The organism is Faecalibacterium sp. Marseille-Q3530, assembly GCF_017377625.1.
Lineage (GTDB): Bacteria > Bacillota > Clostridia > Oscillospirales > Ruminococcaceae > Faecalibacterium > Faecalibacterium prausnitzii_E.
On sequence record NZ_JAFREH010000001.1, the window covers coordinates 573296 to 630966 of the forward strand.

Consider the following 57671-nt stretch of genomic DNA (forward strand, 5'->3'; position numbering starts at 1 on the left):
GCAAGACGCGCTGCAAGAGGAGAACGCCCGCCTCACGGCCCAGCGCACGGCCCAGAATGTCCAGCTGGACGCGGTGCTCTCCGGCATCCGCTATCCGGAGACCGACCCCGACGCTGAAGCGCTGGGTGGGCTTTCGGCGCAGCGCCCCGCCGAGGAAGTCACCGCCCTGCTGGACGGGCTCCTCACCCGGCAGGAAGCGGAACTCTCCGCTGCTGCCGCCGCCCACACCGCCGCGCAGACGCAGCTGGATGCTTTGCAGCAGACGCTGGGCCGGGCCGAGCAGGCCGAAGCCCTCCGCCGCCAGCGGGTCGAAAAGCAGGCCGAGCTTGCCGCCCTGCTCCCCCGCCGGGACGCGGCCCGCGCCGATGCGGCCCGCCATGCAGGCGATGCCGCTGCACTGGACGCTCTGACCACCCAGCTGGAGCGGGCCAGAGCGGGCCTTGACGCCTGCGACGCGCTGGACAAGCTCTGCCGCGCACAGACCGCCGCCCGCAGCGAGGCCGACCTGGAACAGGCCAAAGCCCGCAAGGCGCGGGCCCAGCTGACCGCACTGGATGCGGAACTCGCCGCGCTGGACGCCGAAGCGGCCGCCCTCGGCGACCCGGAGACCCGGAATGTGGCCCTGACCGCTCAGGCCGAGCAGCTCACCCGCCGGGAGACCGCCCTCACCGCGCTGGCTCAAAGCCTGACCGAAGACCAGCGCCGCACCCACGCAGCCCGACAGGCACAGGACGCCTACCGCACCGCAGCCGCCGCGCAGGAAGCCGCCCACGCGGAGCGGGACGCCTGCGAGCGGGCATTTCTGGACGCACAGGCCGGGCTTCTGGCGCAGGGCCTTGCCGAAGGCACCCCCTGCCCCGTCTGCGGCAGTGTCCACCACCCGGCCAAAGCAGCGCTGCCTCACACCGCCCCCACCCAGGCGCAGGTGACCGCCGCCAAGCAGGCGGCCGAAGCAGCAGACCGCGAAGCGCAGGACCGCGCGGCCGCAGCCCGCGAAGCCCTCGCCGCCCAGCGGGAGGGCAAAGCCACCCTCCGCCGGGACGCCGAAAGCCTTCTGCCCGAACGCTTCACCTCGCCGGAGGGGCCGGTCGCTCTGACCGTGGCCCTGCTGAAAACGGCTCTTGCCGAGGAGACTGCCGCGCTCCAGACCGCACAGGCCGAGAACCGCACAGCCCGGCAAAAGGGCGCCGCCGACTGCGCCCTCCGCACCCGGCTGGATACCGCCCGCAAGACCAAAACGGCCCAGCGCACTGCGCTGGAAGCAGCAGCGGCCTCTGCCGAACAGACTGCCGCTGCCCGCGAAGCCACGGCTGCAGCGCTGGAACAGCAGATCACCGAAGCCCGGCAGACCGCACCGGCCAGCCGCGCCGAGGCCCAGCAGACAGTCGCCGACCTGACGGCCCAGCGCACTGCCCTGCGCACCGGCATGGAGCAAGCCGAAGCCGCCCGCCGCGCTGCGGAAAACGCCGTCGCTGCCGCCGAAGCCGCCGTGCAGGCCCTGCAAGACCAGCAGGCCCCGGAGACCGGGGCCGCAGACCTCGACGCTTTGCGCACCCGGCTCGCCGCGCTGCAAACGGCCCGCCAGCAGGCCGCCGAGCAGGAAAAGGCCCTGACAGCCCAGCTTGTGCCCAACCGCCGCGCCGCCGCCGACTACCGCCGCCTGGCCGCGGCCCGGCAGGTGCTGGAGTCCCGCTGGCAGTGGGTCAACGCGCTGGCCTCCACAGCGGGCGGCACCCTGAGCAGCAAACAGAAGATCAAACTGGAAGCCTACATCCAGATGCACTATCTCGACCGCATCCTCGTCCACGCCAACACCCGCCTGATGCAGATGACCGCCGGGCAGTACGAGCTGGAGCGGGTGGGGGCCGAGACCCAGCGCAGCCAGCCCGGCCTGGCCCTCGGCGTCACCGACCACCACAACGGCACCCGCCGCAGCGTGAAGACCCTTTCCGGCGGCGAGAGCTTCAAGGCCTCGCTGGCGCTGGCGCTGGGCCTTTCGGACGAAGTCCAGAGCACGGCCGGCGGCATCCGGCTGGATACCCTCTTCCTCGACGAGGGCTTCGGCTCCCTCGACGACGAGAGTCTGGAACAGGCCATCCGGGTCCTCTCCGGCCTGACCGAAGGCGACCGGCTCGTGGGCATCATCTCCCATGTCGCCGCCCTCAAAGACCGCATCGACCATCAGGTCCTTGTCAAAAAGGCCCGCAGCGGGGGGAGCACGGTGGAGCTGATCGTGTAAACATGTCCGTTTCTCCACCCTCTGTTCCGGCCCTGCCGAAAAAAAAATCTCCGCGCAGCTGCGCGGAGATTTTTTGTTTGCCTTCTTATTGTTCTTTCTGTTCTTCGCTCGTGTAGAGCATCATCAGGTGGTTGGCCGAAGCTTCCAGCTGCTCTTTGGCTTGCCGGAGGTTTGCTTCCTCGGTCTCGTTCATCTTTTCGGGTTTGTCCTTCCGCAGGCAGCGGCGGAGGTTGGCCACATTGGCCTTGATGCGGTTCTTCTCGTCCTTGTCCAGCTCCTTTTTGCACTTGGACAGGGCCTCATCCACCTTGTAGGCCAGCACTTCGGCCTGATTGTGAAGTTCCAGCCGCTCTTTCCGGCGGCTGTCCTCGGCCTCATACGCGGCGGCATCCGCCATGGCGCGCTGGATCTCGTGTTCCGACAGGTTCGTGCTGCCGGTGATGGTGATGTTCTGCTCCCGCCCGGTGCCGAGGTCTTTGGCGGAGACCTTCACGACGCCGTTGACGTCGATGTCAAAGGTCACTTCGATCTGCGGTTTGGACGAGAAGCTGGCACGGATGCCGTTCAGCTTGAACTTGCCCAGGCTCTTGTTGTCCCGCGCAAAATGGCGTTCTCCCTGCAGGACGTTGATCTCCACGCTGGTCTGCATCGGGCGCGCCGTCGTGAAGATCTGGCTCTTCCGGGTGGGGATCATGCTGTTGCGGGTGATGAGCGGGGTCGCCACGCCGCCCAGCGTCTCAATGGACAAGGTCAGCGGGGTGACATCCATCAGCACCAGCCCCTGCGCAGCGGCACCGGAAGCACCGGCCAGCTTGCCGCCGCCCTGCAGCAGAGCGCCCTGGACCGCTGCGCCCATGGCGACGCATTCGTCCGGGTTCAGGCTGTGGCTGGGCTCGCAGCCCAGCAGCTCTTTGACCTGACGTTCTACGGCCGGCATCCGGGTGCTGCCGCCCACCAGAAGCACCTTGCCCAGCTGGCTGGCGGCGATGCCCGCATCCCGCAGGGCATTCTGCACCGGCTGCACGGTGCGGGCCAGCAGGTCGCCGGTCATCATCTCGAACTGCGGGCGGGTGAGCGTCAGGTCCAGATGGTGGGGGCCGTCTTTGCCCACCGCAATGAAGGGCAGGTTCAGCTGGGCGCTCAGCGCGCTGGACAGCTCCTTCTTGGCCTTTTCGGCCTCCTCTTTCAGGCGGCCCATGGCGGCGGGGTCGCGGCTCAGGTCGATGCGGTCGGATTTCTTGAACTCCGCCACCGCATACTCCACGATCCGCTCATCGAAATCATCGCCGCCCAGATGGGTGTCGCCGCCGGTGGCCAGCACCGTGAAGGTGCCATCCTCGATCTCGATGATGGAGACATCGAAAGTGCCGCCGCCCAGGTCATAGACCAAAATCTTCTGCGGTGCTTCGTTGTCCAGGCCGTAGGCCACCGCTGCGGCCGTAGGCTCGTTGATGATGCGCAGAACGTTCAGCCCCGCGATACGGCCTGCGTCCTGCGTGGACTTGCGCTGGCTGTCGTCAAAATAGGCAGGCACTGTGATGACGGCCTCGGTCACCGGCTCGCCGAGGTAGCTCTCAGCGTCGCGGCGGATCTTCGTCAGGATCATGGCGCTGATTTCCTGCGGGGTCAGGTCCTTGCCGTCGATGTGGACCCGGTGGTCGGAACCCATATAGCGCTTGATGCTGGAGATGGTGCGGCCGGAGTTGGTCGCGATCTGGCGCTTGGCCGCACCGCCCACCAGACGCTCACCGTCTCTGGTAAAGGCGACCACGCTGGGGGTGGTGCGTTCGCCCTCGGCATTGGCGATGACCACGGGCTTGCCGCCCTCGACCACTGCCACACAAGAGTTGGTCGTTCCAAGGTCGATTCCGATCACGTTGCTCATAGTGCTTGTCCTCTTTTCTTGCGGCACAGATTTTTTTCCAGAATCATCTTACTGATTTCCTATGACGATTTCATAGAACAAATGTAAAGAATTTGTGTTCCTGCCGATTTCATCGGTTTTCCGGCCCTTCGTTCATCAGCTCCGCCACGGTCTTCCGGGTCTCGTCCAGCCAGATCTCCGCGTCCGGTGCCCCCTCTTCCAGCTGGATGCAGAAGCCCTGCTCGGCCTCCGCCAGCTCCATCAGCGCCTTTTTGCGGGAGACATACCGCGTTTCGCACTGGGCGATGCGGAGCCGGATCTGCGGCGTATAGGAGACATCCGGCATCCCGCGGGCGGCACTCTGGGCGCGGCGGTAGTATTGCAGCGCGGCGGCGGCTTCCTGCCCGGAGGCCGCTGCGTCATCGCCAAGGGCGATCATAGCCTGCACTTCCCCGGCCTTGGCGGCTTTTTTCCACATCCGCCGGGCCTGTACCTTGCTGCGCCGGGCACCCCGGCCCTGATACAGGCAGTCGCCCAACAGCGCCAGCGCTTCGGCGCTGCCCGCCTCGACGGCTTTTTCATAGTGCTGCACCGCCTCGGCCCAGCTGCCCTGCCGCGCGGCATCGTAGCCCGCATCCAGTTCTTCCAGACCGGGGCCTTCGCTGCCCCGCTCCGACTTGAGCAGCCCGTTCAGGATGGAGCCATCCAGCGTAGCGGAATTGGTCCACGGGTCGATGACCACACCGTCGATGCCGTCGGTGTTCAGGGCATATTCCATGGCCTCCCGCATCCCGCGCTCGGCCATGGGCCGGGTGGCCGTGGCGCGCTCGGCTTCCGCCGTCTTCACCGACGTGAACAGGGGCAGGTAGCTGCGCTCCTTCCGGGTGTGGAGCAGCCAGGGGTCCAGCCCTTCTGCCTTTTCCGCCGGGATGGGCATGGAAGCCCACGGGGCCGGGCCGCTCTGCGGGTCGGCTGCGGCATCCAGCGGCACCAGCACCCGCGTTTTCAGCTCCAGTGCATAGTTCAGGGCGTTCATCAGGTTCCAGAAATGCGTCTCGTTCTGCTCTCGGTAGAGCCGCTCCACGGCCTGCTCCACCACCGGGCAGCCCGTGCCCGCCGGGCTATATTGGGGGGCGGCCTTTTTCTTCCGACTGCCCACCGGGCGGAACCGCCGTGCGCTTTTCTCGTATGCCATTTGCATCACCCTTCTTTTTCCATCCGTCATAATAATTTATTATAGCAGGATTTTCCAAGTTTCACAATGGGGAAGACGCACCGCATTTTTCCGCAAAACAATAGCATTCCGATTCCGGTTGTATTATAATATGCGATGGGAAAGTTTCCCCCGATTTACATTTCAGAAAAGGAGTCTTTCGCCTTGAACAAAATGCTTACCCACCTGAACGGCTACAAGCGCGAGGCCGTCCTCGCGCCGCTGTTCAAGATGCTGGAAGCCACGTTCGACCTGTTTGTCCCTCTGGTCATGGCAGACATCGTCAACGTCGGCATTGCGGCGCACGACCTGCATTATATCCTTGTGCGGTGCGGCATCCTGCTGCTGCTCGCCGTCATCGGCCTGACCTGCAGCCTGACGGCCCAGTATTTCTCCGCCAAGGCCGCTGTGGGCTACTCCACCTCGCTGCGCCATGCGCTGTTCGAGCACATCCAGAAGCTCGGCTTCACCGAGATGGATACGCTGGGCACCAGCACCCTCATCACCCGCATGACCAGCGACATCAATCAGGTGCAGAGCGGCCTGAACCTCTTCCTCCGCCTGTTCCTGCGCAGCCCGTTCGTGGTGGTCGGTGCCATGGTCATGGCCTTCACGGTCAATGCGCGGGCCGCATGGATCTTCGTGGTGGCCATCCCGCTGCTGTCCATCGTGGTCTTCGGCGTCATGGTCCTGACCAACCCGCTGTATAAGACCGCCCAGACCCGTCTGGACCGGGTGCTGGGTCTGACCCGCGAGAACCTGACCGGCGTTCGCGTCGTCCGCGCCTTTGACAAGGAGAAGAGCGAGATCGACCGCTTCGAGTCCGCCAACGACCTGCTGACCAAAATGCAGCTCCACGTCGGCCATCTCTCCTCCCTGATGAGCCCGCTGACCTACGTGATCATCAACCTGGCCATCGTGGCGCTGCTGTATGTGGGCAGCATCGAGATCAACATCGGCGGCATGGCAGCCGGTGATGTCATCGCGCTGGTCAACTACATGAACCAGATTCTGGTCGAGCTGGTCAAGCTGGCCAACCTCATCGTGCAGATCAGCAAGGCGCTGGCCTGCGCCAGCCGTGTGCAGGCGGTGCTGGACACGGAACCGGGGATGGCGTTCCCCGCTGCCCTTCCGGATGCCGTGGAGGCCGGCAAGGCCGACGACGCCGTCCGGTTCGACCATGTCAGCCTGACCTACGCCGGTGCCGGTGCGCCCAGCCTGTCGGACATCAGCTTCACGGCCAAACGCGGCCAGACCATCGGCGTTATCGGCGGCACAGGCAGCGGCAAATCCAGCCTCATCAACCTCATCCCCCGCTTCTACGATGCCACCGAGGGTTCGGTTGAGATCCTGGGCCGTCCGGCGCAGGCATACCCGCGGGACGTTCTGCGCGGCAGCGTCAGCGTCGTCATGCAGAAAGCGCAGCTCTTCGGCGGCACCACCCGCTCGACCCTGCTCTGGGGCAACAAGAACGCCTCGGATGCCGACCTGTGGGCCGCACTGGAAACGGCGCAGGCTGCGGAATTCGTCAAGACGAAGCCCCTTGGGCTGGACGAGCCGGTGGAGCAGGGCGGCCGGAACCTCTCCGGCGGCCAGAAGCAGCGCCTGACCATTGCCCGCGCGCTGGTGGGCAAGCCCGACATCCTCATTCTGGATGACAGCGCCAGCGCTCTGGACTACGCCACCGACGCCGCCCTGCGCAAGGCGCTGGCGGCTCTGCCCGGCAGCCTGACCGTCTTCATTGTCAGCCAGCGCGCCGCCAGCCTGCAGCACGCCGACCAGATCCTCGTTCTGGACGACGGCAAACTCGTCGGCCTCGGCAAACACGCCGACCTGCTGGCCTCCTGCCCGGTCTATGAGGAGATCTATGCCAGCCAGTTCAAGAAAGGGGATGCGCAGAAATGAGTGCAAAAGCAAAGAGCAGCCTGACCCCGGAACAGCGCAAGGCAACGCTCCGCCGGGTGCTGGAAAAGATCCGCCCCTACCGCTTTTTCGTGGGGTGCAGCCTCATCGTGGCCGCCGTGAGCGTGGCTGCCCAGCTGTATATCCCCATCCTCTGCGGCAGCGCCATCGACCTGATGCTCGGCAAGGGCCGCGTGGACTTTGCCGGTGTGATGCAGATCATCATGCAGATCGTGGCCGTAGCCATCCTCGCAGCCTTTGCGCAGTGGCTGCTGAGCGTCTGCAACAACCGCATCACCTTCTCCGTCAGCCGCGACCTGCGCAATGCCGCCCTGCGGAAGATCCAGACTCTCCCCCTCTCCTACCTCGACAGCCACCCCTCCGGCGACATCGTCAGCCGGATGATCGCCGATGTGGACACCTTTGCCGACGGCCTGCTGATGGGCTTCACCCAGCTGTTCTCCGGCCTGCTGACCATCTTCGGCACCCTGCTGTTCATGCTGTGGGAGAATGTCCCCATCACGCTGGTGGTCGTCTGCATCACCCCGCTGAGCCTGGTGGTGGCCAGCTTCCTGGCCAAGCGCAGCTACAAGTATTTTCAGGGGCAGAGCACCGTGCGCGGTGAGCAGACCGCTCTGGTCAATGAGATGATCGAAGGCCAGAAGGTTGTGCAGGCCTTCGGCCACGAGGCCGAGAGCCTTGCCGCCTTTGACGAGGTGAACACGCGGCTGCAGGATGTCAGCCTGAAGGCCATCTTCTTCTCCAGCATGACCAACCCCGCCACCCGTTTCGTCAACAACATCGTCTATGCAGGCGTCGGCCTGGTGGGTGCGATCTATGCTGTGGTGGGCGGCATCACCATCGGTCAGCTGAGCATCTTCCTCAACTACGCCAACCAGTACACCAAGCCCTTCAACGAGATCTCCGGCGTCGTCACCGAGCTGCAGAACGCACTGGCCTGCGCGGCCCGCGTCTTTGAGCTGCTGGACGCCGACGACCAGGTGCCCGAAGCCGAACACGCCAGGGTGCTGCAGCCGGACGGCCATGTGGAGCTGAAGGATGTCTCCTTCCGCTACCTGCCGGACCGCCCCCTTATCGAGGGCCTGAACCTGGACGTCAAGCCCGGCCAGCGCATTGCCATCGTCGGCCCCACCGGCTGCGGCAAGACCACCCTCATCAACCTGCTCATGCGGTTCTATGATGTCAACGGCGGCTCCATCACCGTCTCCGGCGACGACATCCGGAACGTGACCCGCGCTTCCCTGCGCGGCAGCTACGGCATGGTGCTGCAGGACACCTGGCTGCGCGCCGGCACCGTCCGCGAGAACATCGCCTACGGCAAGCCCGACGCCACCGACGAAGAGATCGTTGCCGCGGCCAAAGCAGCCCACGCCGACAGCTTCATCCGCCGCCTGCCAGACGGTTACGATACCGTCATCGCGGAGGACGGCGGCAACATCAGCCAGGGCCAGAAGCAGCTGCTCTGCATCGCCCGCGTCATGCTCTGCCTGCCGCCCATGCTGATTCTGGACGAGGCCACCTCCTCCATCGACACCCGCACCGAGGTGCGCATCCAGGCCGCGTTCGCCCGGATGATGCAGGGCCGCACGAGCTTCATCGTGGCCCACCGCCTGTCCACCATCCGCGAGGCCGACGTCATCCTTGTGATGAAGGACGGCCACATCGTGGAGCAGGGCAATCACGACGAACTGCTGGCCCAGGGCGGTTTCTACGCCAAGCTCTACAACAGCCAGTTCGAGGGCGTGGAGACCTGACCGGCACAAACAAAAAATGGGATGCTTGAAACAAGCATCCCATTTTTGTTTGCCAGAATCCTGCCGCCCGTCGTTTCAGACTGCCTCGACCACCACCGGCTCCTCCGGCGGCGGGGTCAGCGTGGAGTGCGCCCGCACAAAGGCAGCTGCGCGCTGGCTGGCAATGCCCTGCCGCAGCTTCCGCTTGTCGTTGGACGGGAAAGTCCGCTCCCCGTTCCAGCCCTCCAGCGCAGCCTGCACCTCGGCCTCTGTGGGCCAGAGATGTTCCGTTTCGGCGACCAGCAGAAGCCCCAGACGCCCCCGCAGTTTCTGTTCCGCCTGCGCGTGAAGCTCCGCCCGGAACTGTTCCACCGTCTGGCCCTGCACCTTCAGGTATTGGTCAAAGTTGATGTTGTTCGCCTGCATCCGCAGGTTGAACTCCCGCTGCTCGGCAAAGTAGTTGCCCGCCACCAATTGCTTCGGCAGCGCGCCCTTCACCTCGCCGCCGAGCTGGTAGACCAGCTCCCGCTCGGCCAGCGTCTCGGCCTGGGCGCAGCGGGTCTTGTAGATCTCCCGCGCCACACGGTCCCGCAGGGCTTTTTTGCCCGCCTCGTCGGCGGCGCGGTCCTCGTCGCCGTGGTGGCGGTTGATCTCCAGTTCAAGGGTCAGTTTCCGGATAGGCCGGGGCCGGATGGGCTGCACAAAGCCGGTGTACCGCTCCAGCTCCAGCGGCGGCAGGCAGAAGAACTCCGCCCCCGCCCGGAACCCTTCGGCCCGGTTGACGGCCAGCAGCTCAAAGTCCGGGTCGGTCACCGGGACGAGCCGGTGCTCTTCCATCAGCTGCGCGAACAGCGGCGAAAAGCCTTCCAGAATGGCGCGGTTCACCGCTGCCGTCAGCAGGTCTTCTTCCTCTTTGGGCGCATCCGGTGCCGCCTGCTCGGCCTGCACCGCTGCTTCCAGCTCCTCGGCACTGGCCGAAAAGACCACCCGGCAGTCGCCCGGTTCCGGCATCCCAAAATGTTCCAATTTCATGGCATTTCCTCCTCACCGCACAAATCCAGCCATCAGCAGCACCAGCACCACAGCCAGAGCAAAGTACAGCACTTCGGCCCCCAGCACGGCGCGGTCGCCTTCCACATACATCTTCTCCGGATCTTCCGGGTCATAATATAAGGTCACGGTCTCCCCGGCCGCAAAGCCCTTGCCCTTGGCCGCTTTCGGGTAATGGAGGCGGTGGCTGCCGCCTGCCGTCTCAAATTCCAGCACATAGGCCTGACCGTCCCGGCCCTGCGCGGTGCCCGCAACGCGGGCGGTGACCTTTTCGCCTTTTGTCTGCAAGCGCCGCCGCGCAAGCACACTGCGCACCCCCATGCCGAGCATGAGCGCCGCCCCGATGATAAAGATCAGAAAGTTGAACATGTGTGGTTCCCTCATTCCATCGTATTTTGCCGCAGGGCCCCCGGCCCCGGACAGCTCAGGTCTTATTGTATCATATTTCACCGAAAATTTCGCCCCATCGTCCTCATTCCGGTGCCAAAATTTCATCCGGAATTTTTGTCAAAAAAATTCGAAAAAAGCGCTTGACATTTCCGGTTTCCATGGTATAATTACTATCGTTCCGAGCGACACGGCTCACGAACGAAAACAAAATATGCGGATATGGCGGAATTGGCAGACGCGTTAGATTCAGGTTCTAATCGGGGCAACTCGGTGGAGGTTCAAGTCCTCTTATCCGCACTCTCAAACGACAGCTTTCAAAAAGGCTGTCGTTTTTCTTTTTTGTATCCGTCCTTTTGGAAACGCTCTGCTATGCGGATAAGAGGACTTGAACAGCACGGCCCTGCCGCAGGCGGGGCAACAAAAGCCCAAGTGAGGCTGTTGCTTAGCCCGCGGTTCCTAGACCCATAGGAATGTCTACCGGGAGGACTGCCGTTAAAAAGCAAAAGACCAGAGTTGTAAAGCCTTTTGGCTGAATAACTCTGGTCTTTTTGTAGGGACTTGTACCACAGCCCCTACATATCAGATGCCGGAAGCTCTTTTTTGTGTTCACATCTTGATTTTCTGCGCCGCCCTGGCGATCTCTGCCAGAAGGTCCACGAGGTGTCTCTCGTCCATCCGGCTGCTGTTGTTGGTAAAGGCATAGAAACAGCCCTGCACACAGAACGACAGCAGAATGCCGCGCTTGGGGTCGTTGGCGAAGGTGGGGTCCTGCGCGGTCAGGCGCTCCCGCAGGCCCTTTTCGATGCGGTTGGCAAAGATGCCCTGACGGGAATCGGCGAAGAGGATGTTCACCGCCGTTTTGTTCTGGACAAAGGCCCGGAACAGCTCGCGGGTCAGCGCCTCCGTCCGGACCGGGTGCAGCTCCACCGCCGAGACGCTGGCCAGAATGTCGGCAATGAGCTTGTCCTCCAACCGGCTGGACAGTGCATAGATATCCTCATAATGGGCATAGAACGTCGATTTGTTCACGCAGGCCAGTGCGCACAGGTCTTTGATCTTGATCTTTTCCAGCGGCATTTTGCTGCGCAGTTCCAGAAACGCTTTTTCGATGGCGCGGTCGGTCTTTTCGATGCGGATGTCCAAAAATAATCCACCTCTTTCGGTATTTTGTCGGATATCCAACCCTTTTCGGATTTTGTTGATAGACAGAATCTGCGGGTTTTGTTACTCTTTTTTATACAGGACGCCCGCGTTTTCCAACGCTGCTTCAATGCGGTGGAACGTTTTCTCGTCCGGGCAGCGGAGGGTATGCAGATGCACCCCGCCAGTCATCCGGCTGAGCAGACATTCGGGGGTATCCGCCGCCTGCTGGATGAAGTTGTCCACGTCATACCGGCTGGACAGATTCAGGTTGCCGCGCAGCTCGCCGTACAGCGGGTTCTCCACGGCCACGTCCACCACGGTGCCGCCCTGGTCCACCACCGCATACAGTTCGGTGCGCATCTCCTCCGCCGTGCGGTGGACGCAGGCCAGGATGCCGGTGTAGCCGCCGGGGGCCGGGTGGAACTGATATCCCCGCGGCGTGGCTTCGATGGCCGCACCGCCGGCCCGCAGCAGGGCCACATCGCCCACCACGATCTGGCGGGAAACGCCCAGCTCCGCCGCCATCACACTGGCGCTGACCGGTGCGTCGGCGTTGCTCAGCCGCTCCAATATCACTTCTCTGCGCTGTACAGCATTCATCCGAATGCCCCCCTGTTTTCTGATTTTACCTTATAATAACAGACCCCGCAGGAATGTGCAAGTTTATTTCAGGCGGAGGAGCGTAGCGTAATTGGAGGGCAGCTGCACCTTCATCCGGCCCCACTCGATCTCCGTCAGGATCGGCTGGCTGCCCACGCAGTCGGCCAGCAGGTCTTCGACACCGGTGGCCTCCACCGGCAGCTGGAACTCCAGCTGCGCGGGGCTGTCGCCGTTGTTGAAGACGGCCACGACGGCTTTGCCGTCCAGCACACGGGCAAACGCATAGCACTGGGTGGTCAGCTGCAACTCTTTCACCTCGCCCCAGGTCAGCTCCGGGCACGCGGCCTTCAGCCGGCCCAGCGCTGCGTATACGCTGGTGACCGGGTTGGTGGTCAGCGCATCCTTGAAGTCATCCAATTCCAGGCAGGGGCGGAGCGGCCAGTCGCTCCCCCACTCTTTTTTGCCCTCAATTGCAAATTCCGAGCCATAATAGATGGACGGAATGCCCCAAAGCGTATATACTAGAAGAGCAATATGGCGGATGTGGGCCCGGTTGCGCAGCTTGTTGGGCAGGCGCTCCACATCGTGGTTGTCCGAGAAGAGATAAAGCCGGGTGTCATGGCACAGGCCCTGCAAACGGCGCATGGTGTGCGCGATCTCGAAATAGTTGTGGTCGTTGTGGCCGCTCCACAGGCCCTTGTGCAGCTCGTAGTTGGTCACCGAGTGGAGCATTTCGGGGTTGGCCCACCGGCTGTAATCGCCGTGGATGACCTCGCCCATCAGCCAGAACTCCGGCTTGACCTCGTTGGCCAGGCGGCGCAGGCCCTTCATGAACTCGAAGTCCAGCACGTCGGCTGCATCCAGACGGATGCCGTCGATGTCGAACTCGCGGACCCAGAAGCGGATCGTATCGTAGTGGTAATTCTGGACCTCCGGGTTGCGCTGGTTCAGCTTGACCAGCAGGTTGAAGCCGCCCCAGTTGCCGTAGGAGAAGCCGTCGTTGTACTCGTTGTTGCCCCAGAAATTCACATCGCAGAACCAGTCCTTATACCGGGCGTTCTCGCGGTCCGTTTTCAGGTTCTGGAAGGCGAAGAAGTCACGGCTCACATGGTTGAACACGCCGTCCACGATGACTTTCTGGCCGCGGGCGTGGCAGTTGGCCACAAACTCCCGGAACTCTTCATTCGTGCCCAGGCGGCGGTCCACCTGACGGTAGTCAATGGTATCGTAGCCGTGGGAGCCGCTCTCAAACAGCGGGCCGATATAAATGGCCGTGCAGCCAAGGTCCTCATAAGCGTGTTCGGCCCAGGCGTTCAGTTTTGCAAAGGCACCGGGTGTGGGCTGGCCGTCGTTCTCATGTGCGCAGCCGCACAGCCCCAGCGGATAGATGTGATAAAATACAGCGTTGTCATACCAAGCCATCGTTACAGTCTCTCCCATTCTAGCAGTTTTTCCTGCGCCCGCCGCATACGGACGACAGAGATAGTATAGCATAGTTCCGAACCAAAGTGTGGAACTTTGCTAATTTTCATACAAAGTCTCCTGTAAAATCAGCAGGTTTGACGATTTCGATTTGGTTTTCTTAGTAACAATGACAAAAAGGAAAGGTGCCTCGCCCTCTCAGGCCGCTTCGCGTCTGCATGGACTGCCACACCCTCCCACTTGGGGAAGGCGGCATTGCGAAGCAATGGCGGAGAGGGCAGGGCTGTGAATAGAAAAGGAGTTTTTGGCATGGAATTTCCTTCGATCGATCGTTCGTTCTTTCTGGGCGACTGCTTTGACGCCTACCGCACGCTGGGTGCACATCCCTTCCGGGACGGCTGGCGGTTCGCGGTGTGGGCCCCCAGCGCCGTGGCCGTGGAGATCTGCGGCGGCTTTGACGGCTGGGGCCCCGGTGTGCCCATGCAGCGGGCCGAAACCGGCATCTGGAACGGCTTCGTCCCCGGTCTGCAGGAGGGCGAGATGTACAAGTTCCGCATCCACGGGCGGGACGGCAGCACCGTGATGCGGGCCGACCCCTACGCCTTTGCCACCGAGCTGCGCCCCGGCACGGCCAGCATCCTGACCAAGCTGGACTTTCCGTTCGACGACCACACCTGGATGGAGCGGCGGGACAAGTGCCGCAACCTGCCCCTAAACATCTACGAGCTCCACGCGGGCAGCTGGAAGCACAAGCCCAACGCCACCTGCGAGGACGGCTCGGACGGCTGGTACAACTACCGCGAGCTGGCGCGGGAGCTGATTCCCTGGCTGCTGGACCACCGCTTCACCCATGTGGAGCTGCTGCCTCTGGCCGAGCATCCCTTCGACGGCAGCTGGGGCTACCAGACCACCGGCTATTTCTCCGTGACCAGCCGCTACGGCTCCCCGGCCGACTTTGCAGCCTTCGTCAACGCCTGCCACCGGATGGGCATCGGCGTCATCATGGACTTTGTGCCGGTCCACTTTGCCGCCAACGGCGACGCGCTGGCCAACTTTGACGGCACCCATCTGTACGAGTACGACAGCGATGTGGGCCACAGCGAGTGGGGCACCTGCAACTTCAACTATTACCGCCGGGAGGTGTGCAGCTTCCTGAACAGCGCCGCCGCCCTGTGGATGGACGTCTACCACTGCGACGGCATCCGGATGGACGCCATCTCCCGTGCGCTCTACTGGCAGGGCGACCCCAACCGCGGCGTGAACGAGGGTGCGGTCACCTTCCTGCGGAATCTGAACCACGGCCTGAACACGCGGTTCCCCACCGGCATCTACACTGCCGAGGACTCCACCAACTTCCTCAAGGTCACGGCCCCCACCCGCTATGACGGCATCGGCTTCGACTACAAGTGGGACATGGGCTGGATGCACGACACGCTGGACTATTTCGCCACCCCCTTCGGCGAGCGCCCGGATGCCTACAACAAGCTCACCTTCAGTATGCAGTATTTCTACAACGAGCTGTATCTGCTGGCGCTGAGCCACGACGAGGTCGTCCACGGCAAAAAGACCATCATCGACAAGCTCTGGGGCACCTACGAGGAAAAGTGCGCCCAGCTGCGCACCCTGTACTTTTACATGTACACCCACCCCGGCAAGAAGCTGAACTTCATGGGCAACGAGCTGGGGCATTTCCGCGAGTGGGACGAGAAGAAAGAGCTGGACTGGGGCCTGATGAAATACCCCTTCCACGACAGCTTCCAGAAATACTTCGCCGAACTCGGCCGCCTTTACGCCACCGAGCCCGCCCTCTACGACGGCGAATACAACCCCGGCTGCTTTGAGTGGGTGGCCAGCGAGAGCCGGGACGAGGGCGTGTACGCCTGGCTGCGCAAGGGCGCGGGCCAGACCCTGCTCTGTGTGATGAACACCCAGAACACCACCCACAAAAAGTTCCCGCTCTACCTCAAGTTCCCCTGCGGGGCCGAAGAGCTGCTGAACAGCGAGGCCTCCCGCTGGAACGGTGCCGACAAGAGCCGGACCCGGAGCTTCCACACCACGGACGGCGGCGTCTATGGACGGGACTACACCCTGACCCTTGACCTGCCCGCCATGGGCAGCCGACTGCTCCGTCTGACGCCGGAGGCTCCCCATGCCGAGGCCGCACAGGCTTCGGCCCGGAAGGCTGCTGCTGCCCGGCGCAAGGCCGCTGCAAAGCCTGCTATCCATTCCAAAAAGTAATTTTTTGTTCAAAGTATCCCGTTTGCTGAAAATGCAGCGGGATATTTTGCGTTTTGCCGCCGCTGCGGCCTTGCCAGCGCCGGGCAGAACCGTTATACTGTAACATGAAATATCAGGTTTTGTGAAAGGTTTTGTGTTATGGAACAAACACGTTCGTCCCTGCTGAAACGCGGCCTCACCCCCTGGGGCAAAGCGGGGGCTGCGCTCGGCATCGGGGTACTGGTCCTGGCAGCCGTCGGGCTGCTCTTTCCCACCGGGGCGGCATTCTTCCCGCTGGTGAGCCTGTGGTGCAGCTGTGCGCTGTTCTACGGGGCGCTGTGGGTGCTGCGGGTGTCCGGCGTTACGCTGGACTTCTTCCACCGGGCCGTCCTTGTGGGCTGCTGGGCGGCGGCGGTGCTCTATTTCTACTGGGCGCTGGGGCGGCGCGATTTCGTCTACGCCTGGGACTACGCCAACTACCTCGTCAAGCAGTACAGCGCCGAGGCGGCCTTTGCTGCCGGCCCGGCGGCGGGCTTCGCATACATCTTCGGCTCCTTCGCAGAGGACTACACCAATTTCATCACCCTGTTCACTGAGTTTCCCTTCTGCCTGACGGCCCGCACCGGCGACAGCTATGCGTTCAGTCAGGTGTTCTGCGTCCTGCCCAGCCTGATGGTGCTGCTGGCGGGCGTGGTCATCAAAGTGGGGCAGATGCTCCGGGTGAAGAACCGGTTCTATTACTTCCTCATCGGCTTTTCGTGGCTGCTCACCTTCCCGTTTCTGCGGATGAGCGCGATGCTGGCCCAGCCGGACTGGTTCGGCCTCATCTTCGCCTTCGCCATCCTGGTGCTGACGCTGGACTACCGCTTTGAACAGCTGGAACCGGGCCGGTTCGCCCTCCTCTTTCTGGCCACGGCAGCGGTCATTCTGACCCGCCGGTGGTATCTCTACTTCGTGGTCGGCTACTACTTTTCCTACGCACTGCTGCTTCTGGTCAGCAGCGCAAAACTCGCCAGGACCGACAAGGCGCTGGCCGTCCGCCGGGTGCGCAACCTCATCGCCTTCGGTCTCTGCGCCCTGGTCGCGATGGTCGCCCTGCTCTGGCCCATGGTCCGCAAGATCCTGGCCTTTGACTACTCCGACCGCTATTCTTACTACAACGTCGGCGGCATGGCCACCGAGCTTTACTACCACATCCTCCGCATCGGCCTGCTGAACTTCATCCTCATCGGGCTGGGCATCGCAGATGCCTTCCGCCGCAAGCGGTTCGCCCTGCCCGCGCTGGGTGCCTGTGAGCTGGCGGTCAGCCTCGTGCTCTTCACGCGGGTGCAGAACACCGGCTCCCACCAGATGCTCCTCTTCCTCCCCGCCTACTTCCTGCTCTTTCTGGCAGGCGCTGCGGCGCTGGCGGAGGGCATCGAGCGCCGCAAGGCCCTCAAGCTGGGCTACTGGGCGTTCACGCTGGTGTTTGCCGTATCGGTGCGCTGCTCGCCGCTGACGGTGGTGGCCCTGCCCGATTTTCTCATCGACCACTTCCCGCTCAAGAGCACCGCAGAATTTGTCCGGCTCGACGGCCTGACCTGCGACCGCAGGGACCTGAGCCAGCTGCAGGCTGTGACCGAGTGGCTCAGCGTCCACCTCGGCGACGGCGAGACCGCGTACATGATCACCGACGACATGCTCTACAACCCCGGCCATCTGCGCAACTGCCTGCTGCCGGAGCAGCCGCTGGACGGCAAACTGCCGGACAGCTTCTCGGTGCCGGGCACCCACAACTTCCCCATGAGCTTCTTTGAGGCAAAGTATGTCGTCACCGTTGACCCCTACCCCCTGTCCTACGCATCGGACACGGAGCTGGGCCACAAGCTGAACGCCAAATTCGCCGAGCTGCGGGACGGCACCCACACCCTTGCCGCCACATTCGATATGGGCAACGGCTACACCTTCACCATCTGGGAGCGGGTCGCCGCCCCCACCCGTGCCGAAGTGGAGACCTACCTCCACGTCTTCGACGCCGAAAACGCCCAGTACCCCGAAATGTTCTCGCAGGTCGCCGAGAGCTGGCTTGCCGCGCACGGGTTATAACACCGCACCCTCCCATTTTTTGAATAAACGTTCTATCGTCAGAAGGAGTATTGCAAAATGGAAAATCAGCAGAATAATTTCCCTGAAGTAAAGCTCGGACAGTATAAAGGACTGGCCGTCACCCGCCATGTGCGCGGCATTTCCGAGAAGACGCTGGACATCGAGATGGTCCACCAGACCCGGATGCGCGCCACCTACCACAACTCCACCGAGGCCGCGAAGCGCGGCAGCCGGGTGCTGCTGGATTTCGCCGGTTTCATGGACGGCAAGGAAATTCCCGACAGCCGGATGGAGAAGGTCATGGTCGTGCTGGGTGACGGCAAGCTGATGCCCGCCGCTGAGCAGGCCATCTATGGCCACAAGGCCGGTGAGACCTTCCGGTTCGACTTCACCTATCCGGCCGCGTTCCGTGTACCGGAGCTTTCCGGCAAGACGGCGCAGTTCGAGATCACGCTCCACTCTGTGGCCGAGAAGACCACCCCGGAGCTGACCGAGGAGTTCGCACAGTCTGCCGGTTATGCGTCCCTCGCCGCCATGCGGGAGGCCGTCCGCGCCAAAAAGCAGAAGATCCACGAAGACGGTGCCGACCGCGCTGCCGGGCAGAAGCTGCTGGAGATGGCCGGTGCCAACCTGACCGTCACCGTACCGGAGGCCGTGCTCGACCGCACCGCCGACAACGAGATGAAGCTGCTGAGCCAGCGCCTGAGCCGCAGCGGCATCAGCATGGAGCAGCACTGCAAGAACAGCCGCACCACCGCCGAGGCTCTGCGGGCAGGCTACCGCGCCGACGCTGAGCGGAAGATCCGCACCATGTACGCGGCCCGCGCCATCGCAGAGGCCGAGAACATCACCGTCCGGCCCGAAGAGGTCAACGCCGAATACCGCCGCCTCTCCGTGCAGCAGGACACCCCCGAAGCCGACATCCGCCGTGTGCTGGCCCCGGAGACCGTGGCCGCTGCTCTGGCTGCCCAGAAGGTCCAGCGCTTTTTGCTGGACAATGCCGTCGTGACCTCGGTCATGGACCCGGATAAGGAGTGATTCGATGAGTTTCTTTACGCGCTACGCCATGGATGCGCTGATGAAGACCACCCACCCGGAGATCAACCGCAGACAGTGCTGGAACCTGCACCCGCACCGCACCCCCTGCACGGCCTGCAAGGACATCTGCCCCTTTGGGGATGCGATCTTCACCCGCCCGAATCTCGTCAAGGACTGGGACCCCTGCACCGACTGCGGCCTCTGCGTTTCTGCCTGCCGCAGCGGCTGCATCGCCCCCTCGCCGGAGCAGGTCCAGCGGGACACGGCCCCCGCCGACAGCGACAACGACACCGTCTGGATCGGCTGCGAGAAGAGCACCCGCAAGAACACCCTCGTCCGAGCCTGCGTATCGGCCCTCTCGTGGGAGGCGCTGGCCTATCTGGCCCTGAACAAAAAGGTCGTGCTGGACCTGACCCCCTGCGGCGAGTGCGAGAACGACGTCTGCGCCGAACATCTGCGCAACGAGCTTACCCGTCTGGTGGAATTTTTCGGCCAGCCCCTCTTCGAGGCCCGGTTCACCCTGGCCTACGAGCAGGATGCGGCCCCCTTCCACAGCAAGGAATACTCCCGCCGCGAGATGATGGAGCAGGTGACGGCCGGCTCCAAGGCGGGCACGAAGCAGCTGCTCCGGATGCTGCCCGGCCTGCGGGACGATGACCAGAGCGCGGTGGACTTCCGCCTGTTGCTGCACCAGCGCACCAAGCAGCTGAAAGCTGCCAGCGAAACGCCCCTCAAATACGGCTACCACCTGCCCAATTTCACCCAGAAGTGCTTTGCCTGCGGCCGGTGCGAAAAGGCCTGCCGCGCCGGGGCCATCCGCTTCGAGGATCTGCCCGACGGCCAGACCCGCGCGGTCATCACGCCGTGGAAGTGCAGTGAGTGCGGCGTCTGCGTTGCCACCTGCTCCAACGGCGGTCTGGACGGGCTGAAGCTCCGCCAGCTGACCACGCTGGGCCCGGTGAGCGTTTACAAATGCACCAAGAGCCTCTGCAAGGAGTGCGGCAAGCCCATCGCCCCCACCTGCAAGGACGGCATCTGCTCGGTCTGCCGCATCAAGATCCGCACCAAAAAGCGGCAGGAAGAAGCCGTGGCCAAGGCCAAGGAGCGCCAGGCCGAGCGCGAGGCCAAGCGCGCCGCCGAGGAAGCCGCCAAGGCACTGGCGGCGGAAGTCCAGGCCGAGTCGGCTGCCGCAGCCGCAGAAACGGCCCCCGCCGCCGCTGTGCCGGAAGCGCCCGCTGCCGAAACCAAAATGAATTAAAGAATTGACGTCCGCCCGAAAGGATGCTATACTTTTCTGTAACCACACGGCTGTGGTCGGGAGGGACTGTTACAAAGGCGTAACGGAAGGATTCCGTTGCGCCTTTTTTGCAATTCCCCGCTGATGGGAAACAGCGCACCCCAGCCGCTGGCGCACACAAAAACACGAAATACGAAGAAAGAGGGATTTTATCATGGATCATTCGATTTCTCGCCGCCAGTTCCTCAAAGTCAGCGGTCTGGCAGCCGCAGGCGCATGTGCAGCCGGTCTGCTGACCAGCTGCGGCGGCAGTTCCTCTGCCGGCAGCACCGGCAGCGCGGCTTCCGGCACGGTGGACACCTCCAAGTACACCATCCTGTACTCCAGCCAGCCCGCCACCCTGAACTACCTGACCACCGCCACCGACCTGGAAATGGTCGTGGGTGCCAACTGCGTGGATACGCTGGTCGAGTACGACAACAAGGGCGTCATGCGCGAAGGTCTGGCCACCAGCTGGGACTGGGATGCGGACACCCTGACCTGGACCTTCCATCTGCGGGAGGAAAACTGGGTGGACAACAACGGCGAAGTCGTGGCCCCCGTCACCGCGCAGGACTTTGTGGACGCCCTGAAGTATGTTCTGACCCCGGACTACGCCTCCTCCAACGTCGGTCTGGTCACCGCCTACATCGCCGGTGCCGATGACTACTACAACTACTACGTCTACCTGAACAACGCCAACACCGGCGTTGTGGACGACGACGGCACCACCTACACTGCCGACGCCAGCGGTCTGGTCACCGTGACCGCTCCGGACGGCACCACCAGCACTTATGAGCCGCTGGACTTCGACACCGTGGGCGTCACGGCCGTGGATGACCACACCCTGACCTACACCCTGACTTACGACTTCCCCGGCTTCCTGAGCCTGCTGTGCTACCTGCCCTATGAGCCTGCCTACGGCCCCCTGCTGGACGAGCTGGGCGACCAGTACGCCACCTCTGCCGAGACCATGTACAGCTGCGGTGCGTTCTATCTGGCGGATTACGAGTCTCTGGAGACCTGGATCATGAAGAAGAACCCGGAGAACTACGACGCCGACAACGTCTTCATCGAGACCATCAGCCGCATCTACAACGCCGAAGCTGCCGTCAACGGCCCGGAGATGATCAAGCGCGGCGAGATCGACGAAGCCACCATCGGCTCCGATATTCTGGACAGCTGGCTGAGCGACGACACCACCAAGAGCATGGTCTCCATGGACCGCCCCAACACCAACTACACCTACTTCTACATGTTCAACTTCATGCCCTACGCCCACGAGTTCTCCAACTGGAGCGTCGAGGGCGTGGATGCCGAGTATGAGCCGGACAACTGGGCCAAGGCCATCAACAACACCAACTTCCGCAAGGCTTTCCTGTACGGCATCAACAACGCCGTCACACTGGCCGTTTCTGCCCCGGAAGGCTACGACGGCTACAAGCTGAACACCATCACGCCCCCGAACTTCTGCGCCACCACTGCCGGTGTGGACTACACCCAGTGCGGCGACCTGGCCAACATCACCGAGTTCTTCGATGAGGCCAAGGCCAAGGAGTTCCGCGATGCTGCCATCGAGGAGCTGACCGCTGCCGGTGCCACCTTCCCCATCAAGGTGCAGCTGCCCTACAACCCCTCTTCCACCGACTGGGACAAGCAGTGCCAGGTCTTCAAGCAGCAGCTGGAGGGTGTGCTGAACGACGGCTTCGACTTCATTGATGTCATCATCACCGAAGGCCCTGCGGACAGCTTCCTGTCCGCCGTCCGCCGCAACGGCAAATTCGAGTTCCTGCTCTGCAACTGGGGTGCCGACTACTCTGACCCGGAGACCGAGACCGACCCGTTCTATCAGGCCGAGGATTCCCGCGGAATGCGCTATGCGTATCTGCGCACCGGCGTGGAAGACGGCTTCATCACCGGCGACACTGCGGACGCCATCATGCAGTACATGACTGCCATCGAGGCTGCCAAGCAGATCACCGATGACATCGAAGCCCGCTACAAGGCCTTCGCCGATGCCGAGGCCCTGCTCATCAACAACGCGCTGGTCATCCCGCGCGGCATGAGCGTGCCCGCCTATCTGGCCACCCGCCTGAACTACTGGGAGGGCCAGTACGCTTCCACCGGCTTCTCCAACAAGCGCCTGAAGGGCATCCATGTGCTGGACCACTACGTCTCCATGGAGGAGTACGAGGCCAACCGCGACGCCCGCTGATCTTTAACACCTGACAAAAAATGGCTTCCGGCAACTGCCGGAAGCCATTTTTGTTGTCCATCATTCGAGATTCAGTTTATGCTTCATCAGCCAGCGGGTCAGGCAGAAGTAGGCCGCCGCGAAGGCCGAGGTCACAACAAAGCAGAACAGGTAGCCGGAGACGGCCCCGAACGCTGTGGTCATGGTCTGCATCGGGGTCATTCCATAGGTCACACCGGTCACGTTCACATCGGCCACCCGATAGGTAATGTCCATGAACAGGTTCACGTGGTTCGTGCCCAGCAGCTTGTCGATCTGGTTCTCCACAACGTTCAGGCCGATAAAGGCAATCACCACTACATGCTTCTGGAACCGATGGGCGATCATGCAGGCGGCGTAAACGCAGAGGATGAGGTCGGCCAGCCGGGCCAGATTGATGAGGATGGTCCAGAACATCACCAGCCAGAACTTCGCGCCCAGTTCCCCATACAGCATCCCCCACAGCTGCTTCCAACTGTCCCAGTTTACCGTGCCGAGGACTTCCGCATCCAGCACACCGATGCTGACCATCCCTGTGATGCAGACGATGCCCACTAGGCCGCTGCACAGCACCCAGACCATGCTGGTGATGAGCTTGGAAAGGATGAGCTGGGTCTCGGTCACGGGCAGGGTGTGCATCAGGTAGCCCTCACGCCCCAGCAGATTTTTATAAAAGCGCTGGACCGTGCTGACAAAGCAGAGCACCGCAATGGCGAAGATGACGGAGAGATAGAGGACCATCAGAATGACTTCGAGCCGCCCGAAATTCGTACTGTCCGCCCATGCATTTTCCTGCCGGAACGAAACGCCCAGCACCACGCTCAGCAGCGCCAGCGCCAGATACAGCCCGAAGTACAGGCTTTTGGTGGCCTTGAACTCATATTTCAACAATTGCTTCAGCATTTGAATACCTCCCGGAAATACGCATCGACACTCTTGCCCTCGGTCTCGCGGATGTCGTCCACAGCGCGGTGGGCGAAGATCTTGCCGTCCTTCAGGAACACGGCCTCATCCAGCACCGGCTCGATGTCCTCGATGAGATGGGTGGAGATGACGACCGTTGCGTCCTTGCTGTAGTTGGAAATGATCGTGTTCAGGATATAGTCCCGCGCGGCGGGGTCCACACCGCCGATGGGCTCATCCAGCAGGTAGAGCTTGGCGGCGCGGCTCATAGCCAGCACCAGCTGAACTTTTTCCTTGGTGCCCTTGGAAAGCGTCTTGAGCCGGGCCTTGGGGTCGATGTTCAGCCGGGCCAGCATCTCGTTGGCTTTGGCGGCATCGAACCCGATGTACGCTTTGGCTTCACAGGGCGTCCCATAGAAGTCCTGGAACATGTTCACCAGCTCTTCCACCCGCATCCAGTCGGGGAGCCAATCGGCATCCGGCAGGTAGGAGACGATTTCCTTCGTCTCCGGGCCGGGGATCATGCCCGCGATCTTCACCACGCCCTCGGTGGGCTGCAGCAGACCGTTTGCCAGTTTGAGCAGCGTGGTCTTGCCGCTGCCGTTCGGGCCCAGCAGGCCGACGATGCGGCCAAAATCAAGGTTCAGATCGATGCCGTTCAGGGCGGTCTTCTCTTTCCCGTAGGCCTTGGTCAGATGTTCACAGGTCAGGATCTTACTCATGCTGTTTTCCCTCCGTTTCGTTCCAGCTGCGCAGCAGCTCTGCCACCTGCTGAGTCGTATAGCCGATGCTGCGCATTTTTTCCAGAAAATCTGCTGCGATGTTCCGGGCCGCAGACGCCCGCAGTTGTTCGATCAAATCGGTATCCTCCGTTACAAACCGGCCGCTCGTCCGCTCGGTGCGGACCAGGCCCTCGGCTTCCAGCTGGGCCAGCGCCCGCTGCATCGTGTTGGGGTTGACCCCTGCCGCTGCGGCAAGGTCCCGCACCGAGTCGAGGTGCCCGCCGGGCTGGTAGGTGCCCGCCAGAATTCTGGCTTTGAGCCGTTCCACCAGCTGGGCATAGATTGGCCGGCTGGAATCAAACTGTTCGCTCATGGTCTTCTCTCCTTGTGTCACTGTGTTAAGCGCTTAATACAATAATATACAATTTTGGTTTTTTGTCAAGGGGGTTTCTGCATTTTCTTCATTCAAAACGCAAAAAAGCCCCCGAAGAGGCCGAACGCTTTTGCGTTCGATTCCCTTCGGGGGCTTTGGTTCTTTACGATTCAGCGCGAATCAGCCCTGCTCCTGTGCGGCGCGCTTGGCTTCCAGAGCCAGGATAGCGTCGCGGCGGCTCAGGTTGATGCGGCCCTGCTGGTCGATGTCCGTGACCTTGACCACGATGGCGTCGCCCACGGCCACCACATCTTCCACCCGCTCGACACGCTTGGTGTCCAGCTTGGAGATGTGGACGAGGCCCTCCTTGCCCGGTGCGATCTCGACGAAGGCGCCGAAGTTCATCAGGCGGGTGACCTTGCCCTTGTAGATGGCACCGATCTCCGGGTCCTCCACGATGGTCTTGATGGTGAAGATGGCGCGCTTTGCGTCCTCCTGATCGACCGCAGAGACGAAGACGTGGCCGTCCTCCTGCACATCGATCTTGCAGTTGCAGGTCGCGCAGATGTCCTGAATGACCTTGCCGCCCTTGCCGATGACGTCCTTGATCTTATCGGTGGGGATCATCATGCTGAACATCTTGGGGGCCCAGCGGCTCAGCTCGTGGCGCGGCTCAGCGATGACAGGCTTGATGATCTCGTCCAGGATGTACAGACGGCCCTTGCGGCACTTTTCAAAGGCCTCGGCGATGATATCATAGGTCAGGCCGTCGATCTTGATGTCCATCTGGATGGCGGTAATACCCTTGCGGGTGCCGCCGACCTTGAAGTCCATGTCGCCGTGGAAGTCCTCAACACCCTGAATGTCCAGCATGGTCATCCAGCGGTCGCCCTCGGTGATGAGGCCGCAGGAGATACCGGCGACCGGAGCCTTGATGGGCACACCGGCGTCCATCAGAGCCAGCGTGGAACCGCAGATGGAAGCCTGCGAGGTGGAGCCGTTGGAGCTCAGGACCTCGGACACGCAGCGGATGGTGTAGGGGAACTCCTCCAGAGAGGGCAGCACCGGCACAAGGGCGCGCTCGGCCAGTGCGCCGTGGCCGATCTCGCGGCGGCCGGGGCTGCGGGGTGCGCGGGCCTCGCCGACCGAGTACGGCGGGAAGTTGTAGTGGTGGATGTAACGCTTGGTCTGCTCATCGGTCAGGTCATCCATGAGCTGGTTGTCCTTGGTGCCGCCCAGGGTGCAGGTGGTCAGCACCTGGGTCTGGCCGCGGGTGAACATGCCGGAGCCATGAACGCGGGGCAGGATGCCCACTTCTGCGGCCAGCGGGCGGATCTCGTTGATGCCGCGGCCATCCACGCGCTTGCCCTCATCGAGCAGCCAGCGGCGGACGACGTACTTCTGCATCTTGTAGCTGACGAGGGCGAGGTCTGCATCGCTCAGGTCGGGGTACTCTGCGGCGATCTTGTCCAGGATGGGCAGCAGCGCGGCATCGCGGACGTTCTTGTCGTCGGTGTCCATCGCAGCCTTGAAGTCGTCCAGATACTTCTCCTTGATGGCATGGAAGACGTCCATATCCAGGCCCACGACCTGGAAGTCGATCTTCGGCTTGCCGCGCTCAGCCACGATCTCGTTGATGAACGCGATGGTCTTCTTGATCTCCACATGCGCCGCCTTGATGGCGTTCAGCATGGTGTCCTCATCGACCTCGTTGGCACCGGCTTCGATCATGACGATCTTGTCCATGGTGGCAGCCACGGTCAGGGCCAGGTCGCTCTTTTTGCGCTGCTCCTGGGTCGGGTTCAGGACGATCTCGCCGTCCACCAGACCGACCTGAACGCCGCCGATGGGGCCGTTCCAGGGGATCTCCGACACAGCAGTGACGAGGGATGCGCCGATCATACCGGCAATCTCCGGGCTGCAGTCCGGGTCCAGGCTCATGACGGTCATGGTGATGCAGACATCGTTGCGCATCTCCTTGGGGAACAGCGGGCGCATGGGGCGGTCCACAACACGGCTGGTGAGGATGGCGCGCTCACCGGGGCGGCCCTCGCGGCGCATGAAGCTGCCGGGGATGCGGCCTGCGGCGTAGAGTTTCTCCTCATACTCGACATTCAGGGGGAAGAAATCCACACCTTCGCGGGGCTTGGGGCTCATGACCACGTTGCACATCACGCAGGTCTCGCCGTAGCGGATGAGGGCGCTTGCGTTGGACAGGCCGCACATCTTGCCCATCTCGACCTTGAAGGGCCGGCCAGCCAGCGTCGTCTCGTAGACCTTGAAGTTCTCAAAGGTCTCTTTGCGGGAACCAAATTCGATTGCCATTTGGTTTGCCTCCTTTGTCCTTTTAGCGGTTTTTATCTTCCAAAAGGCTGCCCGCCGCGCATCATAGCAATAAATCCAGCGCCCGTGCAGACCGCCCCAACAGGCGGGCACAGGCGTTCGATTTACTGCTGCAACACGCAGCAGCGGCCGTTTGTTCCACAAAAAAGCAAAGGGCAGGCACCACAGCTGCGGTACCTGCCCTCTGTTTTCTATTACTTACGCAGACCCAGGGTTGCGATCAGAGCACGGTAACGCTCGATGTCCTTCTTCTGGAGGTAGGCCAGCAGATTGCGGCGGCGGCCAACCATCTTCATCAGACCACGGCGGCTGTGGTGATCGTTCGGGTTCTTCTTCAGATGCTCGTTCAGCTCATTGATGTGAGCGGTCAGCAGAGCGACCTGAACTTCGGGGGAGCCAGTGTCCTTCTCGGTCAGAGCGACTTTGGCCATAACTTCCTGCTTGTTCATAGTAACAGTACCTCTTTATAAAATTTTATTTGCCGTCGGCACAGAATGCGGGAAAAACGGTACTCCCAAAAATGGGCATACTCCCAGCCCCGTGCTGCGGTAACAAGGCTAGTATAACAGAAACCAACGTAAAAAGCAAGAAAAAATTCTCCATTCTGTGCTTTCTTTTCCGGCTCACGCTCAGGTCTCTGCCCGGAAATACGCCTGCGCCCGCTCGGCTGCATGGTTGATGCAGGCTTTCAGCTCGTCCAGCGTATCGAATTTTTTGCTGGGGCTGAGGTATGCGTGGAACTCCACCACCGGGTCGGTGCCGTAAAGGTCGCCGGAAAAGCCGGGGATGAAGGTCTCACAGGTCACCTTGGAGGGGTCGTTGTTGACGGTAGGCCGGGTGCCAAGCCCGGTGGCCGAGGGATACCAGACATCACCGATCTTCGTGCGGGTGATGTAGATGCCGAAGCGCGGCAGCTGGAAACCCTGCGGGTAGAGCTGGTTGATGGTGGGCACCCCCAGCGTATGGCCGAGACCCGCTCCATGCTGCACTGCAAAGCGGATGGCGTAAGGCATCCCCAGCATGGCGTTGGCCGCCGGGATGTCGCCGCCCTCCAGCGCCGTGCGGATGCGGGTGGAGGACACCGGCTTTTCCTCAAACTGGGCCATCGGCACCACCACGACCTCCACGCCCAGCGGGGCGCAGAGCCTGCGCAGCAGATCCGGGTCGCCTGCTGCCTTTGCCCCGAAGGTGAAGTTCTCGCCGCAGAACAGTGCCCTTGCATGGCAGTCCTGCACGATGCCGTACACGAACTGTTCCGGCGTCATCGCGCGGATCTCTTCAAAGTCCGGGCAGAGGTAATATTCCACCCCAAGGCTTTCGATCAGGGCATGCTTGTCCTCGGTGGAGAGCAGGCGCTTGCCCTTCATCTTATTGTCGGCCGGCAGCCGGAAGGTGAACACCGCCGGGGCTGCGCCGTGTTCTCTGGCCCACTGGACGGCCCCGTTGATCACGGCACGGTGGCCGATGTGGATGCCGTCAAAAAAGCCCATGGCGACGGCGGTGCCGCCCTCGTGTTCCAGCGCCAGCGGCGAAAGAGAGGATAAGATCTGCATCAAATTTTGTTCCTTCTTGTGTTAGTTTCGCTCCACAAAGAGCTTTTCGACTCGGAGCACTCCGCCCACGATGGTGGCAAGGCCCAGAAACTGCCCGGCCTCGTTCCGGACGCGGTAGCGCCCGTCGGCGGCGGGGTAGCGGCTGGTGGGGCAGCCGTTGTAGAGGTGCTGTTCCACCCTGGGGACCACCGTCAGCAGCGGCAGCGAGGCAAAGACACTCTCCACCGGCAGCATCAGCGCTTCCAGCGCCGCAGGGCCTGCGTCCTTTGCCGCCTGGATCTCCTCCAGCGTGTGGGCGTCGGCCTCAGTGTAAACACCGGCGGCCACCCGGCGCAGGGCGCTCATGGTGCCCTTCTGGCCCATGGCAGCGGCGATGTCCTCCAGCAGAACGCGGATATACGTGCCCTTGGAGCAGCGCACCGTCAGGGTGTATTCGTTCTCTGCCGGGCTGCCCTCGTACTCGATGTGCAGGATCTCGATGGGGCGGGCCTTCCGCTCCACCTCGATGCCATGCCGCGCCATTTTATAGAGCGGCTGGCCGTTGATCTTGACGGCCGAGTACATGGGCGGCGTCTGCATCTGGGGGCCGATGAATTGCGGGAGCACGTCCAGCAGCTCCTTCTCCCCTGCCGTGACCGGAGCCGTTTCCAGCACCGTGCCGGTGCTGTCGCCGGTGTCGGTGCGGGCCCCCAGCCGCAGCACGGCGCGGTAGGCCTTGGTGTGGTCCAGCTGCAGGTCTACGGCCTTGCTGGCCCCGCCGCAGAACACCGGCAGCACCCCGGTGGCCATGGGGTCCAGCGTACCGCTGTGGCCCAGCTTCCGGGTGCCCAGAATGCCCCGCAGCTTTGCGATGACGTCAAAGCTGGTCCAGTCGGTGGGCTTGTCAACGATGAGGATGCCCTGCATTTATTCGCCCTCCTGCGGCTGTTTTTCTGCGTCCAGCACGGCTTCCACCTCAGCCAGGATCGCACTCTTGGCGTTGTCCAGGTTGCCCAGCAGCTCACAGCCCGCAGCGCGGGTGTGGCCGCCGCCGCCCAGACGCCGCGCGATGGCGCAGGCGTCCACGCCCTTTGCGGTGCGCACACTGATGCGGTAGCTTCCGCCGGGCTGCTGGCGCAGGGTCAGGCCGACCTTGACGCCCTCGATGCTGATGGGCAGGCTGGTCAGCTCTTCGAGGTCGGCGGGGTCTACGCCGCTCTGCTCGATCTCATCGCGGGTGAGGTAGATGAGGGCGCAGCGGCCGTCCAGATGATATTCCAGATGGTTGCGCGCGATCCGCTCCGCCTCCATCCGCTCGCGGGGCTTGGTGTCGAAGAGCAGCGTGTTCAGCTCTTCCACCCGCGCCCCTGCTTCCATCAGTTTGGCCGCCACGATGTGGGTGCGGGCCGTGGTGGAAGAAAACCGGAAGCAGCCGGTGTCCGTGGACAGACCGGTATAAAGGCAGTTGGCGATGTGCGGGGTCAGGTCTACGCCCATGGCGCAAAGCACCTCGTACAGCAGCTCTGCCGCTGCCGCTGCCGTGCCGTCCAGCAGGGTGAACTCGGCATAGCCGCTGTTGCCCGCATGGTGGTCAATGCAGAGATCGACGTGGCGGCTGAACTGCGGCATCCCGTTGTTCTCGCCGAAGAGCTGGAGGCTTGCCACGTCCACGGCCACGACGATTTGGGGTTCGAACTCGCCTTTGTACAGACGCGGGTTGGTAAACGCATACCGGCTGGGAATGGGGTCGGAGCAGAGCACCGCCGCTGTTTTGTCCAGCGCACTGAGCGCGTAGTACAGGGCGCTGCCGCAGCCAACGGTATCCCCATCCGGGTTTTTGTGGCACAGAATCAAAATGTCGTCCGCAGTCAGGAGCTTTTCGGCCATCTGCTGCACATTCAACTGTTCTGTCATCCCATGATCCATCCTTTCCGCAGGCTGTTTATTCCTCGGTCTGCGACGGCTGTTCGCTGTCGCCGTTGACGTTCAGCTCACGGAGCAGCTCATTGATGTGGGCTGCATAGGCTGCGCCGTCATCCTCCACAAAGATGAAGCGCGGAGCTTTGCGGATGTGCATCTTCTTGCTCACTTCGGTGCGCACATGGCCGGAAGCGCGGTTCAGCGCCTCGATGGCGGGCTTGGGGCCGTCGGCACGGCCCATCACGCTCACATAGACCTTGGCGACATCCAGGTCGGGCGTCACATCCAGACGGGTGACGGTCAGCAGACCGCCCTCCAGGCGCGGGTCCTTCAGCCGCCCGATGATGGCGATGAGCTCACGCTTCATATCCTGGGCAAGACGCCCCATATTTTTCTGAGACATTCGGTTTCTCCTCTAAAATCAACGACCCTCTCAGTCTCGCTTACGCTCGCCAGCTCCCCCGATGGGGGAGCTTTTATGCAGACTTTTTCCAGTTTCGCAGCAAACCTCGCCCTTCGGGAGAGGTGGCATTGCGAAGCAATGACGGAGAGGGTTTTTCGGATGATTTAGTCGCGGTACTCTTCCATCTTGAAGGCCTCGTACACGTCGCCTTCCTTGACGTCCGCAAACTTTGCCAGCGTGACGCCGCACTCGTAGCCCTCGGCCACTTCCTTGGCATCGTCCTTGAAGCGCTTCAGGGATGCGATCTCGTCCTCGGTGATGACGATGCCGTCACGGACGACACGCACCTTGCTGTCGCGGGTGATCTTGCCGCTGGTGACGCGGCAGCCTGCAACGGTGCCGACATTGCTGATCTTGTAGACCTGACGGACCTGCAGCTCGCCCAGCGAGACTTCGCGGAACTTGGGTGCCAGCATACCCTTCATAGCGTCGGTGACATCGTTGATGGCATCGTAGATGACGCGGTACATCCGCATCTCGACCTTGGTGGCAGCGGCTTCTTCCTTGGCCACGTTGTCGGGGCGGACGTTGAAGCCGATGATGATGGCGTTGGACGCATCGGCCAGGTCCACGTCGGACTTGCTGATGGCACCGACACCGGCGTGGATGACACGGACGCGGACCTCGTCGTTGGAGATCTTTTCGAGGCTCTGCTTGACGGCCTCGGCGGAGCCCTGCACATCGGCCTTGACGACGATGGCCAGCTCCTTCATATCGTTCTGGGCCATCTGGCTGAACAGATTATCCAGCGTGACCTTCTGGAAGGCAGAGAACTGCTTTTCCTTGGCGGCAGCGATGCGCTGCTCGGCCAGCTCACGGGCCAGGCGCTCGTCGGCAACGGCCTCGAACAGGTCGCCTGCTTCGGGCACTGCGGTCAGGCCGGTGATCTCGACCGGGGTCGAGGGGCCGGCATCGTTCAGCAGCTTGCCCTTGTCGCTACGCATGGTGCGCACACGGCCCACGGCGGTACCGGCGATGATGACGTCACCGGCATGCAGGGTGCCGTTCTGGACCAGAATGGTGGCGATGGGGCCCTGGCCCTTATCCAGGCGGGCCTCAACGACAGCACCCTTGGCGCGGCGGTTGGGGTTGGCCTTCAGTTCCATGACCTCGGCTTCCAGCGCGATGCGCTCCAGCAGGTCGTTGATGCCCATGCCGGTCAGCGCAGAAACGGGGATGCAGGCGACGTCGCCGCCCCAGTCTTCGGTGATGATGCCGTACTTGGTCAGGCCTTCCATCACGCGCTCCGGGTTTGCGGTGGGCTTATCCATCTTATTCATGGCCACGATCAGCTTGACGTTGGCAGCCTTGGCGTGGTTGATGGACTCCACGGTCTGGGGCATGATGCCGTCGTCGGCTGCAACGACCAGGACCGCGATATCGGTCATGTTGGCACCGCGGGCGCGCATGGAGGTGAACGCCTCGTGGCCCGGCGTATCCAGGAAGGTGATGACGCTGTCATTGACCTTGACCTGATAAGCACCGATGGCCTGGGTGATGCCGCCTGCCTCACCGGCGGTGACCTTGGTCTTGCGGATGGCGTCCAGGATACTGGTCTTGCCGTGGTCAACGTGGCCCATGACACAGACGACCGGCGGACGCTCGACGAGGTCTTCCTGTGCGTCCTCTTCCTGCGTGAACAGGCGCTCCTCGATGGTCACATGCACCTCGTGCTCGACCTTGGCGTGGAACTCCTCAGCCAGCAGGGAGGCGGTATCGAAGTCGATGACGTCGTTGATGGCGTGCATCTCGCCCATCTGCATGAACTTGGCGATGACCTTGCCGGCCTGCTGCTTGAGGCGGGCAGCCAGCTCACCGACGGTGATCTCGTCGGGGATGGAGACCTTCAGCTGTGCATTGCGGGCCTTCTCCAGCTGGATGCGCTGCAGCCGCTCGAACTCGGTCTCGCGCTTGCCCTTCTGGAACTGCTGGCGCTGGCGCTGGCCGCGCTGGGTGAACTTCTGCTTGTTGCCCTGCGGGGTCGGCTTGCGGCGGTTCTCGGTGTTCTTGGTGGAGGCCAGATCGTCGTAACGGGCATCGAAGCGGTCCACGTTCACATCCACCGTGCGGGTATCGACGGTGACCTGGCTGTCCTCACGGCGGACAGAGACCGACTGTGCCGGGGCGGTTGTCGCCTTGGCGCCGGTCTCGCGGGCCAGTTCGCTCAGAGAAACAGTCTTCTCCTCGCGCTTCTTGTGCTGCTCGTTCTTCTTGTTCTTCTGGTTCTGGCTGTTCTGATTGTTCTGAGGCTCTGCCTTCTTTGCAGGCTGAGCGGGCTGGGCTGCGGGCTTTTCAGCCTTGGGCTCCGCCTTCTTTTCGGCCTTTCTGGGCTGCTCGGCCTTCTTCTCCGGGGCCGGCTGCCGGGCGCTGTTCAGGTAGGCAGACAGGTCTGCCTCGCTGTTGTCCTTGCTGAATTTCTCCAGCAGGTAGTTCAGCTCGTTCTCCTCCAGAGTGGAGCTGTTCTTCTTGCCGGTGCTGCCCATCGCGGCCAGCTCATCCAGGACCTTCTTTGCGGAAATGTTCAGGTCCTTTGCAAAATCGCTCACTTTATATTTTACGGTCATTCGCTCATATCCTCCTCATTTTTGATTGCCCCGCAGTCCGACAGACGGTCAAAGCAGAGCTTTGCGAGGTTGCGGTCGGTCACGGCATACACCGCCACCGGTTTGCGGCTGATATCGGCCAGCCGGTCCTGTGTCAGCGGCATGGTGATCACATCCACGAGGTCACCCACCGCATAATTCAAACGCTGCACGGTCTTGGCGCTGGCGTCGGATGCGGTCATCACGAGCCAGGCCTTGCCCTTGACGCAGGCGTCTTCCACGGCGTCAAAGCCCATGGTCAGCGCGCCCGCCTTGCGGCAGAGGCTGATGGCCTGATACAGGGCTTCCTGCGGGGGCAGGGTGGGCTTTTCGGTCTTTTTAGTCTGCTTTGCCATTCTGCTCCGCCTCCTTTGCGGCACCGGCCAGCTGTTCGGCCAGTGCATCGTACACTTCGGCGGGAACCGGCTGCTCAAAGCAGCGCTCCAGCGCCTTTTTCTTCTTTGCCTTTGCCAGGCAGGCCGGGTCCGGGCAGAGGTATGCGCCGCGGCCGGGCTTTTTGCCCACGAGGTCGATGCTGATCTCGCCGCTGGGCGCGCGCACCACCCGCACCAGCTCCTTTTTGGGGCGGCTGGTCATGCAGCCGATGCACTGGCGGGCAGGGATCTTCTTCTGTGCCATCCGATTTCCCTCCTTCGGCATGGGGCGGCTGCTTATTCTGCAGTCTCCTCGGTCTTGGTCTCTTCGGCCTTGGGCTCTTCCTCACCATAATAACCGCTTTCGGGGCGAATATCAATGTTGTAACCGGTCAGGCGGGCGCACAGGCGGGCGTTCTGGCCCTTGTTGCCGATGGCCAGGCTCAGCTGCTGGTCAGGCACGGTCACGCGGCAGGAGCGGGTCTCGCCGGACAGCAGCTCGACCTTGAGCACCTTGGCGGGGCTGAGGGCTGCGGAGATGAACTCGGAGACATCCTCACTCCACTTCACGATGTCGATCTTCTCGCCGCCCAGCTTCTCGACGACAGCGGCCACACGGTCGCCGTGGGGGCCGATGCAGGCAGAAACGGGGTTGACGTTGGGGTCCTTGGACCAGACGGCCATCTTGGTGCGGGCACCGGCCTCGCGGCTGATGGCCTTGACCTCGACGGTGCCGTCGTAGATCTCCGGCACTTCCAGCTCGAACAGACGCTTGACCAGGCCCGGATGGGTGCGGCTGATCATGACGCGGGCACCGCGCTCACCGCTGACGACGTCCACAACGTAGACCTGCAGGGTCTCGCCCTCGGTGTAGGTCTCGCCGGGCACCTGCTCGTTGCGGGGCAGGATGGCCTCGCCGCCCTTGCCCAGGTCCAGGGCCACGATGCCCTTCTCGTTGTCCACACGGGTCACGGTGGCCTGGATGATGTCATGGGCGCGGCTCTGGATCTCGCTCAGCTGCTGGCTGCGCTCGGCCTCGCGGATGCCCTGACGGATGACGTGCTTTGCGGTCTGGGCGGCGATGCGGCCGAAGTCCTTGGTCTTGAGCGGGGTGACGACACGGTCGCCGATCTCGTAGCTCTTGCGCAGCTTCTGAGCCTCGGTCAGGCCGATCTCAGCGTGCTCATCGTACCAGTCCTCATCGGCGACGACGTTCTGCAGCAGGGCCACATTGAACTTGCCGGTGGCGGGGTCGATCTCGACCATGACGTTGTCGTCCTCGACCTCGTAGTTCTTCTTGACAGCGATCACGATGGCTGCCTTGATCTTCTCGATCAGGTACTCCGCGGTGATGCCGCGCTCGTGCTCCAGCATGGAGAGAGCTTCAAAAAATTCATTATTAGCAGCTGCCATTTTTCGGGTTCCTCCTAATTCTTTCTCTTTTTCAGTCAAACAGATCCTCGTCGTCGCACAAACGCACGGTGCTGGCGGCCGACGCTTCAAAGTTCACGGTGCCGTTCTCCGTCTCGACCGTGATGGTGCTGCCCTCGCGGCCGGTCAGGATGCCGGAAAACTCCTTGGTGCCGTTCTCGTTGGCGCGGAACAGCCTGACGCTGACCTTCTGCCCCTTGACGGCCTCGTAATGTTCCGGGCGGGTCAGCTTGCGGCCCAGGCCGGGGCTGCCCACTTCCAGATAATAGCTCTGCTCAATGGGGTCTGCCTCATCCAGGATGGGGTCCAGCGCATGGGAGACATCGGCACAGGTGTCGGTGTCCATGGTGGTGCCGTCCGTCTTGTCGATGAGGACGCGAAGATACCAGTCCGGCCCTTCCTTTTCAAACACAACGTCCCACAGGCGCAGCCCCATGCCCTCCACGGTGGGGCGGACAAGCGCTTCGACTCTCTGGGCGGTATTGCCGCCAGACTGCTTCGCCATAAAAAACCTCCAAACAAACAAGAAACGCGGACCTTGCGGCCCACGTTCCATAAAAGTTATATCGTACAAATAGAATATACCATACTCCGGCAAAATATGCAAGAGATTTCGTTGAAAAATCTCTTACAGCGCCCAGACACCGTTTTGGAAGAGGGTCACGGTGCGGCCGTCGCGGCATTTGCCGGTGATCTCGCTGTCCTCCGCACCGATCATGACATCCTCGTGGATGGCCGACTGGTTCATGCCGCGCTCCAGCAGCTCCTCCTTGGAAAGGCGGGTGCCGTCGGCCGTGGTGCCGGGATAGCTGGCGCCGAAGGCGATGTGGCAGGCGGCGTTCTCATCGAACAGGGTGCTGTAGAACAGCGCACCGCTGCGGTTGATGGGGCTGGAAGCGGGCACGAGCGCCACTTCACCGATGCTGCGGGCACCCTCATCGGTGTCCAGCAGCTGACCCAGCAGGTCAGCGCCCTCCTCAGCGCCATGCTCCACGACCTTGCCGTCTTTGAAGGTAACATGGAAGCCCTTGATGAGCTGGCCGTTGAAGACGTAGGGCTTGGTGCCGTAGACGACGCCGTTCACCTTGTCCTTGTGGGGCGCGGTGAAGACCTCTTCGGTGGGGATGTTGGGCAGGAACTCCACACCCTTCTCGTTCCTGCTGCCGGCGCTCTCCCAGCTGGCCTTGTCGGCCAGACCGACGGTCAGGTCGGTGCCGTTGCTGCTCTTGAAGTGGACGCTTTCGAGGTCGAAGGCGTTCATCTTGTCGCGCAGGGTCATCAGGCGGTCGAGGTGTGCTTTCCACTCGCCCACCGGGTCGCCGCCGGTCACACGGCAGACATCAAAGATGAGCTGCCACAGCTTCTCGATGGCCGCATCGGTGTCGAGGTCGGGGAACATCTTCTTCGCCCACGGCGCGCTCGGCATGGCAGCGATAGACCACTGGACCCGGTCGTTCATGGTGTACTCCCGCCACGGGGCCATGAATTTCCGGTTGGCGGCGTTCACCCGGCTGATCTTGGCGCTGTCCAACCCGGCGTAGACCTCCGGATCATCGGCGATGAGGTGCAGCACGCAGACGCTGCCTTCGCTTTCGGCGTAGTCCAGATAGCGGCGCAGCTGGTAAGGCTTGAAGTCCGTCAGGGCCTCCTCGCTGCCCAGTTCCATGCGGCTGCGGGAAACGGCATTGTCGTTCCAGTCCACCTGCACATCCCGCGCCCCGGCCTCAAAGGCGCTGCGGACGCACAACCGGGCCAGCGGAGCAGCCTCCAGCGAGCAGCGGATGATAAGAGTCTGGCCCGGCTGGGGGTTCACCCCCACCCGGACAACAAAGTCGGCATATTTTTTCAGCAGTTCGTTGAAGTTTTCCACGAAAGTTCCTTTCCGCCGTGTAAAAACGGCACACAGTTGATCTTGTGTCCAGTATACCCTTTTTCCGAGGAGATGTCCACAGCCGAAACAGAAAAAGACGTCCTGCCCCGTTGAAAAAGGGCAAAACGTCTGGTATACTGGCTTATGAGAATGCTGCCCACATACGGCATGCGGTCCGTTCACCTTTCCGGCCTTGCGTCGGGGAGGCAGACAATTTTTATGCACCCCCGACGTTTTATGCGGAAGGGGGGATGCTTCATGACGCTCTTGGAGACTTTAGCTCTGCTGACGCTGCTTGCAACCGTCGGCTTTGGCATGTTCGACATCGCATGGAAGATCTTTACACATAAAAAGTGACCGCCCAGCTCCCAACTCGTGCGGTCACTTTTTATAGTTGACATGCCGGAAAGGTGCTGACCGTTTGCCGGGCAGCATTCTCTTCGTCTATTTATACTATACCACAGCCCCGCCGAAATTGCAACGGCGGGGCTGATTTTATCGCTCTGAAATCAAAAAACTCAGAACTCGATCTTGCTCTCGATATAGCTCTTCAGCTCAGAGATGGGCATACGGACCTGCTCCATGGTGTCGCGGTCGCGGACGGTGACGCAGTTGTCTGCTGCGATACCCTTGGCCTCGTCACCGACGGTGTCAAAGTCCACGGTGATGCAGTACGGGGTGCCGATCTCATCCTCACGGCGGTAACGCTTGCCGATGGAACCGGTATCGTCGTAATCGACCATGAAGTACTTGCTCAGCTCGTTGCGGATCTCCATTGCCTTGTCGCCCAGCTTCTTGCTCAGGGGCAGGACAGCGCACTTGTAGGGAGCCAGCGCCGGATGCAGGTGCAGGACGGTGCGGACATCCTCCTTGCCCTTGGCATCCACGAGGTGCTCTTCGTCGTAGGCCTCGCACAGGAAGGCCAGCGCCACACGGTCACAGCCCAGAGACGGCTCGATGACGTAGGGGATGTAGTGCTCGTTGGTCTCGCTGTCGAAGTACTCCAGGCTCTTGCCGGAGGCCTCCTGATGACGGCTCAGGTCGTAGTTGGTGCGGTCGGCAATGCCCCACAGCTCGCCCCAGTCGGTGAACGGGAAGGCATATTCGATATCGGTGGTGGCACGGCTGTAGAAAGCCAGCTCTGCGGGCTCGTGGTCACGCAGGCGCAGGTGCTCCTTCTGGATGCCCAGGCTCAGCAGCCAGTTCTCGCAGTAATCCTTCCAGTAAGCGAACCACTCCAGGTCGGTGCCCGGCTTGCAGAAGAACTCGCACTCCATCTGCTCGAACTCGCGGGTGCGGAAGGTGAAGTTGCCCGGCGTAATCTCGTTGCGGAAGGCCTTGCCGACCTGGCAGACGCCGAAGGGCAGCTTGCGGCGGGTGGTGCGCTGGATGTTGGCAAAGTTGACGAAGATGCCCTGTGCGGTCTCCGGGCGGAGGTAGCAGGTCGAGGAGCTGTCCTCGGTGACGCCGATGGCCGTCTTGAACATCAGGTTGAACTTGCGGATGGGGGTGAAGTCATGCTTGCCGCAGACGGGACAGACGATATCCTCGTGCTCGGCGATGAACTGGTCCATCTCGTCGAAGCTCATGGCATCGACATTCACTTCGGGGTGCTCGTCGCCGATGAGCTTGTCAGCGCGGTGGCGTGCCTTGCAGGCGCGGCAGTCCAGCAGCGGGTCCGAGAAGCCCGCCACATGGCCGGTGGTGATCCAGGTCTGCGGATTCATGATGATGGCTGCATCCAGGCCCACGTTATAGGGGCTCTCCTGCACGAATTTCTTCAGCCATGCTTTCTTGACGTTGTTCTTGAACTCGACGCCCAGCGGGCCGTAATCCCAGCTGTTGGCAAGACCGCCATAGATCTCCGAACCGGGGAACACGTAACCACGGTTCTTGCAGAGGTTGACGATCATATCAAGGGTCTTTTCGCTCTGTTCCATTGTAATAACATCCTTTCCGTCCGCGGCTGGCTTGCCGTGTCGTGTGTTGTGTTGCGGCAGCTTTCCCAACTGCCGTATGTCTTTATGCTACCATGTTTTGCCCGCTCCGTCAATGCTTTGCGTCTCCAAATATGGGGGGCCGGGCGCTGCGGGCCGTTACTTGTGGTATTTCATGCCCGCATTGATGGTGCAGGCGCGGTAGAGCTGTTCCGTCAGCACAAGGCGGGCCAGCTGGTGGGGCATCGTGATGCGGCCCATGCTGAATTTGAGCGCCGCCGCCCGCTTGATCTCATCGGCCAGCCCGTGGGACGAGCCGATGACGAAGGCCACATCCCCTGCCCCGCTGCCTGCGCGGTCGGCCAGAAAGCGGGCCAGCTCCTCCGAGGAGATTTGTTTTCCCTCGATGCACAGGGCCACGATGGCTGCACCTTTGCGGACGTTGGAGAGGATGGCTTTCCCTTCCTTTTCCAGCGCCTTTTTCACCACCGCATCGGAGGCGTTCTTCTCCTCGATCTTTTCTTCTGGCAGCTCGATGATCCGGAAGGACGCAAAGGCCGCCAGACGCTTCTGGTACTCGGCCACGCCCTCTGCAAAGTATTTTGCATTGAGCTTGCCGACACAGATCAGGTCGATATTTTGCATAACGTCGTCTCCTTTACAGAAGCGTCAGCTGCTCGCCTTCGTCCTCGGCGCGAATGAGGGCACCGGTGGCGGGCAGGCTGCGGACGCGGTAGCGGTGGGGGTTGGCCAGTTCCAGCGTCTCCGCCGGGACGACCGACGCGATGTGCTGGTTCTTCTTCAGGGTGACGACCGCCACGCCCTGACTGTCGCGGGTGGCCTTGGCGCTGATCTGCGCTGTGCCCACCAGCAGCATCCGGCCTGCGCTGGTGCGGATGGCAAGTTCCGTCTCTTCGGGCAGGAAGACCATCTTCGCCAGCGTTTCCTTGTCGCAGTAGGCCTTGAGCAGCTTGCGGCGGTTCAGCTTGGTGGCATAGGAATTCAGCGGGATCTTGGCGCACTTGCCGCTCGCAAAGAAGAAGAGCATGAAGCCGGAATAATCGCTCGTGATGACCATGGCCAGAACGTTCTCGCCCTCGTCCATGCCCAGACGGCCCGGAATAAAAATGCCCATCTGCGCCACTTTTCCGTCTTCCAGTTCGTTCAGGCGCACCTTGTACACCTGCTGCCGGTCGGTGAAGAAGAGTGCCTCCACGTTGTTGCGGGTCTCCACCTGCTGGATGATCTCGTCGCCCTCCTTGAGCTTGTGGGCACCGGCGGTGCGCAGGCTCTGGGGCGGGATCTTTTTCAGGTAGCCCTCGCGGGTGAAGAAGACGGTGACCGGATAATCCGGGATGACCTCTTCCTCGGTGCCGCTCTCTTCCTCCGGCAGGTCGTACAAAATCTCGCTGCGGCGGGGCTGGGCGTACTTTTTGGCAACATCCGTCAGCTCTTTGATGATGATCTTCCGGATGCGGGCGGGCTTTGCCAGAATGTCGTTCAGGTCGGCGATGTCCTTCTCCAGCTGCTCGATCTCCCCGGTGCGCTTGAGGATATACTCCCGGTTCAGGTGGCGCAGCTTGATCTCGGCCACATAGTCGGCCTGCACCTCGTCGATGCCGAAGCCGATCATCAGGTTGGGCACGACCTCGGTCTCCTCCTCGGTGGTGCGGATGATGTGGATGGCCTTGTCGATGTCCAGCAGGATGGCGGCCAGACCCTGAAGCAGGTGCAGGCGCTTTTCCTTGCCGTGAAGGTCGAAGAAGGTGCGGCGGCGGACGCATTCCATCCGGAACGCCGTCCACTCGTTCAAGATTTCCCGCACACCCATGACCTTCGGCTGACCGGAGACCAGAATGTTGAAGTTGGCGCTGAAGCTGTCCTCCAGCGGGGTGGTCTTGAACAGCTTGGCCATCAGCTTCTCGGCGTCCACGCCGCGCTTGAGGTCGAGGGTCAGCTTGAGGCCGTTCAGGTCGGTCTCATCGCGCATGTCGCTGATCTCTTTGATTTTTCCGGCCTTGACCAGCTCGGCGATCTTGTCCATGATAGCTTCCACCGTCGTGGTGGGCGGGATCTGGGTGATCTCCAGCATGTTCTCGCCGGGCACTACATTATAACGGGCACGGACCCGAACGCTGCCGCGGCCGTTCTCGTAGATCTCCCGCATCTGGGCTTCGTCGTACAGGATCTGGCCGCCGCCCACGAAATCCGGGGCCGGCATCGTGGTGGAGATGTCATGCCGGGGGTCCTTCATCAGGGCGATGGTGGTGTTGCACAGCTCGACCAGATTGAACGAGCAGATGTTGCAGGCCATGCCGACGGCGATGCCCAGTGTGTTGTTGGCCAGGATGGTGGGGAACGTGACCGGCAGAAGGGTCGGCTCGGTGGTGGTGCCATCGTAGTTGGGGACGAAATCGACCGTCTCCCGGTCGATGTCCCGGAACAGCTCCTCGCAGACGCCTTCGAGCTTGGCCTCGGTGTAACGGGCCGCTGCACAGGACATATCCCGGCTGTAGGCCTTGCCGAAGTTGCCTTTGCTGTCCACATAGGGCACCAGCAGGCTCTCGTTGCCCCGGCCCATGCGGACCATGGTGTCGTAGATGGCCGCATCGCCGTGGGGGTTCAGGTGCATGGTGCCGCCCACGATGTTGGCGGATTTGGTGCGGGCCCCCTTGAGCAGGCCCATGCCGTACATCGTGTACAGCAGTTTGCGGTGGGCGGGTTTGAAGCCGTCGATCTCCGGCAGAGCGCGGGAGACGATGACGCTCATCGCATAGGGCATATAGTTGGTCTCCAGTGTGCGGGTGATGGGGTCTTCCAGCACACTGCCCGCATTCAGGATCTCAACACCGTCGCCCAGCTGTGGGCGGACCGGCTTGAGTGCTTTCTTTGTTGTTCGTTTTGCCATTCTTCTTTTATCCTCTAAATAAACCTCTCAGTCTCGCTCACGCTCGACAGCTCTCCTGTCAGGAACAGCGACACTGCGCAGCATGGACGGAGAGGTCAAGACACATCCAGATCGTCCAGATACTCTGCGCCGTGCTCTGCGATGTGCTCCTTGCGTCCGGCGAGGTTGTCGCCCAGCAGCAGGTCGAACACGCGGGCGGTCTCCTCCACATCGGTGGGCAGCACCTTGATGAGGCGGCGGCTCTCCGGGTTCATGGTGGTCAGCCACATCATCTCCGGGTCGTTCTCACCCAGACCTTTCGAACGCTGGATGGTGTATTTCTTCTCGCCGATCTCCTTCAGGAACGCCGCCTTCTCCGGCTCGGTGTAAGCGAAATAGGTGCGGTCTTTGGTGGTGATCTCGTACAGCGGCGACTCCGCGATGTAGACATAGCCCTCGTTGATGAGGGTGGGCGTCAGGCGGTAGAGCATGGTCAGCACCAGGGTGCGGATCTGGTAGCCGTCCACATCGGCATCGGTACAGATGACGATCTTGTTGTACCGCAGGTTGTCCAGATTGAAGGTCGCCAGCTCCTTGTTGTGCTTGCCGCCCAGCTCGACGCCGCAGCCCATCACCTTGATGAGGTCCACGATGATGTCCGACTTGAAGATGCGGGCATAGTCGGCCTTGAGGCAGTTCAGGATCTTGCCGCGGATGGGCATGATGGCCTGATACTCGCTGTCGCGGCTCTGCTTGACGGCACCCATAGCCGAATCACCCTCGACAATATACAGTTCGCGGCGGGAAGCGTCCTTGGTGCGGCAGTCCACGAACTTCTGCACCCGGTTGGCGAGGTCGATCTGGGTGGAGAGCGTCTTTTTGATGCTCTGGCGCGTCTTTTCGGCATGTTCCCGGCTCTGCTTGTTGACCAGGACCTGCTGGCAGATCTTCTGGGCTTCCTCCGGCTTTTCGAGGAAGTAGACTTCCAGATAGTGCTTCAGGAAATCCGTCATCGCCTGCGAGACGAATTTGTTGGTGATGGCCTTCTTGGTCTGGTTCTCGTAGCTGGTGCGGGTGGAGAAGCTGGACGAGACATAGACCAGGCAGTCCTGCACATCCTGAAAACTGATGGCGCTCTCGCCCTTCTTATAAAGATTCTTGTCCTTCAGGTACTTGTTGATCTGGTAGACGAAGGCCGTGCGCACCGCGTGTTCGGGGCTGCCGCCGTGCTCCAGCCAGGAGGAGTTGTGGTAGTATTCCAGCAGCTGCACCTTATTGGAGAAGCAGAAGGCCGCGCTCATCTTTACCTTATATTCCGGCTGGTCCTCGCGGTCGCGGCCGGTGGCCTCGCTCTCGCAGCTGAACACCGGGGTCAGGGTGTCCTCGCCCGCCGTCTCGGCCACGTAGTCGGCGATGCCGTGCTCGTAGCACCAGCTCTCCTTCCAGGCCTTGCCGGTGGCGGGGTCCTTCTCCTTTTCGTCGGTGAAGTTCAGGGTCAGCCCCGCGTTGACGACGGCCTGACGGCGCAGCACATCCTTGTAATAGCTGCCGGGGACGTCGATGTCGGTGAAGACCTCGTCGTCCGGCTTCCAGTGGATGATGCTTCCGGTGCGGCGGCCCTTATAAGGTTCCTTTTGCAGGCCGCCGACGTTCTCGCCCTTTTTGAAGTCCAGATGATAATGATAGCCGTCGCGGTAGATGTCGGCCGTCATCCAGGCAGACGAATACTGGGTGGCGCACAGGCCCAGACCGTTCAGGCCCAGGCTGAACTCGTAGTTGTCCTCGCCCTCGCCGTATTTGCCGCCTGCATACATCTCGCAGAACAGCAGCTCCCAGTTGTAGCGGCCCTCGCCGTTGTTCCAGTCCACGGGCATGCCGCGGCCAAAGTCCTCGACGATGACGCTGCCGTCCTTGCAGCGGGTCACGTTGATGGTGTCGCCGTGGCCGTCGCGGGCCTCGTCGATGGAGTTGGAGACGATCTCAAAGATCGAATGGGCGCAGCCCTCCACACCGTCCGAGCCAAAGATGACCGCCGGGCGCTTGCGGACGCGGTCCGCACCCTTTAATGAAGTAATGCTCTCGTTACCGTATTCCTGTTTTCTTGCCATGTTCACCCTCCCGGTCTGCACGGATACGCCCCGTACCCTTTGCCGGCCGAATCGTTTTCTAGTTTTCTATTAAACCATAGGTTGTTGTCAATGTCAATTTTGCGTTTCGTCCCCCGCCGTCGGCCCGGCCCGGCCGGAGAGCATCAAAAATCCACTTCTATTATTTATCGTCCGGACGCATTTTTCAAGAAAAGTCTGATTTTTTTCGAAAAAATTTGCATTTTCCTCTTTACAAATCCAGAATTTCGGGTATAATAATCATCGTCCGGTGCGCCTCTGTAGCTCAGTCGGTAGAGCAGGGGACTGAAAATCCCCGTGTCATTGGTTCGATTCCGATCGGAGGCACCACCTTTCAGAAGAACAGAGATCTGTTCTTCCGAATATGCGGCCGTAGCTCATCTGGTAGAGCGCCACCTTGCCAAGGTGGAGGTAGCGAGTTCGAGCCTCGTCGGCCGCTCCATAACGGAGTGGAAATATCCGCTCCAATATGGCCCGGTAGCTCAGTTGGTTAGAGCACCAGCCTGTCACGCTGGGGGTCGTCGGTTCGAGCCCGATCCGGGTCGCTCATCCTAATGGTGCAGGGACAAATGCACCGAATATGCGGCCGTAGCTCATCTGGTAGAGCGCCACCTTGCCAAGGTGGAGGTAGCGAGTTCGAGCCTCGTCGGCCGCTCCAAATGGAGTGGAAACATTCACTCCAATATGGTGACGTGGCCAAGTGGTAAGGCAAGGGTCTGCAAAACCCTCATCCACCAGTTCAAATCTGGTCGTCACCTCCAAAAGATTCCCGAACGTGAAAGCGTTCGGGATTTTTTGTTTTATTGCATCCTCCCCTTCCCCGTGTTACAATAGCGGTATCCTGTGCAGAAAGGAGCGTATGCCATGCCCGCTCAAACCACCGAGACCCACACCACCCTGACCCCCGATACGCCGGTGCGGTATCTGAAAGGCGTCGGCCCCAAGACCGCCGAGCGGTTCGAGAAGCTGGGCATCGTGACGCTGGCGGACCTGCTCTGCCACTACCCGCGCAGATATATGGATTTTTCAAAGCCCTACTCCATTGCCGAGGCACCTTGCGACACCGAGTGCGTCGTGAAGGCCGAGGTGTTCGCCAAGCCCGGCGGGCGCATCCTGCCCGGCGGGCGGCGGATGGAGCGGATCACGGCGGGCGACGATGTTTCCAGCCTGGAGATCACCTGGTTCAACAATCCCTACGCCGCCCAGAAGCTGGAACTGGGGCAGGCATATTATTTTCAGGGCATCGTGACCGGCGGGATGCTCCGCCGCCAGATGGTCAACCCGCAGGTGCGCACCGAAGCGCAGATCACCGCCGCCCCCTTCGAGGCCGTCTACCCCCAGACCGATGGGCTTTCGAGCAGCGTCATCGCCCGGTGTGTCCGCCAGCTGCTCCCCCATGCCGAGCTTCTGCCCGACCCGCTGCCGCCGGAGATGCGCCAGAAATACCGCCTGCTCTCCAAGGCAGAGGCCGTGCGGGCCATCCACTGCCCGGAGAGCGAGGAAGCCGCCTTTGCGGCCCGGCGGCGGCTCATCTACGAAGAACTGCTCATTTTGCAGCTGGGCATCGGCCGGATGAAGAACCGGGGCAGCGCCGCCACCGGGGCACCGATGCAGCTTCTCGACCCGCAGCCGTTCTGGGATGCGCTGCCCTTCTCCCCCACCGGGGCCCAGCGGCGGGCCGTGACGGAGATTCTGACCGACATGGCAGGCGGGCAGTCCATGAACCGCCTGCTGCAGGGCGATGTGGGCAGCGGCAAAACACTGGTGGCGGCAGCCGCCATCTGGGCCTGCATCCGCAGCGGCTATCAGGCAGCGCCGCTGGCCCCCACTGAGATTTTGGCTTCCCAGCATGCCGAGAACCTGAACCGGATGCTGGCCCCGTTCGGGATGCGGGTCGCCCTGCTGACCGGCGGCATGAAAGCCGCCGCCCGCCGCACCACGCTGGCTGCCATCCGGAACGACGAAGCCGACCTCGTGGTGGGCACCCACGCCATCCTCAGCGAGGGGGTCGCCTTTGCCCGGCTGGGTCTGGCCGTGGTGGACGAGCAGCACCGCTTCGGGGTGCGGCAGCGGGGCCTGCTGGCTGAAAAAGCCGAGAACCCCCATCTGCTGGTCATGAGCGCCACGCCCATCCCCCGCACCCTGGGGCTGCTCCTCTACGGCGACCTCGACATCTCGATCCTCGACGAACTGCCGCCGGGCCGCAAGCCGGTCAAGACCCGGTGCATCACCGGGAAGAAACGGCGGGACCTCTACGGCTTCCTTGACCGGGAGATCAACGCCGGGCGACAGGTGTATATCGTCTGCCCCGCCATCGAGGACACCCCCGACGGCGGGCTGAACGCCGTGAAGACCTACTACGAAGACATCGCCAAGGCGCTGCTACCTGACCGCCGGGTCGGCCTGATGCACGGCAAGCTCAAGCCAAAGGAAAAAGCCGCCGTCATGGAGGACTTCAAGGCCGGGCAGTTGGACGCGCTGGTCTCCACCACCGTCATCGAAGTCGGCGTGGACGTGCCGAACGCAACGGTCATGGTCATCGAGAACGCCGAGCGCTACGGCCTGAGCGCTTTGCACCAGCTGCGCGGCCGGGTGGGCCGCGGTGCGTCGGAGAGCTGGTGCTTCCTCGTCAGCGACAACACGAGCGAGCCAGTCCAGAAACGGCTCAAATTCCTCTGCTCCACGGCAGACGGCTTCGCCGTGGCGCAGTACGATCTGGAAACGCGCGGCCCCGGCGACTTTTTCGGGAGCCGCCAGCACGGCCTGCCCACCCTCCAGATCGCCGACCTGATGAACGACACCCGCACCCTCCACGCCGCACAGAGCGAAGCCGCCGCCCTGCTGGCCGAAGACCCGCTCCTCACCGCACCAGACCACGCACTTCTGGCCGCGCAGGTCGAGCAGATGTTCGAAAAAGCCGGTGCGATGAACTGAACCAGCAGCAAGGGGCAGGCCAAAAGCGGCCTGCCCCTCGTTTTCTATATTATATATAATTATTTCATGGGAATGATCTCGCAGAAAACGCACCGGCTCTTGGTGGAAAGGGCCACATCCTTGTGGTAGCAGCCAAAGAACCATTTTTCGTAGTGCAGCTTCAGCAGGATCTTATCGAGGAAGAGGTGCAGCCGGTTCGACTCGCCCAGCGCCAGCGCAGTAAAATCCAGGAACCTGCTTGGGGCGTCGTGGGTCAGCACATAATCTACCTGCCAGCCGTTTTCTTCCAGCGTCTTTTCGCAGAAGGCATATTCCTCATCCGAGGGCATCTCCTGCGGCCACCAGTTGACCCCAGGCTCCCGTTCCTCTTTGTCCTGACTTTCGGCCCCGCCGAAGCAGAGATATTTCTTGCCTTCCAGCGTCAGCACACTGCCCCGGCAGACATGGTAAACATTGCCGCCCAGCGCCTGAACCGTTCCGCCGAACCGCTCCTCGGTCGGGTACTGGGCCAGCAGGTCGTAGTTCTCATGGCAGCCATCCAGAAACAGCAGCGTGTAGGGGCGTTTGCGCAGCCAATCCAGCTTTTTCTGTTCCTCTTTGCTGCCGTCCCACACGAACCCGAAATCGCCCAGCACCACCACGGTATCCCGCCTGCTCAGCCAGCGGAGCCTGCCGTGCCTGAACCGGTCGATGTCGCCGTGGGTGTCTCCCGTCAGATATACCATTCGTTTCCTCCCGCCCTGTGTGAAAGCTGTAAAAGCCCTTGTCTCCGCAGGGCAAACCTGTTATTATAAAAGAATGAAGCTCCGGCTTCTTCCTGTTGTCCTATCCGGCCGCATCCTGCGCCCCGGTCTTTCTATTTTATCGCTTTTTGAAGGAATTGTCCACATGAAACGTATTTTTGCCCTCTTTTTGTCTCTGGCGGTCCTGTTCAGCTGTTTGGCTGTGACGGCAGGCGCCATGTTCGACCCCAGCCCCGTCTACGAGGTGCAGGCCAAGAGCGCCTACATCGTGAACACCGACACCAACATCATCGTCTACGACAAGGACAGCCAGAAGCAGGTGCCGGCCGGCGGCCTGACGAAATACATGACCATCGCTCTGGTGATGTCCAACTACGCCGACCAGCTCGACAACACCTTTACCATGCCGTTCGCCATCTCGGATTACGTCCACAACTCCGACAACGCAGACATGCGCTCCGGCGAGACCTTCACCTACCGGGAAGCGCTCTACGCCATGGTGACACGGAACGCCAACGAGGCCGCGATGGGCCTGGCGTACGAGCTTTCCGGCGGAGACCTGGCCGGGTGGGTGAGCCAGATGAACACCCTGTCCCAGCGCATCGGCACGACGGGCAGCACCTGGACCGATGCCTGCGGCCTGGACAGCGGCAACACCACCACTGCCGTGGACATGTACCTCATCCTGCGCTACCTGATGAGCTTTGATGCCTTCCGGGAGATCTCCAGCGCACCGACCTTCACGATGCCCGCCAAGGAAAAACACGCCAAGAGCTTCGTTCTGGTCAGCCAGAACGTGGCCCTGAACAAAACGAGCGGCGGCAAGTTCTACCGCAGCGCGATGCAGGGCGGCATCTGCGACGTGATGGCTTACAAGAACGACAACGGCGACCAGAGCTATGTCTCCTGGGCCAACAAGAACGGCGCGACCTATATCTTCTGCATCATGCAGAGCCCTGACACCTGCGACGATTACGGCTACGCGAACCGCCGCCCGGCCCTGTGTGAGACGACTAAGCTCATCGACTGGGTGTTCGACAGCTTCTCCATCCAGGCCGCGCTGGACACTGACCAGGCTCTGGCCGAGATCCCGGTGAAGTATTCATCCGACACCGACACGCTGCAGCTTTACCCCGACGACAACATGATGACCCTGCTGCCCTCCTCCGGCGACGGCACCGTCACCCAGAAATACTTCCATCTGCCCGATTATGCCGCCGCCCCCATCCATCAGGGCGACGTCATCGGCACGGTGGAGCTCAAGCTCGCCGGTGAGACCATCGGTGTGGTCAACCTCATCGCCGGGCAGGATGTCCGCCAGAACGTCCTGCTCTTCACCGTCTCGAAGGTGCAGGACTTTTTCCACAGCCTCTACCTGAAGGTCGTGATCGTCATGAGCCTGCTCGCCCTCGCCATCTATGGCCTGTGGTGGCTGCTCAATGTCTGGCATGGCCGCAGACCGACCAAGAAGATTCACCGCCGCTGACAGACGAGGGCAGGAACCAGACCGGTTCCTGCCCTCGTTTTCGTTCAGTCGATCGTCGTTTTGGTCCGGCCCACGCCGATGACGGCCGTGGTGATCTTTTTCCAGGTGTTGCAGCCGCAGACGCCGTCCACCGCGAGGCTGGTGCGGCGCTGATAGCCCCGGAGCGCCTCTTCCGTCCGGGTGCCGAACAGGCCGTCGATGCGGTTCCCGGTCTGGTAGCCCAGCGTCGAGAGGGCGTCCTGCAGGATCATCACATAGCAGCCCCGGCTCCCCCGCCGCAGGGTGGGGTAGCCCGCCGTGGTGCCGCGGCACGCGGGGGTGCCGTAGCGGCGGTCGAAGTGGACCCAGGTGGGCGTCTGGCTCAGCGGCTCCACGTAGCCCCACGCCCCGGTCGCGCGGGCGGCCCTGTAGATGGCCGTGCGCTGGGTCTGGCTGAGGCTCTGGCCCACATCAAAGGCCACCCCCGCATAGTGCTGGCTGCGGGTGCCGTGGCCGCCCTCCCAGATGCGGCGGAACGCATACCCCACCGGGATGCCGCGGCCGTACGTGCGGCGGGTCAGGTTCCAGGCCTCCATCGCCGCGATGGTGGTCCAGAGCACCGGGCTGTTCGATCTGCCCCGGAACTCCCGCAGGGTCAGGGTCCGGCCGGTGCTGTAGGGCATGGGGTCGTTCTCGCTCAGGCTGTTATAGGTGTAGACCTTGTTTTCGTAGGCATCGTAAATAAGCAGCCGTGCCATTGGGTCATCCCTCCTCCAAATCACATGCGCAGCTCTGCGCCCGCAGTGCCGCCCAGGTCTCGCGGCCAACGGTGCCGGTCTGCTGCAGGCCCGCCCGCGCCTGCGCGGCCTTCACAGCCACCGTCTCCGCCGGGCCGAAGGACGAATTATCCCGCACGAAGCCCTCCCCGCAGCAGAGGTTCGCCCGGCCGTTGATCCACTGTTCGATCTGCATCACATCTGGGCCGACGCTCCCTTCCTTCATGGCCCGGCCCGGATATGCCATCTCCCGTGCCGCATCCCGGTCGGGGTTGGGCATCCCGGTCGCCAATTGCAGGCTCAGCGCCTCCACCGCTGTCCAGGTCTCGGCATCTGCGATGCCGGTCTCCGGCAATCCGAGCAGCGCCTGGGCACTGCGGGTCGCGGCGGCCGTCTCCCCGGTGTAGCTGGTGGCCAGCGGCGGTGCCTCCACGCTCTCGAAGTAATAAGCGATCCGCCGCAGCAGGATGGTGTAATACAGCACGTCGCTGCCCTCGCTGCCCACCGTCAGCGGCTGGCCGGGGTAGGGCAGCCGTTTCAGTGTGACCACCGGGCCGCTGCTGCGCAGAGCCGAGGCTTTGCCGTAGAGCGACTCCCAGGTCGCCCGCCCCACGATGCCGTCCACCGTCAGCCCTGCAAACCGCTGGTAGGCCCGCACAGCGTTCTCGGTGGCCGCACCAAAGCTGCCGTCGATGCCCACCGCCGGGATGCTGGATTCATAGGCGCTCAGGAGGTAGAGGTAAAATTGCAGTTCCCGCACCGCCGTGCCGCTGCTGCCCCGCCGGAGGATGCCCGGATACTCGCCGGGCCGCAGGCTGGACGACAGCAGTTTGTTGGCGATGTCGTTGTAGACCTCGTACAGCTTGTTCCAGGTGGTGCGGCCCACCACGCCGTCGCTGGTCAGGCCGAAGTAGGTCTGGAACCGCTTCACCGCCGCCGTGGTCGCCGCACCGAACCTGCCATCCACGGTGAGGTCGTTCAGTCTGGAATAGACGGTGTGGGCGATCTTGAGCCAGAACTGCACGAGCCGCACGTTCTGGCCGCTGGCCCCCTCCCGCAGAGCCGTGCCGGGGTAGGCGTTGGGGGTGCCGTTGTCCGACTGGATGCTCCGGAACTCGTTGTAGATGGCGTTCCAGGTCTCGCGGCCCACCACGCCGTCCACGGTCAGGCCGTACCGCCGCTGGAAGGCCCGCACCGCGCTGGCCGTGGCCGCGCCGTAGCGGCCGTCCACCGAAAGGGACGGGAGGGCGGATTCGTACTGCGCCAGCGTATTCAGCCAGAACTGCACCTGCTCCACCGCGCTGCCGGTGGAACCGGTGCGCAGGGCCGTGCCGCCCCAGCTGCCGTCCGACAGGGTGCCGCTGGAGGTCTCGCCCTCGCTGGTCAGTTCGGCAAGGTCCTTGACCGACACATAGATATAGCTGATCTTATACCAGGTCTGCCGCCCCACCACGCCGTCGGCGGTCAGGTTGAACTGCCGCTGAAACGTCTTGACTGTGGACGCCATGCGGGGGCCGAAGACGCCGTCCACGGTCAGCTTGCCGAAGAAGGGGTAATCCTTCGCGATGCGGTTCAGCTGCCGCTGCAGCGTGAACACTGCCGTGCCGGAATCGCCCTGCCGCAGCGGCGAGCCTGGGTAGCTCTGCGGGATGGCCTGGATGTTGTTGGTCCGGACGATCTCGATGTCGCTGCCGTAGTAGTATCTCAGGATCTGAAGCGGTGTTTTGCCCTGCTTTGCCAGCGTGACCGTGCCCCACTGCTTCAGGCCCGGACAGGTGACGGACTTGCCGTCGCAGTATTCGGAGTAATAGGGATTGACCGTTCCGGTCTTCCGAAGATAGGTATTGAAGATGTCGTCCGTCAGCCGGACCATGACATCGAACACGGTCCGCCCGTGGACGTAATACTGGTCGTAGCTGGTGGAGTTGGTGATGTTGAAGCTGTAGCCCCGGCTGGGGTACCACTCGGTGTAGATGCGGTTCAGCGCCAGCGAGATTTGGCAGTGGATGTTCGCCCGCAAGGCGCTTTCCGGCCAGGTCGGGTAGACTTCGCTGGACGCCACGTTGGCGATATACCTGCGGAACGAGACGGTCACGTTCCGGGCCGAGGCCGCCGGTTTGCCCAGATGGACCGTGATGTTCTTCGGGATGATGACCCAGTCCAGCACACGGGGCGCGCACGGATCGGCAGGCGCTCTGCCGCTGCCCCCGCCGCCCGCAAACAGCGGGTGGGGCGGGATGACGATGGGCGGGTTCTCCACGTCCCGGTCCCCCTCCGTTTCGGGGATCATCTCCGGCTGGGCCAGCGTCACCTGCCCCGCAAAGACCTGGATGCCCTGGATGCGGACGGTGCGGTACCCCGCCTTCGAAGCCGTCAGACTGCACACCGCATAGGGCAGACGGGTGGTATTGTCCTCCTCCAGTGAGAGGGCACAGTCCGGGGCGGTCAGGGTCACGTCCGCGGCATTGCCCTCGGCGTCGGTCATCCGGGCCGCGGTGAAGCCGTCGCCGACGATGTTCACCGTGACCCCCTCCACCGGTGCCGACTGCCGGGCCGCAAATGCCTGAATGCGCAGAATTCCAGTCGCCATAAACAAAAACTCCTTTGCCGAAATGTTCGCTTGGTTCACTCACAGCGTATTCGGCAAGGAGTCGGAAGGTGCATGAAACAAACGCCCCCTGTCCGTCCGGAGGCATAGGCTCCGGAACCGGGCAGGGGGCGTTCATTGTTTGTTGTATCTTGGAAGGGAAAAACGGAACGGCCTGATTTACCGCTTGTACTTTGCGGCAGTCTGCAGGCGCTGCATGGCACGGTCAAGAGCGATCTTGCTCTGGTAATACTCGTGCATGCTCTGCTTGTGCTGCAAGCGCTCTTCGGCACGGATGCGGGCGGCCTCGGCGCGGTTGCGGTCGATGTCCTCCGGACGCTCGGCGCTGTCCACCAGCAGCAGAACGAAGGTGGGGGTCACTTCGGCAATGCCGTCGCCCACCAGCACATCGCGGGTCTCACCGTTCACGGTGAATTGCAGCATCCCCATGTGCAGGGCCACCAGCACCGGGCTGTGGCCGGCCTGCACACCATACACACCGTCGCCGGTGGGCAGGGTCAGGCTCTCACAATCGCCCTGATAAAACTCGCCGCTGGAAGCGGTGATGTTCAGCATGAACTTCTGCATCAGACGGCACCGCCCTTTTCCTCCGCGAGCTTCTCGGCGGCCTTCTGGCGGGCATCGTCCAGGGTGCCCACGTTGAAGAAGGCCCACTCCGGCAGATCATCGCACTGGCCGTCCACGATGGCGGCAAAGCCCTTGACGGTCTCGGCCAGAGGCACATACTTGCCCTGCAGGCCGGTGAAGTTCTCGGCCACCGAGAACGGCTGGGACAGGAACTTCTGCAATTTACGGGCGCGGGTGACGGTGAGCTTGTCTTCCTCGCTCAGCTCGTCCATGCCCAGGATGGCGATGATGTCCTGCAGCTCCTGATAGCGCTGCAGCGTTGCCTGCACCTTGCGGGCCACACGGTAATGCTCTTCGCCCACGATGTCGGCTTCGAGGATGCGGCTGGTGGAAGCCAGCGGGTCCACGGCGGGGTAGATGCCCTGCTCGACGATCTTACGGCTCAGAACGGTGGTGGCGTCCAGATGGGCGAAGGTGGTGGCAGGGGCCGGGTCGGTCAGGTCGTCGGCGGGGACGTAGACGGCCTGCACCGAGGTGATGGAGCCGTCGCGGGTGGAGGTGATGCGCTCCTGCAGAGCGCCCAGCTCGTTGGCCAGCGTGGGCTGATAGCCGACGGCCGAAGGCATACGGCCCATCAGAGCGGAGACCTCCGAACCTGCCTGCACGAAACGGAAGATGTTATCAATGAACAGCAGGACGTCCTTGTGGGTCTCCTCACGGAAATACTCGGCCATGGTCAGGCCGGTCTCGGCCACACGCATACGGGCTCCTGGGGGCTCGTTCATCTGGCCGAAGACCAGTGCGGTCTTGTTCAGAACACCGGAGGCGTTCATCTCGCCCCAGAGGTCGCAGCCCTCGCGGGAGCGCTCGCCGACGCCGGTGAAGATGGAGTAGCCGCCGTGCTCGGTGGCAACATTGTGGATCAGCTCCTGGATCAGAACGGTCTTGCCGACACCGGCACCGCCGAACAGGCCGATCTTGCCGCCCTTGGCGTAGGGAGCCAGCAGGTCGATGACCTTGATGCCGGTCTCCAGGATCTCGGTTGCAGGTTTCTGCTCAGCAAAGCTGGGAGCCTTGCGGTGGATGGGCCAATGGGGCAGCTCGTCCACCGGGCCCTTGCCGTCGATGGGGCGGCCCAGCGGGTCGAACATGCGGCCCAGGGTGCCCTCGCCAACCGGGGCGTTCAGGCCGTGGCCGGTGGCGGTGACCACCATCCCCTTGCCAAGACCCTCGCTGGCAGAAAGCATGATGCAGCGCACAGTCGTCTCGTTGACATGCTGCGCCACTTCCATCGTGCGCTCGGTGCCCTCAGCGGTCACCGTCAGCGCTTCCTGCAGGGCAGGCAGCTTGCCCTCGGTGAACTTGACGTCCACCACGGGGCCAGCTACGCGAATAATAGTTCCCTGTATCATACGATTGCCTCTTACTTACTGATTGTATAAACCCTCTCAGTCTCGCTTCGCTCGCCAGCTCCCCCAAAGGGGGAGCTTTTTCAAGTGATACGATTCTGCTCAAAACCTCGCCCTTCGGGAGAGGTGGCCGTGCGCCAGCACGGACGGAGAGGGTTCCTGGTTATTCGTTACTTTGCACCGCCGCAGCGCCGCCGATGATCTCGGTGATCTCCTGGGTGATGGAGCCCTGGCGGGTGCGGTTGTATTCGAGCTGAAGCTCGTGGATCATATCATTGGCGCTCTTGGTGGCCGAATCCATGGCGGTCATGCGGGCGCTCTGCTCCGCGCAGAAGCTCTCGGTCATGGCGCCAAAGATCATGCCGTGCATGTAGATGGGGGCCGTCTGCTCGAACACCGTTTTGGCGTCCGGGAACATCTCCACCTCGCCGCGGGGGTCACCCAGACCTTTCGGGGCGGGCTTCAGATGCTCACGGTCCAGCGGAAGCAGACGCTCCATCACCGGCTCACTGGTCAGCGCGTTCTGGATCTTGGTGTAGATGAGGTAGATCTCATCCAGCTTGCCGGACTTGAAATCGTCGATGGCGTCCACCGTGATGTCGCGGGCGCGCTGCAGCGTGGGAGCCGTGGCACCATAGTGGAACTCTTCCACCAGGCGCGGGTCCTTGTGGAGCAGGGCACGATAGCCGGTCTGACCAATGACGTAGAAGCGGGCATTGGGGTCGCTGCCGCACTGCTCTTTCAGGAACTTGAGCAGGTTCTGGTTGTAGGCACCCGCCATGCCCTTGTCGGCCGTCAGCACGACATAGGCACGGATGGGGTTTTCCTTCTCCCGCTCATGGAAGAACGGGTGGACCGGCTCGTCCGGCAGATGCGGCACGACGCGGGAGATGGTGTCCCGCATCCGGGTGAAATACGGCAGAACGTTCTGGTAGTTCTGCCGCGCCTTGCGGAGCTTGGAGGAGGAGATCAGGTACATGGCATTCGTGATCTTCATGGTATCCTGAATGCTCTCGATCCGCTCCTTGAGCAGCTTACTGGACGGCATGGCTCTCCCCTCCCGCATAGGTCTTCCACGCGGTCAGGATGGCGTCCACCTGCTCCGGCGTGATCTTGCCGGTGGAAGCGATGGCATCCATCGCGCCGGAAACATCGGCGTGGAAGGACCGCACAAAGGCGTTGACCTTTGCGCGCTGCTCAGCCAGCGGGAGCGTGTCCAGCATCCCGTGGGAGGCCAGCGTCAGGATGACGACCTGCTCGGCATCGGACTTGGGCTGATAGAGCGGCTGCTTGAGCATCTCGGTCAGGGCCTTGCCGTGTTCCAGCTGGCGGCGGGTCTCTGCGTCCAGGTCTGAGCTGAACTGTGCGAAAGACTCCATATCCTTGTACTGGGCCAGCTCGATGCGCAGGTTGGAGTTGGCCTTCTTCATGGCCTTGGTCTGGGCTGCGCCGCCGACACGGGACACCGACAGGCCGACGTTGACGGCCGGGCGGTTGCCTGCATTGAACAGGGCGCTCTCTAGGAAGATCTGACCATCGGTGATGGAAATGACGTTGGTGGGGATGTAAGCGGAGACATCGCCCGCCTGGGTCTCGACGATGGGCAGGGCGGTGATGGAACCGCCGCCCAGGTCGTCGCGCATCCGGCAGGAGCGCTCCAGCAGACGGGAGTGCAGATAGAAGACGTCGCCGGGGTATGCCTCACGGCCCGGAGAACGGCGCAGCAGCAGCGAGATGGCACGGTACGCCACAGCGTGCTTGGACAGGTCGTCGTAGACGATCAGCACACTCTTGCCCTTGTCCATGAAATACTCGGCCAGTGCGGTGCCCGCATAGGGCGCGATGTACTGCAAAGGAGCGCTGTCGGATGCCGTTGCAGCTACGATGGTGGTGTAGCTCATGGCACCGTGCTTCTTCAAATCCTCGGCCACGCGGGCGATGGAGGAAGCCTTCTGGCCGATGGCGACATAGATGCACAGCACCCCGGTGTCCTTCTGGTTCAGGATGGCATCGGTGGCGATGGAGGTCTTGCCGGTCTGGCGGTCGCCGATGATCAGCTCACGCTGACCGCGGCCGATGGGGAACATGGAGTCGATGGCAAGGATGCCGGTGTGAAGCGGGGTGTCCACGCTCTGGCGCTCCAGAATGCCGGGGGCCTGCTTCTCGATGGGGTTGTAGCCCTCTGCCTCGATGGGGCCCTTGCCGTCGATGGGCTCGCCCAGCGGGTCGATGACACGGCCCAGGAACTTTTCGCCCACCGGGATGCCCGCGCGCTTGCCGCTGCGGGTAACCAGGGTGCCGACGCCGACCGACTCGGCCCCGTCAAACAGCATGATGCCCAGACGGCCCGGTTCCACGCTCTCGACCATGCCCTTGGCACCGTTCTCGAAGGTGACGATCTCGCCGTAAACGGCGCGGTCCATCCCCTCGACCTGCACGATGCCGTCGGCGGAGGCGATGACCACGCCGCCCTCTTCCGAGGTCTGGGCGGGCTTATAATCCTCCACGCGGGTCTTCAGGGTAGCCAGAGAGGGCTTGCCGGCCATCATCTGGTCCAGCTGGTGGCGGCCGGAGTTGTCGAACATCCGGTCACCGACCTGCAGCACATAGCCGGAGAGCAGGCTCTCATCGACGGCCACGTTCAGGATGACCTCGGTGGCGTCGTAGAGCTTCTTTACCTCGTTCTTGATGCGAGCGATGTCCTCTTCGCGCAGCTGGTGGGCAGCGCGCAGGTCGGCCTTGACGATCCGGTTCTCCTCAAAGAACTCACGGCTGAATTCAGTTGCCATTGCCTGCACCTGCTTTCTCCAACAGATCGTCCAGCAGACGGGCGTCGTCCTGTGCGGTCAGGTGCCGTGCCAGCAGCTTTTCGCACATTGCACGGGCCAGAGCCGTGGTCTGGGCGTCGGCCTCGCGCAGCTTGTGCTGGCGCTCTGCCTCGGCCGCGGTCTTGCCCTCGGCAAGGATGGCGTCAGCCTGCTTCTGGGCGTCCAGCAGCAGCTGCTGCTTTTCCTTCTCCGCCTGCTGCTCGTAAGCCTTGCGGCGGGCAGCGGCCTCATCGTCCACATTGCGCAGCTTATCCTGCGCAGCATTCAGTGCTGCAGCGGCTTCGCTCTTGGAAGTCTCGGCAGCAGCAAGGGCGTCGTCCACCTGCTTCTGGCGCTCTGCGATGATGTTCATGACAGGCCTGTACAGGAACTTGCGCAGCAGCAAAAACAGGACCAGAACGTTGACGACCGTCCACAAAAGGTTCAGATTCAGTGTCAGCATTCGTCATGCC

General features: G+C 62.3%; 44 protein-coding genes and 6 tRNA genes (1 of these 50 cut by a window edge). 16 read left to right on the forward strand and 34 right to left on the reverse strand.

The annotated features are described in order from the left end of the window. Positions 1–2239 carry the 3' portion of an AAA family ATPase gene (locus J3350_RS02590; RefSeq protein WP_207685572.1) on the forward strand. 554 nt of this gene lie to the left of the window's left edge, so 2239 of the gene's 2793 nt are visible here — the last part of the coding sequence; its start codon lies beyond the left edge, outside the window; it ends in the stop codon at positions 2237–2239. 85 nt (positions 2240–2324) lie between these two features. On the opposite strand, the gene dnaK is transcribed toward J3350_RS02590, so the two are convergent. Both dnaK and J3350_RS02600 read right to left on the reverse strand, forming a co-directional pair. Continuing rightward, entirely contained in the window at positions 2325–4124 is a 1800-nt protein-coding gene (gene dnaK, locus J3350_RS02595) for a molecular chaperone DnaK (RefSeq protein WP_207685573.1), read from the reverse strand. Between the two features lie 109 nt (positions 4125–4233). Beyond that, complete coding sequence (locus J3350_RS02600; RefSeq protein ID WP_097792751.1) at positions 4234–5298, reverse strand: SseB family protein; 1065 nt, start codon at positions 5296–5298, stop codon at positions 4234–4236. A 183-nt stretch (positions 5299–5481) separates the two neighbouring features. On the opposite strand from J3350_RS02600, the gene J3350_RS02605 reads away from it, so the two are divergent. Both J3350_RS02605 and J3350_RS02610 read left to right on the forward strand, forming a co-directional pair. Further along, positions 5482–7221: an ABC transporter ATP-binding protein gene (locus tag J3350_RS02605; protein ID WP_304999665.1), complete on the forward strand. Its 1740-nt coding sequence runs from the start codon at positions 5482–5484 to the stop codon at positions 7219–7221. Further along, on the forward strand, positions 7218–8993 hold the full coding sequence (locus J3350_RS02610; RefSeq protein ID WP_207685574.1) for an ABC transporter ATP-binding protein: 1776 nt from the start codon (positions 7218–7220) through the stop codon (positions 8991–8993). Before J3350_RS02605 ends, J3350_RS02610 begins: the two co-directional genes overlap by 4 nt. A 75-nt stretch (positions 8994–9068) precedes the next feature. On the opposite strand, the gene J3350_RS02615 is transcribed toward J3350_RS02610, so the two are convergent. Both J3350_RS02615 and J3350_RS02620 read right to left on the reverse strand, forming a co-directional pair. Beyond that, positions 9069–10004: an FKBP-type peptidylprolyl isomerase gene (locus J3350_RS02615; protein ID WP_207685575.1), complete on the reverse strand. Its 936-nt coding sequence runs from the start codon at positions 10002–10004 to the stop codon at positions 9069–9071. Between the two features lie 12 nt (positions 10005–10016). Next, positions 10017–10391, reverse strand: coding sequence for a DUF3592 domain-containing protein (locus J3350_RS02620; RefSeq protein ID WP_097792754.1), 375 nt, complete (start codon positions 10389–10391; stop codon positions 10017–10019). A gap of 234 nt (positions 10392–10625) precedes the next feature. Between J3350_RS02620 and J3350_RS02625 the strand changes: the two genes are divergently transcribed. Next, a tRNA-Leu gene (locus J3350_RS02625) sits at positions 10626–10709 on the forward strand. Positions 10710–11018: 309 nt separating this feature from the next. On the opposite strand, the gene J3350_RS02630 is transcribed toward J3350_RS02625, so the two are convergent. From J3350_RS02630 to J3350_RS02640, 3 genes are all read right to left on the reverse strand, one after another. After that, positions 11019–11555 (reverse strand): TetR/AcrR family transcriptional regulator, encoded by a 537-nt coding sequence (locus tag J3350_RS02630; protein WP_097792762.1) that lies wholly within the window; start codon positions 11553–11555, stop codon positions 11019–11021. Between the two features lie 81 nt (positions 11556–11636). Next, on the reverse strand, positions 11637–12155 hold the full coding sequence (locus J3350_RS02635) for a transcription repressor NadR (RefSeq protein WP_097792763.1): 519 nt from the start codon (positions 12153–12155) through the stop codon (positions 11637–11639). 63 nt (positions 12156–12218) lie between these two features. Then, on the reverse strand, positions 12219–13577 hold the full coding sequence (locus J3350_RS02640) for an alpha-amylase family glycosyl hydrolase (protein WP_207685576.1): 1359 nt from the start codon (positions 13575–13577) through the stop codon (positions 12219–12221). 309 nt (positions 13578–13886) lie between these two features. On the opposite strand from J3350_RS02640, the gene glgB reads away from it, so the two are divergent. The 5 genes from glgB to J3350_RS02665 all read left to right on the forward strand — a co-directional run bounded on the left by glgB (position 13887) and on the right by J3350_RS02665 (position 22408). After that, entirely contained in the window at positions 13887–15815 is a 1929-nt protein-coding gene (gene glgB / locus J3350_RS02645) for a 1,4-alpha-glucan branching protein GlgB (RefSeq protein WP_207685577.1), read from the forward strand. A 138-nt stretch (positions 15816–15953) separates the two neighbouring features. Further along, entirely contained in the window at positions 15954–17879 is a 1926-nt protein-coding gene (locus tag J3350_RS02650) for a hypothetical protein (RefSeq protein WP_207685578.1), read from the forward strand. A 57-nt stretch (positions 17880–17936) separates the two neighbouring features. After that, positions 17937–18917 (forward strand): trigger factor, encoded by a 981-nt coding sequence (gene tig, locus J3350_RS02655; protein ID WP_207685579.1) that lies wholly within the window; start codon positions 17937–17939, stop codon positions 18915–18917. Between the two features lie 4 nt (positions 18918–18921). Beyond that, positions 18922–20175 (forward strand): 4Fe-4S dicluster domain-containing protein, encoded by a 1254-nt coding sequence (locus J3350_RS02660; RefSeq protein ID WP_207685580.1) that lies wholly within the window; start codon positions 18922–18924, stop codon positions 20173–20175. 193 nt (positions 20176–20368) lie between these two features. Further along, the gene (locus J3350_RS02665; RefSeq protein WP_207685581.1) at positions 20369–22408 is read left to right on the forward strand and encodes an ABC transporter substrate-binding protein; all 2040 of its coding nucleotides are present in this window, start codon (positions 20369–20371) and stop codon (positions 22406–22408) included. A 60-nt stretch (positions 22409–22468) separates the two neighbouring features. Here J3350_RS02665 and J3350_RS02670 read toward each other — a convergent pair whose 3' ends face one another. The 19 genes from J3350_RS02670 to J3350_RS02760 form a co-directional block, all read right to left on the reverse strand. After that, the gene (locus J3350_RS02670; protein ID WP_207685582.1) at positions 22469–23329 is read right to left on the reverse strand and encodes a hypothetical protein; all 861 of its coding nucleotides are present in this window, start codon (positions 23327–23329) and stop codon (positions 22469–22471) included. Continuing rightward, positions 23323–24051 carry an ABC transporter ATP-binding protein gene (locus tag J3350_RS02675; RefSeq protein ID WP_207685583.1) on the reverse strand — a complete coding sequence of 243 codons (729 nt, stop codon included), beginning with the start codon at positions 24049–24051 and terminating at the stop codon, positions 23323–23325. The genes J3350_RS02670 and J3350_RS02675 overlap by 7 nt, the downstream gene beginning before the upstream one ends. Next, a complete protein-coding gene (locus J3350_RS02680; protein ID WP_207685584.1) occupies positions 24044–24424 on the reverse strand; it encodes a GntR family transcriptional regulator in 381 nt (126 codons plus the stop codon). Before J3350_RS02680 ends, J3350_RS02675 begins: the two co-directional genes overlap by 8 nt. A 180-nt stretch (positions 24425–24604) precedes the next feature. Then, on the reverse strand, positions 24605–26749 hold the full coding sequence (locus tag J3350_RS02685) for a polyribonucleotide nucleotidyltransferase (protein ID WP_207685585.1): 2145 nt from the start codon (positions 26747–26749) through the stop codon (positions 24605–24607). 212 nt (positions 26750–26961) lie between these two features. Further along, entirely contained in the window at positions 26962–27216 is a 255-nt protein-coding gene (gene rpsO, locus J3350_RS02690) for a 30S ribosomal protein S15 (protein ID WP_005933138.1), read from the reverse strand. A gap of 180 nt (positions 27217–27396) precedes the next feature. Beyond that, entirely contained in the window at positions 27397–28320 is a 924-nt protein-coding gene (ribF, locus tag J3350_RS02695) for a riboflavin biosynthesis protein RibF (protein WP_097792774.1), read from the reverse strand. 21 nt (positions 28321–28341) lie between these two features. After that, a complete protein-coding gene (gene truB, locus J3350_RS02700; RefSeq protein WP_207685586.1) occupies positions 28342–29226 on the reverse strand; it encodes a tRNA pseudouridine(55) synthase TruB in 885 nt (294 codons plus the stop codon). Next, complete coding sequence (locus tag J3350_RS02705; protein WP_370569248.1) at positions 29227–30213, reverse strand: bifunctional oligoribonuclease/PAP phosphatase NrnA; 987 nt, start codon at positions 30211–30213, stop codon at positions 29227–29229. 28 nt (positions 30214–30241) lie between these two features. Beyond that, positions 30242–30622 carry a 30S ribosome-binding factor RbfA gene (gene rbfA / locus J3350_RS02710; protein ID WP_097792777.1) on the reverse strand — a complete coding sequence of 127 codons (381 nt, stop codon included), beginning with the start codon at positions 30620–30622 and terminating at the stop codon, positions 30242–30244. A 164-nt stretch (positions 30623–30786) separates the two neighbouring features. Next, positions 30787–33246, reverse strand: coding sequence for a translation initiation factor IF-2 (gene infB / locus J3350_RS02715; RefSeq protein ID WP_207685587.1), 2460 nt, complete (start codon positions 33244–33246; stop codon positions 30787–30789). Continuing rightward, positions 33243–33620 (reverse strand): 50S ribosomal protein L7ae, encoded by a 378-nt coding sequence (locus J3350_RS02720; protein WP_097792779.1) that lies wholly within the window; start codon positions 33618–33620, stop codon positions 33243–33245. Before J3350_RS02720 ends, infB begins: the two co-directional genes overlap by 4 nt. Then, entirely contained in the window at positions 33604–33903 is a 300-nt protein-coding gene (rnpM, locus tag J3350_RS02725; RefSeq protein ID WP_097792780.1) for an RNase P modulator RnpM, read from the reverse strand. The genes J3350_RS02720 and rnpM overlap by 17 nt, the downstream gene beginning before the upstream one ends. 32 nt (positions 33904–33935) lie before the next feature. After that, entirely contained in the window at positions 33936–35051 is a 1116-nt protein-coding gene (nusA, locus tag J3350_RS02730) for a transcription termination factor NusA (RefSeq protein ID WP_207685588.1), read from the reverse strand. 31 nt (positions 35052–35082) lie between these two features. Continuing rightward, positions 35083–35574 carry a ribosome maturation factor RimP gene (gene rimP, locus J3350_RS02735; protein ID WP_118551521.1) on the reverse strand — a complete coding sequence of 164 codons (492 nt, stop codon included), beginning with the start codon at positions 35572–35574 and terminating at the stop codon, positions 35083–35085. A 123-nt stretch (positions 35575–35697) separates the two neighbouring features. Next, on the reverse strand, positions 35698–36939 hold the full coding sequence (locus J3350_RS02740) for an aminopeptidase (RefSeq protein WP_207685589.1): 1242 nt from the start codon (positions 36937–36939) through the stop codon (positions 35698–35700). A 518-nt stretch (positions 36940–37457) separates the two neighbouring features. Further along, positions 37458–38879 carry a glycine--tRNA ligase gene (locus J3350_RS02745; protein WP_097792784.1) on the reverse strand — a complete coding sequence of 474 codons (1422 nt, stop codon included), beginning with the start codon at positions 38877–38879 and terminating at the stop codon, positions 37458–37460. Between the two features lie 156 nt (positions 38880–39035). Then, positions 39036–39521 carry a 23S rRNA (pseudouridine(1915)-N(3))-methyltransferase RlmH gene (gene rlmH / locus J3350_RS02750; protein WP_207685590.1) on the reverse strand — a complete coding sequence of 162 codons (486 nt, stop codon included), beginning with the start codon at positions 39519–39521 and terminating at the stop codon, positions 39036–39038. A gap of 13 nt (positions 39522–39534) precedes the next feature. Further along, on the reverse strand, positions 39535–41784 hold the full coding sequence (locus J3350_RS02755; RefSeq protein WP_207685591.1) for a DNA gyrase subunit A: 2250 nt from the start codon (positions 41782–41784) through the stop codon (positions 39535–39537). Between the two features lie 95 nt (positions 41785–41879). Beyond that, a complete protein-coding gene (locus J3350_RS02760; protein ID WP_118551511.1) occupies positions 41880–43871 on the reverse strand; it encodes a type IIA DNA topoisomerase subunit B in 1992 nt (663 codons plus the stop codon). A 272-nt stretch (positions 43872–44143) separates the two neighbouring features. Here J3350_RS02760 and J3350_RS02765 point away from each other — a divergent pair. The 6 genes from J3350_RS02765 (at position 44144) to recG (ending at position 46823) form a co-directional block, all read left to right on the forward strand. Continuing rightward, positions 44144–44219 (forward strand) — tRNA-Phe (locus J3350_RS02765). A gap of 36 nt (positions 44220–44255) precedes the next feature. Beyond that, positions 44256–44331, forward strand: a tRNA-Gly gene (locus J3350_RS02770). Positions 44332–44360: 29 nt separating this feature from the next. Beyond that, positions 44361–44434: transfer RNA gene (locus tag J3350_RS02775), tRNA-Asp, on the forward strand. 37 nt (positions 44435–44471) lie between these two features. Beyond that, positions 44472–44547, forward strand: a tRNA-Gly gene (locus J3350_RS02780). 28 nt (positions 44548–44575) lie between these two features. Next, positions 44576–44650: transfer RNA gene (locus J3350_RS02785), tRNA-Cys, on the forward strand. Positions 44651–44753: 103 nt separating this feature from the next. Then, a complete protein-coding gene (recG, locus tag J3350_RS02790; protein WP_207685592.1) occupies positions 44754–46823 on the forward strand; it encodes an ATP-dependent DNA helicase RecG in 2070 nt (689 codons plus the stop codon). Between the two features lie 59 nt (positions 46824–46882). Here recG and J3350_RS02795 read toward each other — a convergent pair whose 3' ends face one another. Continuing rightward, positions 46883–47548, reverse strand: a complete 666-nt coding sequence (locus J3350_RS02795; protein WP_207685593.1) for a metallophosphoesterase — start codon at positions 47546–47548, stop codon at positions 46883–46885. 163 nt (positions 47549–47711) lie between these two features. Here J3350_RS02795 and J3350_RS02800 point away from each other — a divergent pair, with 163 nt between their 5' ends. Then, positions 47712–49052, forward strand: a complete 1341-nt coding sequence (locus J3350_RS02800) for a D-alanyl-D-alanine carboxypeptidase family protein (RefSeq protein WP_207685594.1) — start codon at positions 47712–47714, stop codon at positions 49050–49052. Positions 49053–49096: 44 nt separating this feature from the next. Here the strand turns inward: J3350_RS02800 and J3350_RS02805 are convergent, their stop codons facing one another. From J3350_RS02805 to J3350_RS02835, 7 genes are all read right to left on the reverse strand, one after another. Beyond that, on the reverse strand, positions 49097–49789 hold the full coding sequence (locus tag J3350_RS02805; RefSeq protein ID WP_097792791.1) for a peptidoglycan-binding protein: 693 nt from the start codon (positions 49787–49789) through the stop codon (positions 49097–49099). 4 nt (positions 49790–49793) lie between these two features. Beyond that, positions 49794–52397 (reverse strand): peptidoglycan-binding protein, encoded by a 2604-nt coding sequence (locus tag J3350_RS02810; RefSeq protein WP_207685595.1) that lies wholly within the window; start codon positions 52395–52397, stop codon positions 49794–49796. A 177-nt stretch (positions 52398–52574) separates the two neighbouring features. Next, on the reverse strand, positions 52575–52982 hold the full coding sequence (gene atpC / locus J3350_RS02815; protein WP_207685596.1) for an ATP synthase F1 subunit epsilon: 408 nt from the start codon (positions 52980–52982) through the stop codon (positions 52575–52577). Continuing rightward, positions 52982–54394 carry a F0F1 ATP synthase subunit beta gene (atpD, locus tag J3350_RS02820; RefSeq protein ID WP_118551495.1) on the reverse strand — a complete coding sequence of 471 codons (1413 nt, stop codon included), beginning with the start codon at positions 54392–54394 and terminating at the stop codon, positions 52982–52984. The genes atpC and atpD overlap by 1 nt, the downstream gene beginning before the upstream one ends. A 160-nt stretch (positions 54395–54554) precedes the next feature. Next, positions 54555–55439 carry an ATP synthase F1 subunit gamma gene (gene atpG, locus J3350_RS02825; protein ID WP_207685597.1) on the reverse strand — a complete coding sequence of 295 codons (885 nt, stop codon included), beginning with the start codon at positions 55437–55439 and terminating at the stop codon, positions 54555–54557. Continuing rightward, positions 55426–57180: a F0F1 ATP synthase subunit alpha gene (gene atpA, locus J3350_RS02830; protein ID WP_118551491.1), complete on the reverse strand. Its 1755-nt coding sequence runs from the start codon at positions 57178–57180 to the stop codon at positions 55426–55428. The genes atpG and atpA overlap by 14 nt, the downstream gene beginning before the upstream one ends. Further along, positions 57170–57661, reverse strand: coding sequence for an ATP synthase F0 subunit B (locus J3350_RS02835; RefSeq protein ID WP_097792797.1), 492 nt, complete (start codon positions 57659–57661; stop codon positions 57170–57172). The genes atpA and J3350_RS02835 overlap by 11 nt, the downstream gene beginning before the upstream one ends. Positions 57662–57671: the final 10 nt, after the last annotated feature.

Coding starts and splice junctions, on each gene's coding strand:
- dnaK (WP_207685573.1), bottom strand. CDS start 4,124: ATGAGCAACGTGATCGGAATCGACCTTGGAACGACCAACTCTTGTGTG.
- J3350_RS02600 (WP_097792751.1), bottom strand. CDS start 5,298: ATGGCATACGAGAAAAGCGCACGGCGGTTCCGCCCGGTGGGCAGTCGG.
- J3350_RS02610 (WP_207685574.1), top strand. CDS start 7,218: ATGAGTGCAAAAGCAAAGAGCAGCCTGACCCCGGAACAGCGCAAGGCA.
- J3350_RS02615 (WP_207685575.1), bottom strand. CDS start 10,004: ATGAAATTGGAACATTTTGGGATGCCGGAACCGGGCGACTGCCGGGTG.
- J3350_RS02620 (WP_097792754.1), bottom strand. CDS start 10,391: ATGTTCAACTTTCTGATCTTTATCATCGGGGCGGCGCTCATGCTCGGC.
- J3350_RS02635 (WP_097792763.1), bottom strand. CDS start 12,155: ATGAATGCTGTACAGCGCAGAGAAGTGATATTGGAGCGGCTGAGCAAC.
- J3350_RS02640 (WP_207685576.1), bottom strand. CDS start 13,577: ATGGCTTGGTATGACAACGCTGTATTTTATCACATCTATCCGCTGGGG.
- glgB (WP_207685577.1), top strand. CDS start 13,887: ATGGAATTTCCTTCGATCGATCGTTCGTTCTTTCTGGGCGACTGCTTT.
- J3350_RS02650 (WP_207685578.1), top strand. CDS start 15,954: ATGGAACAAACACGTTCGTCCCTGCTGAAACGCGGCCTCACCCCCTGG.
- tig (WP_207685579.1), top strand. CDS start 17,937: ATGGAAAATCAGCAGAATAATTTCCCTGAAGTAAAGCTCGGACAGTAT.
- J3350_RS02660 (WP_207685580.1), top strand. CDS start 18,922: ATGAGTTTCTTTACGCGCTACGCCATGGATGCGCTGATGAAGACCACC.
- J3350_RS02665 (WP_207685581.1), top strand. CDS start 20,369: ATGGATCATTCGATTTCTCGCCGCCAGTTCCTCAAAGTCAGCGGTCTG.
- J3350_RS02670 (WP_207685582.1), bottom strand. CDS start 23,329: ATGCTGAAGCAATTGTTGAAATATGAGTTCAAGGCCACCAAAAGCCTG.
- J3350_RS02675 (WP_207685583.1), bottom strand. CDS start 24,051: ATGAGTAAGATCCTGACCTGTGAACATCTGACCAAGGCCTACGGGAAA.
- J3350_RS02680 (WP_207685584.1), bottom strand. CDS start 24,424: ATGAGCGAACAGTTTGATTCCAGCCGGCCAATCTATGCCCAGCTGGTG.
- J3350_RS02685 (WP_207685585.1), bottom strand. CDS start 26,749: ATGGCAATCGAATTTGGTTCCCGCAAAGAGACCTTTGAGAACTTCAAG.
- rpsO (WP_005933138.1), bottom strand. CDS start 27,216: ATGAACAAGCAGGAAGTTATGGCCAAAGTCGCTCTGACCGAGAAGGAC.
- ribF (WP_097792774.1), bottom strand. CDS start 28,320: ATGCAGATCTTATCCTCTCTTTCGCCGCTGGCGCTGGAACACGAGGGC.
- truB (WP_207685586.1), bottom strand. CDS start 29,226: ATGCAGGGCATCCTCATCGTTGACAAGCCCACCGACTGGACCAGCTTT.
- J3350_RS02705 (WP_370569248.1), bottom strand. CDS start 30,213: ATGACAGAACAGTTGAATGTGCAGCAGATGGCCGAAAAGCTCCTGACT.
- rbfA (WP_097792777.1), bottom strand. CDS start 30,622: ATGTCTCAGAAAAATATGGGGCGTCTTGCCCAGGATATGAAGCGTGAG.
- infB (WP_207685587.1), bottom strand. CDS start 33,246: ATGACCGTAAAATATAAAGTGAGCGATTTTGCAAAGGACCTGAACATT.
- J3350_RS02720 (WP_097792779.1), bottom strand. CDS start 33,620: ATGGCAAAGCAGACTAAAAAGACCGAAAAGCCCACCCTGCCCCCGCAG.
- rnpM (WP_097792780.1), bottom strand. CDS start 33,903: ATGGCACAGAAGAAGATCCCTGCCCGCCAGTGCATCGGCTGCATGACC.
- nusA (WP_207685588.1), bottom strand. CDS start 35,051: ATGGCAGCTGCTAATAATGAATTTTTTGAAGCTCTCTCCATGCTGGAG.
- rimP (WP_118551521.1), bottom strand. CDS start 35,574: ATGGCGAAGCAGTCTGGCGGCAATACCGCCCAGAGAGTCGAAGCGCTT.
- J3350_RS02745 (WP_097792784.1), bottom strand. CDS start 38,879: ATGGAACAGAGCGAAAAGACCCTTGATATGATCGTCAACCTCTGCAAG.
- rlmH (WP_207685590.1), bottom strand. CDS start 39,521: ATGCAAAATATCGACCTGATCTGTGTCGGCAAGCTCAATGCAAAATAC.
- J3350_RS02755 (WP_207685591.1), bottom strand. CDS start 41,784: ATGGCAAAACGAACAACAAAGAAAGCACTCAAGCCGGTCCGCCCACAG.
- J3350_RS02760 (WP_118551511.1), bottom strand. CDS start 43,871: ATGGCAAGAAAACAGGAATACGGTAACGAGAGCATTACTTCATTAAAG.
- recG (WP_207685592.1), top strand. CDS start 44,754: ATGCCCGCTCAAACCACCGAGACCCACACCACCCTGACCCCCGATACG.
- J3350_RS02795 (WP_207685593.1), bottom strand. CDS start 47,548: ATGGTATATCTGACGGGAGACACCCACGGCGACATCGACCGGTTCAGG.
- J3350_RS02800 (WP_207685594.1), top strand. CDS start 47,712: ATGAAACGTATTTTTGCCCTCTTTTTGTCTCTGGCGGTCCTGTTCAGC.
- J3350_RS02805 (WP_097792791.1), bottom strand. CDS start 49,789: ATGGCACGGCTGCTTATTTACGATGCCTACGAAAACAAGGTCTACACC.
- J3350_RS02810 (WP_207685595.1), bottom strand. CDS start 52,397: ATGGCGACTGGAATTCTGCGCATTCAGGCATTTGCGGCCCGGCAGTCG.
- atpC (WP_207685596.1), bottom strand. CDS start 52,982: ATGCAGAAGTTCATGCTGAACATCACCGCTTCCAGCGGCGAGTTTTAT.
- atpD (WP_118551495.1), bottom strand. CDS start 54,394: ATGATACAGGGAACTATTATTCGCGTAGCTGGCCCCGTGGTGGACGTC.
- atpG (WP_207685597.1), bottom strand. CDS start 55,439: ATGCCGTCCAGTAAGCTGCTCAAGGAGCGGATCGAGAGCATTCAGGAT.
- atpA (WP_118551491.1), bottom strand. CDS start 57,180: ATGGCAACTGAATTCAGCCGTGAGTTCTTTGAGGAGAACCGGATCGTC.
- J3350_RS02835 (WP_097792797.1), bottom strand. CDS start 57,661: ATGCTGACACTGAATCTGAACCTTTTGTGGACGGTCGTCAACGTTCTG.